The following is a 57,545-nucleotide window of genomic DNA, read 5'->3' as shown; positions in this document are numbered from 1 at the left end:
ATGTCAGAATTTTGGGGTCGTCATAGGCTTTCCCTTCATCTACACCGAGCCCGTGGGTATCGAAAGCGAACACCGATTTCTAAATTCCTTAGCCGTCATTGAATCGGCTAAGGAGCCTGGTGATATTAAACAGATGACCAATTCAATAGAAACGTCACTCGGCAGAGATCGTACAGCCTTAGATTGCTCGCTTGCCGATAGGGTGGCTGATATCGATATTGTGACATGCTCAGACAAGTTAGATTTCTCACTCTTCCTCTCCTCCGGTGAGTCTTACGTTTCCAGTCTGCTTACGGTAGATAAAAGTCGGTATGTCGATCTAACTCAATACGGTCTACCCCCTACAGATGGACCTACCGCCATCAACTTTAATACTCGTTCCGGTAACATAATGATTGTCGAGCAGGAAAGTCACGGCTTGAAAGACCGGCATATAACCACCTTCGAACGGTAGTAGAGTCTCCTTATATACCTCTGATTTTTGATGTTCTGTGTGCTGCTCAAGAAACTGTATCGGGCCGGGCATGATGGAGTTGCAACGTATTCCCGGCGAAAATTTCTTTGCAAATGACTGAGTCAGACTCTCTAATCCCGACTTAGTCGAGCAATACAGCGCGTATTCCGGATTTGGGTTATCGGCATAAATATCCGTGATATTGACCACCACACCGGGCGTACTTTCGCTGTACATATGTTCCTTCAAGGCTGTGATTAAAAGAGTGGGAAACAGCATGTGAACATTAAATAGCGAGAGATAATGGTTTTCTAACTCTTCAAAATTCTCGGGGTCTACATCATACATTGAGGCATTGTTTATCAGCAGATCGACTCTTTCAGCGAGAGTTTCGATCTCCTGCATTGCCTTAGTGATGCCGAATTGGTCATAACTGTCTATTTGAATGAGTTGTAAATGCTCTGAACTAATCGATTGAAAATTTTGAGACGGACTCCTTGTTATAGCGATCACTGTGTCGCCCATAGAAAGAAATTTCTCTACCAGGAATAAGCCCAACCTTCGGCTAGAACCTGTGATTACTATCGTTCTCATCTCAATTTCCCCGTTACTTTTTAATGTCATTAGAGAAGTAATCTATCACAGGAGTCTGCCCATTTAAGCCTTTAAAAAGCCCCTAACTCTTAATCCGTTAATAAGGTACATTCAGGTCGGGAAACTCGGTCGGCAGAAGCGGTGAAGGGATCATCTTCCATTTTGCAAATATCTCATCGAAACGATGATTTTGATATAGCTTTACCAGCAGGTGGTTAAATGCCTTAATCGTTTCATACTCATTATGTTTCATCTTGAACCCGATGAAGTAATGTATCGGCTGGCCGCTGGAGAGGTAATATAGGTCATTCAAACCTAGATGTTTGGCGTAATAGGCCCCGACCTCTTTATTGACATAGTAGGCATCGAACCGTCTCTTATGCAGCATCTTCAATGGCTGCTCATCGCCGGAGCTGGATAGAATAATCTCCATAGGGGGAAGCCCGAGTCGTACCTGTTGCCTGTCGATATTTATCAAGGATGTGAGTGTATTTGAGGGGCCGAAGGCGCCAATGTTCTTGCCTGAGGTCTGTTTGAGATCTGTCAGGGGTTGTGCCAATGGTGAGTAAAAACCATATTCTGTTTGCAGTAGTGGAATAGAGAACCAGGTCGTGAGTGCCCGCTCTTCGTTCCACCCCTGAAAATGTCCGTGGGCCAGCCCCTGATTGAACTGCTGTTTTGCCCGTTTATTGGGAAGCAACTCTATCTCACAGCCTTGAGGCCAATCCTGACAAGCCAGGCGTGCGATCTCCACAAGTATTCCGGTGATATTCTGTTGCTGGTCCTGATAACTAAAGGGGGCGAACTCGTGGCAGACGATCTTCAATGGTTGAGCCGCAAGGTATCCGCTAATGAGGCAAGTAAAGAGCAAAATTAGGTATAAGGGAGCTGAGTTCACCATGGCTTTTATCAGTCTGAACTCCTACGGGTTTAGGTCATTGAACTGAATTATAGTCGGTTAGAAATGGTTTTTTACCTGGAAGCGCCACTCCCAGCTATTGACCTCCTCTCCGGAGGTGAAAGGCACGCTAAAGTCGATATGAGCCACATTTCCATAGCTGGAGTGAGACGAGAAAATTCGGGCTCCAATACCTAAGCTGCCAATAGGGGCTGACACTTCATTATTCTCATCCGGGCCCCCGAAAGCCTGGCCTACATCGACAAATGCAGCCCAGCCTAGTTCCGCGAGTTGGTAGAGGTTAATGTGCGGATAGTGGCGGAGCTCTGCGGTCAATAACCACTGATTGTCACCATGTTGATAATCATTGGGATAGCCTCTGATCCCGGTGTCATCCCCCAGGGCGAAGGTCTGATCCAGGTAGTTATTCTTTGAGGTGCTGATCCTTGTCTTAGCATAGGTCGTCCACTTAGGGTGGATCTGGTAAAAGTATTCTGCCGATGCATTGATTCGGTAGAAATCATCCTGAGTAGTGGCTAAGGTCGATGTCCCGTTAAATTCCAGTAGCAGCAGCTCTGCTTCATCTTTATAGCCACGGGTTGTTTTCCAGTTTATATGGTAACCAAAGGGGGAGCTGCTATCGGTATCATTGGTCTCTAAACCAAACTTCAGATAGTGGTGCCAGCCTAAGTTAAAGTCTTCGTTATTGTTTATCAGGTGAACATTGTTGAGAACGGTATAATCATCCTGAAGAAACTCATAGGCGACCCAGGGATAAATAAAGTCTCTATCTTGAGGAAGTCTCGAGCCCGGGTAGGTGTCTACATGAGAGAATTGATTTTTATCTTGGGTTAATCCCGTGATAATTCGAGATCTGGCATTATCGTTTTTCGATATGCGCCAACCATAAACCAGATTAATGAAATCCTGCTTAACCTCAAACTCGTTGATATCCATTCCATTCTGTTTGAGGGTATCGTTGCGCAGGTCGTCCAGATAGGTAATGGAATAGCTATCTTTGGTATCTAAGGTATAAAAGGGTTTGTAAAAGTAAAGCTGTTTCGACTGGCCGTCACTGTTGTCGTAAAAGCTGACACCTAATTTAGAGTGTTTGATGAAGTTATCCAGCGGAGCCTCGAAAGCAAGCTTATAACCTGTTCTGTCGGCGTCAGACTGATAATTCATTCGTGTTCTTACACCATATCCCAGCAGGTTATCTTCCTTTATTCCAACCGAAAATTCACTATCACCTCCGCTACGTGAGAAACTAATCGTTGGCAACAGGGACCAGTTATCCCATGTCTCTACCAATACGGTTTCACCTTCAGCGGGAGTATCCGCCTGCGGGTCTCTCTTTGAGAAGCTGATTTTAGCGTCTCGTATATAGGGCTCGGATCGTAAGTTTCTCTGGGCCTCTTCGAGATCTTTCTGGCTAATACGACTCTCTTTTGAGAAAGGAAGCTTATTTAAGATCACCGGCTCTCTGGTATTGATATGCAGGTAGTTGGCCCAGCGATGAATGAAAAAACTATCAGGGTCTGACTCATCGAAAATGGGGTTGCTGGTGACAATTATCTTACTCAGCTTTTTTCCCCTGGTTGGCTCACCTTCCATCGAATTTACCTCTTCTCCCCAACTAGCCGTAGAGGCTAAAAGGCTGGCAATGAAAAGAGATAGATACGACTTATTACCCTGCATAGGTTCGCCTTATATGAGTACCTTTCGATTGGCTGAAGAGAAAGTGAACAGTTTTCTTACAATTTAATAACACACGCCAGTGGCGAGTTAGTCAAGAAAAAAAGGAAAATAAGTGGATGATTTTACTTAAGCAAATACAAATGTAGTCGTGATGTTTTCCGGGAAAGAAACATCACGTAACGGAGTTTTTTTACTCAGATAATAGGGTAGGTTTATAGCGTTCTTCGCGGTGATACGGCGACGTTGGCGAAAATTAATCCGGCGACGAGTGACATAAATATCAGAAAAATCTGGCTACCAATATGTGACTGGTTAAGCATTGTCTCGCCTAAGATAAGCGTGTTGAGTCCAATATAGGTTTTACTACCCGGAACCAGAATAACGATACCTTGGAGTAGGGCGATAGAAGCGGGGGCTTTCATCCAGCGTGCAAACAGGTTTGAGTAGACGCCCACTGCGAACGCGCCAAAGAAGATACCGATAGAGTCGCCTAAGTAGATGCCACCCAACATAGATGAGAAGAAGGCGACAATGCCTGCGAGCACTCCCCAAGGGGAGTCTTTCATACGGGCCTTAAATATGATCACCAGTGCCATCGAGAGGATAGGCACGGCAGACCAGATGGCAACTTGTGGTACCGGATCGGGTTCAAAGTAGATGGCTTCGCCAAATATCGCCTTGCCAATCACCATGCCGAAAATTGCTCCAAAATAGAGCTTAAACAGCAGCATACACGCATCCATGACACGGGCGGTCCCGGATATCAGATCTCTGGCAGCGAGCTCAGCTAAGCCTAAGGTGAGCGCGAGACCGGGAACAAAGATAATGATGCCGGACAGAATCACCACAGGGAGGTTGATATGGGGATCAAGTTGAGCGATGCCACTGGCGACCAGGGCACATAGGATAGCGGCTAAAGGTTCGAGCATTTCGGCCATACGTTTAGAGCGTTCGGCGCGATAGACCAGTCCATAGACCATGAAACCAAGCAGGGCAGACCAAAACACATCGTTCCAGCTTGTTCCCATCAGCATGGCAAAGGCTCCTGCCGAGCAGCCAAATGCCAATAAGGTGAGCAGTGAGCCATAAGCATTAGGTTTATTGGCTATCTCGTCCAGTCGTTCTAAGGCTTCCTGAAGAGTGCGCTTACCAGAAACTAACTCCTCGACCAGTTCATCGGTACGGGCCAGGGCTCCGAGATCTAATTCACCCGGCTTTACCCTGGCTACGTGGTTGTACTCTTGATCGGTATCGTGTTGAAGAACGAAGGTCATGGCAGTGGGAGAGATAAGAAAATAGCCCTCGAGTCCCAAGAGTTCTGAGACGGCTTGAAGGTGAGCTTCGAGCCGGTAAGCCGGGGTGCCAAACTTGTGTAGAGACTTGCCTAACTTAATGATAAATCGACGTTTCTCTAGAAATTCTTCGTTGTTCACAAGCAGGGTCCATTATTGTTTTGTTTTTGGGAATGCCAAACGAGCGCATATTAACCTAGTTTGTGGGAAAAAGGTTAATCAGATGGAAAATATTTACCTATACCAATCAGTATAAGAAAGTGATCTACTCAGAGTTATTTTTGGCAAACTAATTCAAGGCGAATAGATGATGCAATGGTGATCCCTTGTGAAGCTATTCAACGAAGAAGTAGGCAGCCAAAAACACTCCTGAAAGGCGAGTTTTAGCCTTTCTGATGCTGCGTTAACGAGCTTAAACGTAGAACAACTATGCTCTTCACTCGCTGCGAGCAACATGGATGTTGCAAATGTCATTTATGCACGACTATATGGATATAGGAGGTAGAGTAACGCATGGAGCAGTTACCGAGGAGCAATTGATGACCTTGCCTCAGAAGCGCTAAACTCTCGCTGAGCGATCACATCTTTATACTGATTGGTATTACTTCTAATAAGTTGTAATGCTGGTTGAAATATTAATAAAAGGAAGCCTTATGTCAGTTGCCATTTCAGGCCTGTATATCAGCATTACTGCAATTTTAGTCGTCATGTTTGCAATGCGAGTGATTCAATTACGTAGGAAGCATAAAATTGGTTTGGGTAGTTCCGGCAATGAAGAGTTAAGGCTGGCTAATCGGGTGCACGCTAATTTAGTGGAAAATGCACCGATAGCCATGATTTTATTGCTGGTGGCAGAGCAGAACCATCTACCTGGGCTGTTTTTGCATATTCTGGGCATCGTGTGGGTCATAGGTCGAATCTTGCATGCGATAGGTTTGACACAAGGTCGGGGCGGTTATCATCTGGGCCGTTTTTGGGGAGGGTTACTGAGTTGGTTGGTTATTCTGATCCTCGCTGGTATTAACTTTGGCTATTTCTTCTTTAGCTTGGGGTAAACTTCTAGCGCCAGTACCCGTTATGTGAGTGTGGGTAAGCATCCCTACACTCTTTATGGTTAATCAAATTTGAGACGTTTTATCTGAGTATTATTGCCTGGCTGGTTGTTTTTTGTTCGCACTGACCCCCTGTCCCCTGTTATACTCCGCCTCCCTTTCGGGGGCGCGAATGTTTTATATTTTCCATATTTGATAGTCAGGCTGTAAAACTCATGCAAGTTGAATCCACATTATTTACTTACCCTAAGCATCGCTCTGAGCTGAAGCGTCCAGCTCCTTTTTTACCTATGTCTCGTAAAGAGATGGATAAGCTGGGTTGGGACCGTTGCGACATCATCATAGTGACAGGTGACGCTTACGTGGATCATCCAAGCTTCGGTATGGCGATCATTGGACGTATGTTGGAAGCTCAGGGTTTTAGGGTGGGGATCATCGCTCAGCCGGATTGGTCTAACAAGAATGACTTTATGAAGCTGGGTAAACCCAACCTCTATTTTGGTGTCACCGCCGGCAATATGGATTCGATGATCAATCGTTACACTGCCGAGCGTCGTATGCGCCATGATGATGCCTATACCGCCGGTGACGTTGGTGGAAAGCGCCCCGACCGCGCCGTGACCGTCTATACCCAGAGGTGTAAAGAAGCATTCAAACAGGTTCCCGTGATAATCGGTGGCATAGAGGCTAGTCTTCGCCGTACCGCTCACTACGATTATTGGTCCGATAAAGTACGTCGCTCAGTTATATTGGATGCCAAAGCTGACATTCTGGTTTACGGCAATGCCGAGCGCCCTTTGGTTGAGCTTTCCCATCGTCTTGCCGGCGGTGAGCCTATTTCTGAACTGCATGATATTCGTGGTACTGCGGTTATTCGTAAAGCACCCTTACCAGGCTGGAAGGGGGTAGATTCGCGCAAAATAGATCAACTTCATAAGATCGACCCAATCCCGAATCCCTATGGTGCCGATGATGTCGGCTGCAAGAACCTGTCGGGCCCAACGGATGAGAAGATATTCGATAACGATGCCCCTAAGGCTATCAGTGTGCAGCCACCCAAACCTAAGCCTTGGGAGAAGAGTTATATACAACTTCCAAGTTATGAAAAAGTGGCGGCAGACAAATTTCTCTATGCTCATGCATCCCGAATTTTGCACCAAGAGCAGAATCCTGGCTGCGCCAGAGCGCTGTTTCAGGTTCATGCGGAGCGCGCTGTCTGGGTCAATCCACCTGCGTTACCGTTAAATACCGATGAGATGGATGGAGTGTTTGATCTGGCGTATCAGCGTGTTCCCCATCCTTCATATGGTAAAGAGAATATACCTGCCTATGACATGATTAAGACCTCTATCAACATCATGCGTGGTTGTTTCGGTGGCTGCTCATTCTGCTCTATTACCGAGCATGAAGGGCGGATTATTCAGAGCCGTTCACAAGAGTCGATTGTGAACGAGATCAAAGACATTCAGGGTAAAGTTCCTGGTTTTACCGGGGTGATCTCAGATCTTGGTGGACCGACGGCCAACATGTATCACTTAGGCTGTAAGAGTGAGAAGGCTGAACAAACCTGTCGCCGACTCTCCTGCATCTTCCCCGATATTTGTGGCCATATGGATACCGACCATCAACCTACTATAGACCTGTATCGGGCTGCTCGAGATCTGCCCGGCATTAAGAAAATTTTGATTGCCTCGGGTGTACGATATGATCTGGCATCCGAAGACCCTCGTTATGTCAAAGAGCTGGCAACCCATCATGTCGGCGGCTATCTCAAGATTGCCCCGGAGCATACCGAGAAAGGGCCGCTCGATATGATGATGAAGCCGGGAATGGGCAGCTATGATAGATTTAAAGAGCTGTTCGATAAATATTCGAAAGAGGCGGGTAAGAAGCAGTACCTTATCCCGTACTTTATCTCGGCTCACCCGGGGACGACCAATGAAGATATGGTGAATCTGGCGCTATGGCTGAAAGGTGAGAAATTCAAGCTGGATCAGGTGCAGAACTTTTATCCATCGCCCATGGCGAACGCGACGACTATCTATCATACCGAGCTGAATTCACTGAAAAATGTGAAGCACACCAGCGAGCAGATCGCGGTGCCTAAAGGTGGACGTCAACGTAAACTGCACAAAGCCCTGCTGCGCTATCATGATCCTGTCGGCTGGCCGATGATCCGTGAGGCGCTGATTGAGATGGGCAAAGAGAAGCTTATCGGTAACGGCCCTAACTGTTTAGTGCCGGCAGAGTCCCGCCAAGAGCGTGAAGCGAACCGTAGTAAAGGTAAAGGCGGTGGTGCGGGCAAAGGGGCGAGTACGAATAAAGAGCAAGGGGGCAAGAAAGCCTTTACCCGCTTCTCTGAAGATCAGTTTGCCGATCGCAAACCTAAAGGCAAAGGGAGCGCAGAAGTTAAGGGCAAAAGTGACTCATCTGCTAAGCAGGGCTCTGGGAAGACTGGTGGACAGGCTGATAAATCGGGTTCACGCAAGCGTCCGGCAAAGAAAAATGCTTGGGGAACCACGCCTAAGCACCAAAGATAGGTCGAGTGATAGCATGATTCGTTTACCGATTATGCTATCTTTATTGCCTTAGTTTTACGTATGGGAAAGTGCTATGAGTGATCTGAATAAGCCAAACAGTGATGATTACAGTGACCATGATTTCTGGCTCAAGGTAAAACAGTTTGCTAAGAAAGCGGGCCGCGAAGTGATAGACAATGCTTTATGCCTCTACTATGCGGCTCAAGGCCCCGATACGCCTAAATGGGCCAAGACCGTGATCTTTGGCGCTTTAGCCTATTTTATTGCGCCTCTCGATGCCATTCCCGATCTGACCCCCTTCGTAGGTTTTACCGATGACCTCGGCGCACTTGCCGCGGCTCTGGCCATGGTCAGCGTATATGTCGACGATGATGTGGAGAAACAGGCCGCAGAGAAGTCATCGGCCTGGTTCGATTAACCACTATATTCTGACGTTGCCTCGCTGGTGTTAAGGCGATTTGTCGATAAGTTGAAACTGGCGCTGAACCGGGTGGATAAGTAAATTGTGGCCGTCCGGCACTTGGCTGGACGACCCGTATTGATGACTTTTATTAAGACAGCTTAAACTGTTCCACGATCAACCTGAGTTGATGGTTTGCGGTGGCCAGATTTACGGTTTCATTGCTGGTGACTTCACCATTGGTGGAAAGCTCGTTTACCATCTCTCGGATGGCCGACATATTGCGGGTGATCTCGCCCGATACCGAGCTTTGCTCCTCTGCGGCCGTGGCGATTTGGGTGTTGAGGTCATTGATCTGATTGACCGAACTGCCAATGTTATCGAGATCCGATGCGACTCGCTCCGTCGTCTCGGCCGTTTTCAGACAGGTTGCCTTAGTAACATTCATCGCCGTGATAGCCGCATTCGAGGCTTCTCTCAGCTTTGTGAGAGTCTGTTCGATTTCGGCCGTGCTCGACTGAGTCCTGGCGGCCAGAGCGCGCACCTCATCGGCGACCACCGCAAAACCCCGACCTTGCTCTCCGGCTCTGGCGGCTTCAATCGCGGCATTCAGTGCCAGCAGGTTGGTCTGATCGGCTATTTCACCTATCACTTTCAATACTTGAGTAATGTTGACCGTATCTCTGTCTATCTCGGCAATATTGGCGGAGGTGTTTTCAACTTCCCTGACCAGTTGTGCGACAGTGTCGGTGGCTTGACCTACCACGGCCTTAGATTCCAGCGTTTGGCTATTGGTGACTTGAGTGAAAGAGGCGGTTTCCGCACCATTTCTGGCAACATCGTTGGCGGTTGCACTCATCTCTTCGATGGCGGCGACGATCTGCTCGGTCTCCGTGGTGTGCGCGGCAAGGATATGGCTGTTGGCTTCGGTTTCTGACTTAAGGCGCTCCACGCTGCTACCGATATGTGTCGATGATTGCAAAACTTCCAACATCATAGATTGTAAATTGGCGATGAATTGGTTGATCCCCTGAGATATCTCTCCCAAATCATCGAGGTTCTTGACCTCCAGTCGACGAGTAAGATCACCATTACCCTTAGACAGCTCTGTAACCATCTCCTTGAGCAGTAATATGGGTTTATAGATCACGTATAACACGCTCAATAATACGCTGATAGCCAGCGCCAACATGATCAGAGAGGAGATCATGGCATTACTGAGTGCCTTGTCTACGGCCGCATAAGCGACAGACTTTTTCAGGCCGATGAGCAGATACCACTTCTTGCCGTTGACCAGATTGATCGCCTTGGAAAATGCGATCTTATCGACGCCGTCTAAGGTGTATTCCTGCATAACCTCGTCCTGTGACAGCATATTTCGTTCTACTTCGGGTAGGCCAAAATCGGAGAAGTGAGTGCCTGAGATCAGACGTTTGGATTCAGATGCCAGTACCTTACCCGTCTGATCGGTAATTAATACCACGGCGCCAGGGTAATCCACGGCCTTAACCGCATCTGCCAGAAAGGTGAGCTCGATATCGCCGAGGACGACACCATCACCGAGATTTTTCAGGATAGAGATGACATCGTGGCCGGTGCCGTCATCGACATAGATATCGGTGACATCCAGGGCTGTGGTGGCTTTACCTTGCTGGTACCAGGGACGGGTGCGTGGATCGTATTGTTCGGGTATGGCCTTGCCGTCGATCCACTTGCTGCTGGTTTCCGTCGAGTAGGCCGAGCCATCATCGAAGCCGAAATAGATACGGGCGACGCCGCCGACATCGGTAGAGAGCCTGGCTGCCTGGGCATAGTTGCCCTTATAGGTACCCTGTTGGTAGTGGCTGGCTAGTGCATCGATGGATTTGGCCTTCTCTGTAAACCACTCCTCGATGTTGTTCGATTCATATTTAGCAATACTCCTGAGTTTTTCATTGGTATTGGCTATGGTGCTCTCTTTTAATTCGATATATGAGAGCCAATTTGAGATTAAAAGGCAGAGGGCGACCAGAGTCACCATTGACGCTATCAGCGATTTTCTAAATCCTAACAATTGCTTATCTCCACAACAGTGACAGAAATGAAAAGAGACCACTAGTAGGCCTCTTTATTGGGGTTAGTTCTTTTGCTTTACGGCTCGCTCAATAGCGATTTAACCTTTCCAATTCAGGTTGAAGTCGTATCTGAAGCCTAAGGTCAACGCTTGATCATCGGCGCGGTTGTCAGAGTTCTTGGCTAAGTACTCAAGATGAACACGTACATTTGAGGTTGGGTTCCACTCAAGGGTAGTGTTGAAACCATCATAGTCGGCTGATGTGTTGTCATTGATGCCATCTTTAAACTGGAAGTAACCCAGTTTAACCTTGTAGTTTTTAGCAATAGGGTAGGCCAGTGCACTGTCTAATGTGCTGCCACTTCGGTCCTGGCTTAAGGCATCGAAGTTATATTGCTTATCCTGATAGCTGACAGCGACATAGAGATCGTTGCTGAAGGTATAAGCGACGACGCCGCCAATAGTCTGGTCATCGCCTTCGATACCGGCATCGGTCTGTGTGTTTTGGCTGACATAACCTAGGCCAAGGTGTAGTTGGTCTAAATCGTAACCGACACCTAAGTTGACCATATCGGCACCAGTGTCACCGCTATTGCCGTCAACTTGTGCACCTGCCATCAAGGTGAAACCACCTGTTACCAGCTTATAGGTCACGAAGTTATCCACGAAGAATGGGCTCTCATGGTCATAAGCGTATGGGCTGTTACCATGGTTAAAGATATCGACGTACTCGGCAACTAAGGTGTATTGAGCCGGACGTTGCTTACCAATACCTACCTGTCCGTAAGGTGAAGCGATAGCGGCATAGGCCTGACGTGCCTTACCAAAGTTCCCTGAGTTGGCGATATCGACGCTCCACTCACCCTGAGCGATAGCGCTCCAGCCATCGGCAAACTCTGTGCTGGCCTTGATGCCGACGCGAGACAGGGCATCACGAACATCCCAGGTTTTATCCTGATCATCATCCAGGTAGCTAAGGGTTGGACGGATTGAACCGTATAGACTTACCTGGCTGTTTTTAAACTGTGATGGTGCGGCGTTGTTTTCGAGATTCGCAATGCGTTGCTCTAGAGTTTGTGCATCATCGGCATGGGCGTTGTAGCTACATAGACCAACGGCAATCGCCACGAGTGATTTTAGTGTATTCATCGTATTCATCTTCTTTTTTATTATTCAGGATGCAACCAGCCGCCATCCTCTTGGGGTAAGAGTCGGTGAGTGCAAAGCTGAACAGTTTTATTGTCAGAGCCTAAGCTCTATTTGAGAATGCTCACCACCATATGAGATGCTGGTGAGCATGATTTGATACCTGGGAATCGCCCGTTTACTTCAGTTCGTTGAACCAAAGGTTATGGTGCTGCTTCGCCCAGTTTTCGTCACAGTAGCCAGAGGTCATGTTAGACATGCCACCTTCAGACATGACTGTCGCCATGAAGATGTGTACTACTGAGAAGGCGCTGATGATGATGGTTGAGGCAATGTGCATTACCAGCATCAAATTAGCGGTATTCTTAGTGACAACGAAGGTTTCAGGGAACATCATTGTCAGACCTGAAATCACCATCAGGCCACCAAAGAGTGCAAATACCCAGAACCACAGTTTTTCACCGGCATTGGCAAAGCCCGCATCCGGGTGATGCTTCTTACCTGTATTCAGGTAGCCACCCAATACGGCAAACCACTTCAAGTCATAGCTTGCTGGAATTTGCTTTGGTGCCCACATCAATATCATCAGGATGTAACCCAGGATGAAGGGGAATGCCATTAGCTCATGCAGGCTGCTTGACAGACCGACGAGCGATGTCCAGCTAGATGCATTCATGCTTGGTTCGAAGTAGTGTCGACCGCCCGCTAAGACCAGACCCGTTAGCATTAGCAGGATGCAGGCAATCGCTCCCAGCCAATGCACACTGATACTTAAGCCAGACCAACGTTTGATCATCTTACCCGAGAAGCCGTTATCCAGACGTGAGATACCGTTCACCATGATGAAGATGATAAACAAGGCGATGACGCCAAACAGGCTGGCAAAAACCAGAAATGCGATGCTATCTGTGGCACCTAAGTAACCTAAGATGGTTTCATCTGCTTCTTCCGGTACCGATGCAGGCATCAATAACTCAACTTGTGTTGGCATACCACGCAGTTCTGGGATGTCACCCTCAATAGCGTGTTCCTGGATAGTTTGCCACTGCTGAGGCTGCAATGTTGCAACATCAGCGGCCATTGCTGCCGTTGAGACAAACAGGCTGATGACAATAAAACTAAACAATCTTATTGCTCTGTTCATTCATAACTCCTTTAGCGACTTTAGGTCGCCTATTCGGTTCTACCCGCCGAATACCTGAGGGGATTGTAGATTCAGGTATCGACGGATATCACCATTTCACTTGGTACATAGTGCGTTAACTTATCTTGTATAAAGTCAACGCATCACTGCATTTGCTGTGTGATAAAAAGGTGCAGTTCGGTGGCAAATTCGCGCCAAAAAGCTTGTTGGGCATGGGTTTTTATCCCTTCACAGAAGGGAGTGATCCAAGTTCCAAGGTGCTTAGTGAGAAACTCGTCGGCAATTGCCGTGAGTTCCTCGAAGGCCTCGATATTATTCGCCGCTTTCTGCTCACTCGCTAACGCGTGAACACAGTAGAGAAACTCCAGTTCGTTACCGATAAAGTCGGCCGGCTCATTGAATTGTTCATCAATGACCAAGCCAATCTCTTGATAAAACTCGGCGACTCTGACGGTTTCGTCTGTATTCATGACATGATTGCCGCTGCGATAAACGCCCTCGTAAGGAGCAACCAGCAACTTATATGGACCGATACACATGCGGTTGAAGTCAAACTCCAATTCCGATGAGTCATCGACAAATTTCTTTGCTTCTGCGAGCAAAGGGCTATCCGGGCGATCCGCTTCTAGGTATGCGATCATGCCAGTTAACGCCTCTGTCCCTGAGGGCGAAAAAATCATCGATTTATAGGCAAAGTAAGCCGTTGCCATCGGACCATATTGTGCCGTCATTATGCGCGTTCCTTAATAATCACCATGTTAGGTTTCGTGATGCAATCGCCGTAACCGACACCTTCTTTACTCGCTGAAGGCTTCTTCAACACCTCATCGATGTTTCCGGTTTCAATACATTGCACAGGGCAACCCGTTACACACGCAGGCTTCATGCCACGGTCCAGAAGTTCAACACACATGTTGCACTTGTCGGCCTTGCCATCGTCTTCGCGGATGCTGACGGCAGAGTATGGACAGGCGGTGGCACACAGGCCACAACCGGTACATTTCTCACGATCCAGTACCACGATACCGTCATCTCTGACGTGGTAGGCTTTTGCCGGGCAGACCATCAAGCAGGCAGGGTTTTCACAGTGCATGCAAGAGTGAGATAGCCACACATCGATCGCGCCATCTTCGCGTTCTACTTCATAGCGATCGACTTTGCGGAATCGGTGGTTTTCAGGCAGCTCGTTGTGAATTTGACAGGCAACGGTACAGGCACCACAACCAACACAGTTCTCTTGTCTGAAGACAAAGCCCACTTTTTGATTAATTGACATCTTTTACTCCTTAGGCTTTTTCTATCGCGACATTAGTCGAATGGTAGGCAGAGCACCCGCCCATATCGGTTAACTTGTCGGTGGTGAGGTTGTTGGTACAACTGGCTTTGCCCTGTGGGTCCATGCGGCGCCAGTTGTTCTTGGGCGCCATCACGGTGCCGCGGCCAACCTGACTCGAAACCTGTGCGATGAAGAAAGCTTCACCACGGTGGTTACTGAGTCTGACTCTGTCATTATTCTTAATCCCAAGCTCTTTGGCATCTTCGTTATTGACCTTGGCGAAATAGGCAGGGAAGTTACGAATATACTTCACGTTGTAGAAAGAGCTGTTGGCACGTTGAGGGATCGCAGGAGATAACATGCGGAAAGGCAAGTTTTTCTCTTCCGGGATCATCTCATCTTCCGGCAGTCCAAAGTCAAGAACTGGATGGTAACCGGCGTCAATCATCATCTGAGAATAAAACTCAATCTTGCCACTGTCAGTCTTATACTTGCCATCACCGAAGTAAGGACGTTGATCGTAAACGGTGACGAACTTCTCTTCGATGATCTGCTCGTAAGTGATGTTGTTGTGTCTGAACGCTGGCTCTTCGGTGTCTAAGAAATCACGAAGAATCTGTTCATAATCGACACGCATCTCTGGGTGATGATCCAGTCCCATATGAGCGGCTAACTCTTTGAAGAAGATCCAGTTATCTTTAGATTCACCTAAAGGCTCAATCACTTTCTCAGACGTTTGCATGTGGTAACAGTTGTAATCGGTACCCATATCAGGGAACTCGAACTGTGTAGTTGACGGTACGATGATATCTGCTAACTCGGCCGTATCTGTCATCAAGAAATCATGAACGACTAAGAACAGATCGTCACGCATCGCGCCGCGACGACAGGCATTCGAATCTGGAGCAACAGAGACGAAGTTACCATTGTAGTTAATCACCGCCTTGATAGGCTTGATTGGTTTGCCATAGGCAGTCGGGTTAGTCGGGTGAATCGCCTTGGCGATCTCCGTCATGTTCACATGACCTACCGTATCGCCATGTGGATGGATATGGTCGGCACGACCCTTAGAGTAGTTTAAGCTGTCATCGGCTTGGGTGTTATCGTAAACGAAACCGTTACCAATCTTACCGTACTGACCCGCAACGGCGTGCATCATCGCGATAGCGCGAGACATACGTGCACCGTTGTAGTTACGCTGCATACCATAACCCAGACGCAGTACAGATAGCTCTGACTCACCGTAGACCTTGGCGAACTTGAACATCTTCTCTCTTGGTACGCCTGTGACTCGCTCAATTTCGTCGTAGCTCATTTCGTCTATACGTTTAAGCAGGTCTTGGTAACCAATAGTATTAGCTTCGATAAACTTAGTATCGGCTAAATTGTTTTCAATCAGGTACTTCATGATACCGGTAGCAAGATGGGTATCTGTACTTGGTTTTGGCTGTAACCAGATATCAGCCTGAGACGCGATAGGCGTACGTATTGGGTTCACTACCAATAACTTTGCACCTTTGTCGCGCGCCTGGTTGATGAACTTGATGCCGTGAACGTTAGTTGCCGTTTCGTTCTGACCCCAAGAGATATAACAGTTGGTGTAGATATTGTCGTATGGATCTGGACCTTGGTAAGTACCGGTCACAGATTTAAGACCTTCATAGGCGGCGAATACACAAACCTTACGGTCGAGTTTACGTGCACCAACGGCGTTGAAGAAGCGGCTTGGTCCGCCGTATTTACCGATAACACCTTCATGACCCGAGTAGCTGTATGGCAGAATCGAATCGGCGCCATGTTCTTTAATGATCGTTTTTAAGCGAGCGCTGATCTTTGCATAGGCTTCATCCCATGAGATACGACGCCATTTGCCTTCGCCCTTTTCACCCGCACGTTCCATCGGATGTAAGATACGGTCTGCTGCATAGGTGTACTGCACATAAGCATGACCTTTAACGCATGGAGAGGTGCCCATCTTCTTCATCTCTGAAGCACCTTCAACATAGGTCATACGACCATTTTGTACGGTAAATTTAAGTAAGCATCGGTCTGCACAGTTACGCTGACAAGTGTGATATACAATTTTACCTTCACGCTTGAGTAACTTATCAGGCGCGCCGCCACGTTGTTCCGTAGCACTGGCAATGCCGGGCATCAAGCCTGAGAGAGAGCCAACAACCGAGCTGGCTCCGACTCCCTGCAGGAATGTGCGTCTGTTAATCTTCATATGTGTTCCCCATCTTGGTAGTGTTTTTCACTACTTATTTTCATCTGCAAAGTTCGATCATTTTTTATAATTTAAGCAATGTGTGATACCTGCTTCTGGCGTAGCTTTTAAGTATCATCTCTTGCTTTTTTACTGCTCACATTTACGACTCACATCTATGTGTTTATATTTTAAAGCTCCTTGTTAAAGTGGATCTGCCAGGGAAAAAAAGCTGTCAGCTTGCAGGGAGACCAAGCTATCTTTCCACGGCATAGTTAAATTTATTGCTCTTCACTTGCGACTCGCCACTCTCTCTCTAATCCGCAGATTAATTTGGATTTGACCCAGTTGAAGGCGGCGGAATTATTGGTGTCTCCATACAGGACATAGTTACCAATTTCACGGTTTTCCCGGCGACGGATACGGCATTGCTGCGCGAGATCTTCGGGCAATTTCAGACATTGAATCTTAGGGATCATCTTGACGAACTGCCGGGTAAACTGATTACAGCTCAAAGTGATAGCATCTGATTCGCTGAGAAGTCTGATAGCCGAAGCCAGGCTGTCGGTATAACCTTCCACCTCCATGGGGGAAAGCCCTTTTTCGCGGCAAAGGTTCACCAGCAAGGGACAGCTAAGATCGTCATAATTATCGATCTCAAGACAGGAGTAATTGGAAATATTCTCTAGTGTGAGCTCCTGAGTGAGAATGGGATGTTCGTTGTTAACCAAGAGGTATAAGCTGTCGGTTTCGGCAAACATCTCGTAATTAAGGTTCTTGCCGTTGAAGCCTTCATAGACTACGACAAAATCCATATCACCATTGGCAAGCTCGGTACTGCAATCATGGGTGAGTACGCGAACATCGAAACGTAAGTTAGGCGCTTCCAATAGGATGTCATTGCGTATCACTTTTTGGACGGCGTAGACAAATTCATCGTAAGCGTGAATCGTATACTGGCCTCCTGACTCTGCGGGAGTGAAAACTGAATGCTGCATTTCTATTTTTTGATACTGTGCAACTAAGGCTTTAGCCATTGGAATTAACTGATGTGTTTTTTCGGTGGCGATAAAACCGGAAGTGCGGCGTATAAAGAGTGAATCTTTAAATATATCCCGTAGTATTTTTAATGTTCTACTTACGCCGGAAGCTGTCATGCCTAATTCATTTGCAGCTTGATGACTTTGTCCATGCTCGTATATAGCAATAAATACTTTTAATTGATTGTAATTAAGTTGATCAATTTTATTCATGATGCATGGCTTGTTATTAGTTGGTGTGAGTATCATCTATATATGTTGAATAGTATTCAGTGTTATATGTCACAGTTTTAATATGGGTATTATTAGAACTTTGATGCAACTCCCGAATTGCAATTATTAATAATTGCAAAATTCAGATGTCGATATTTACAGTTGAATATTTCTATGTTTGTAAGTTGTTGTTATGAAAGGTTTAAAACTTCTGGTACCAATGTTCCATGTTCAGCCATCTATTTGTTTTTTATCGATAAATTGGTGTTGTGGTCGTTCCCCTATATAGTTTGCATAAATGTTAAGTTTAAAAAAATTTCACCATTTTTATATTTATTTTTTAGATGTGACCCAATGCAAGAATAACTCCCTAGTTCACAAATACCTTATGCCGTTTTTATTTCAAAGTATTTCAATTTATTTTGTAAATGTGATCTTTATTTAATTGTGACTCTTTAAATATGTCTTGTGTTATATATTAATTCTAGTTACGTGTATTTTAATAATAAGACTTCTATAAATGTATGGAGTAAAGGCGAACGCTTTTTACTCTCATATTTAAGGGAAATGTATGTTAGATAGACGTTCCATATTAAAAATGGCGGCCGGCGGCGCCATGCTTGCAATCGTACCTAGTGCACAGCTGCAAGCTAAGACTCCAGGAAAACGCTTGGCCATGGTGTTTGATGTGCGCCGCTGTACCGGCTGTTTATCTTGCACCGTATCCTGTGCCATGGAAAATCAGACTGAGGCGGGAAGAGGCAGAACTCGTGTCAATCAAGCCTGTATAGAGCAAGGTGATAGCTTTGCGACTCTGGCCGTACCTAATCAGTGTAATCAATGTGATAACCCTGCCTGTGTATATGTCTGTCCCGTTGAGGCGACTTATAAGCGTGAAGAAGATGGCATCGTGGTTATCGACCACGAAGAGTGCATTCATTGCCAGCTCTGTGTCGACGCCTGCCCTTATGGCGCAAGACGCAAAGATGAAACCTTAGAAACTCCTCCCGAAAAATGTAACTTCTGTATTCATCGCGTTTCAGCGGGTCTGCTTCCTGCCTGTGTAGAGACTTGCATCGGTGAGGCCAGAAGTTTCGGCGATCTTAATGATCCGAAGAGTAAGGTTTCTCAGTTAGTCAGAGACAATAAGGTATATGCCATGCTCTCTGAGTCGGGCACTAAGCCCAATATTTTTTATATCGGTTTACCCGAGCAGGCAGATGATCAAGAGATCTTGTCGCTTAACTTCCTCGAATGGCAACGCTAGGAGCAGATGATGGACAGACGTAAATTTTTAACCCGAGCGGGTATCGTTTCTGTTGCCGGCGCTGCGACAGTCGCTTGTGGCGATAAAGGGCATACCAATGGGCCTAAACGTAGCCAGGATGTGGCACATTTCGGTCACCCAATTCCTCCTGAGTGTCAGCAGGGCAGTGACGGCCAGTGGCAGAGAACGCCAGGCATTCGTACCGCTTATTCACGCTGCTTTAGCTGCTACAACATCTGCGGCCTGCGGGTACGTATCGACGAAGCCAATGACAAGGTTCTGAAAGTCGGTGGTAACCCCTATTGTGAGAACAACTCTGGCGCTCCATTGCCGATTGATACGGCAGTGAAGCAAAGCTATGTTGCCTTGGCGGGTGAGGCCGGACTCGAAAACCGTGCCACTACCTGTGCGAAGGGAGCAAGTTGTGCCGATTCGGTCGATGATGAACGCCGTGTGACGCAGGTGCTTAAGCGTGCGGGCAAGCGTGGCGAAGGCAAGTGGGTCACTATCAGCTATGAGCAGGCACTATCAGAGATCGTAAACGGTGGGGATCTGTTTGGCGAAGGCCACGTTGAGGGCTTAAGGGCGGTACGCCAGCTCGATAAGCAAGTTAAACCCGGATACCCGGAGTTTGGCACAGCGGCTAACCACTTGTTTGCTACCTTCTGCGCCGAAGATACGCTGCGCGGCAGTTTCTATGCACGCTTTATGCAGCAATCATGGGGTACCAGCAACTTAGGCACTAAACACGCCTATTGTGGCGCGGCGCAGGTGACGGGTTTTTCTCTGGGTATGTCGCCGGACTTCGAAGAGTGGCTCAACGATGTCGATTGGGAAAATGTCGAATATGGCCTGTTTATGGGCACCAGCCCGGGGTCATCGGGTAACAGTCTCAACCGGGCCGGTCGTGGACTTGCCGATAGCCGGGTCGATAGAAAGTTTAAATATGTGTGCGTCGATCCACTACTGCGTACCACAGTTGCTGCAGATACCAATGCCAAGTGGTTAGCGGTTAAACCGGGCCAGGATGCGGCGTTCTCCTTCGGTGTTATTCGCACCATGCTCGAAGAGGGGTTGTTCAACAAGGTCCATCTCGAAGGGGCAAGTGAGAAGGCGGCGAAGGCGGCGGGCGAGCTTAACTATACCAATGCCGGACACTTGGTGGTGATGGATCCTAAGCATCCTAACTACAAAGGATTTGCGAAAGCGGCTGATTTCGGTCTCGGTGGTGATGAAGCGTTAATCATCAAGTCGGGTAGTCAGACCCTGGTGTCTGCCGAATCGGGTGACAAGGCTGAGCTGTTTGTCAGTAAAACGCTTAAAGACAGTAAGGGCCGCAGGGTTAAGCTGGTCTCCTCCCTGTCTCTGCTTCGCGAAGAAGCACAGCGCACCAGCATGAAGGTCTATGCCGAGCAATCGGGGATAGCTGTCGAAGATATGCGTCAGGTGGCGAAAGACCTGGGCCATTATGGCCGTAAGGCCTGTATCGCGGGTAACGGCGGTACTAACTCCTCCGATGGCTTCGTGATGGGTTGGATCTGGGCAACGTTAAATACCTTAGTCGGATCCCACGACGCTAAAGGTGGCGCGAGCTATGGTAACGGACCTATCGGCGGCATGGAAGGGCGCTACGATCTGGCTAATATCGCCGATGGTGTCAGTTTAGATGGCGTAGTCAATGCCTGTCGTGATGGTGCCTACGAGTCTTCAACCGAATATAAGCAGAAGGTTGCCAAGGGGCAAAATCCTTATCCAGCCAGCACGCCATGGCACGAAGCACTGCCGGCCATGAACGCGGCAGAGCAGTGGACCAGTCATGCTAACGCCGACCCATATCGGGCCAAGGTGCTGTTCAACTGGCGTAACAACTTCCTCTATAGTGCGGCATCGATCAGCCAGGAAGTTGTGGCGAGCATCGCCGATCCTAAGCGTCTGCCGTTAATTGTCGGCATCGACTGTCACATGAATGAGACTAACCGTTATGCGGATTATTTCATTCCGGATCGCTCAATGCTGGAAGAGTATGCGGCGGATCGTATGTGGGGCTCACATATGCTGGGCATCGTTGCGGCATCGCCATTGGTCACACCCAGAACAGTTAAAAACGAACGTGGTCAGCATGTGTGTATGGAACAGCTGTTGATCGATATCGCCCTGGAGATGAAGCTACCAGGCTTCGGTAAAGGTGCTATCGCTCACGCGGATGGCCATCAATCAGATCTGCTATGTTTCGAAGATTGGCATGCTAAGTATCTGGCCAACGTTGCGGCTCAGTGTGAAGACCTGCCTAAGGTGACGGCTGAGGACAGAGAGTGGGCCGGGCTGGATTATGCGATGAAGCCACTGACACCAAGACTGACCCCAACCGAAACGAGTCAGGTCGAGTCTCTATTGTCTCGAGGTGGTTACTATGTGGCGGATGATCGTTATGACGGTGAGTTCATCAAGGGGGCGGGGGCTAAGTGTCTGCAGATCTATCATGAAGCAGTAACACACTTGCGTCATGCGTACTCCGGAGAGCGTTATCCTGGCACTATCACCTATCAGGAACATAAGTTCTGGAATGGAGATACCTGGGAGAGCCATTGGCCTAAGTCTGAGTACCCTCTGTTGTTCTCAAGCTACAAGGCGACAGTGCGCTCTAACTATGCGGTGGCCTATAAGCGTATCGCCGAAATTAGTCCTACTAACTATGTCTATATGAACCTAGACACAGCCAATGAGCAGGGCTTAAGCGACGGCGATAGCGTGAAGCTGATAACTGCGAATGGCAAGCCTGCCGTTGGTCTGTTGCAGACCGATTCGGGTGTTGCTAAAGGTGCTGTGTGTGTATCCCATGGGTTTGGACATTCACAAGGCTTCGGAGCTGACAATCGAGTCATCAATGGCAAGTCAGTGCCCGGACTTAAGGAACGTGCGGGAGGAGTCGCAATCAACCAGATGATACCGTCTGATCCAACCCGTAAAACCAAGGCCAGCATGCTCAACGACTACTGGACCGGTGCCAACTGTCGTCACGGTGTGCCGGTACGTGTAGAGAAGGCATAACGGTTGATAAAAGGAGCCCCCCTCAGAGCTGTCAGTGAGGGGGACTCGTTGCAGATAGTCATATCTCAAACTTATAGTCAGCTTAGTTTTAATCATTATTGACATACTCATTGCAGGTTTACCGGCAATGAGACAACGACTTTGAAGGGGCACAAAATGGATCGTGCCACTAAAGGTTGTTAACAAGCATTCCAAGTTCATCTAACCACACCTAACCACATCATCATATTTGGTTGCCTCTAGAACGTTTGTTGTAGAGGTTTTTTTAATAACATCACACTCTGTATCAATCTCTATCCAGTAAGCTCATTGAACCAAAGCGTCAGATAAGCTGTTGAGTCGCTCATTTTTTAGTCGTTAAAGAGTATTCAGTTTTAATTTATCTCTCTGTGCTAGTCTCTTTGGGTTGTGATACAAATCGCTATGAATTGACAGATAGTCAAATTGACGGAGAAGATAATGAAAACAATAAAATACTCAAGGTTTGGCCTGTTGGCTGCTGTGGCAACCATGCTCTCACTGCCTGTGTCGGCAACGACATCGGAGCAGGATGCCTTTTTCGATAGTATCGCAGCGCACTGTGGTAAGGCATTTGAGGGAAGCGTCACCGCCGGCAACAGTGCTGACTCGGCGTTTCGTGGGAAATCACTGATAATGCATGTGCGTGAGTGCAGTGACAGCGAGCTTAAGGTGCCATTCCATGTGGGTAATGACCACTCCCGGACCTGGGTTATCACCAAGACTAAGTATGGTTTGCATCTGGCTCATGATCATCGTCATCAAGACGGCACGGAAGACAAGGTGACCATGTATGGTGGCATGACATCGGATATGGGCAGTGAGACTGAGCAGTCTTTCCCAGTTGATGCATACTCTATCAACAACTTCAGAGAAAATGGCTTAGATGTGTCTATCACTAATGTGTGGCATATGTATATCAAGCCAACCGAGTTCACTTATAGGCTGACTCGTGAAGAGCGTGATTTCAGGGTGGATTTCGATCTGACTAAACCCGTGGCGCTGCCGCCAACACCTTGGGGACATGAGTAGCTCGCCTTCGAATGAAGGCTGATTACATTTTTACCTTCGTTCACTCGGCTGGTTTTTATGTTTGGAAGTGTTCGAAGGTCTTACCTTCAATGTAGTTTAACGCCTGTCCGGCGAGGTGTGTGCAGATGCTTCTGCGAGTCGCCACTAGCACATCCCTGTGGGCTCTGCCAAAACGTCCCTGTTTTGGAAGCTCGCAGCTGCATCTACACTGGGGGATTTTGTCTCTTCGATTAGCCTTTATCCGCTAAATATCAGCTTGTTGTGCAACCCAGTAAAATCTTATGCAGACCTCATAAACCCTCCACACATCTCTTTACCGGACCGTTCTGAATGTTTTTCTTTATGAGATAGGGAAAATTCCTTTTGCAGCAATGAGTTGTAGGTGGTAGTTTTACCTAGCTGAGCAAGCAGCCAAGAACGTTATCGTGCTGCTATTGAATAAGACGTTAGGCGTGTTGTTTGAGTTTGGGTATGTATTATGAGGTTACATATATGAAGCAATTATTAGAATTGACGAGTGAAGAGGCTAAGCAGCATTTTCTCAAAGATAGTAGCTATTTTAATGGTGACCTGCCTAATTACATTAGCTTCGCACCAGTACTGGAGAAAGTCGATTCGGAGCTCAATGGTAGACCATTTAGTCAGTTTAAAAACGGGAAATCTCCTTCAGATTGTGATGACGTTAACTATAACCTCATTACCAACAAAGATGGCAAGCTATCTTGGCGTCCATATGAGCTCATCCACCCAATTATTTATGTAGCCTTACTCGATGTTGTTTGCAAAGAAGAAAATTGGGCTTTTATTGTCAAACGCTTCAAAGAGTTTGAGTCCAGTATTATTGAATGCTGTAGCCTACCAGTCCTATCGCAAGACACAGATAAAGATCAGGCTGCACAAGTCAAAAACTGGTGGCAAGCTGTAGAACAAAAATCACTAATGTACTCTTTGGAGTGCACCAATGTTCTGCACACGGATGTGACGGATTGCTATGGCTCAATATATACGCATAGCATTGTTTGGGCCCTTCATGGCAGGCAAGTAGCTAAAGAAAAGAAGAAAGACAAGTCATTACTGGGTAATGCTATCGACTTTCATATTCAATCTAGTCGAGCAGGGCAGACAAATGGTATCCCTCAAGGCTCTGCCTTGATGGACTTGATAGCAGAAATGGTTCTAGGCTATGTTGATGAGCTTATCAGCGAAGAATTAAATACTTTTACAGACTTCAAGATACTTCGCTATCGAGACGACTATCGAATATTTTCAAATAGTAATGATAAGTCCGAAGAAATTCTCAAAATCATTAGTGATAAATTGAGAGTGGTGGGTATGAAACTCGGAGTAGCTAAAACCTTTCTTAGTTCAAATGTAGTCTCGGGGTCAATTAAACCGGATAAATTAGCGGGTATTGAACTTCAGGATTTAGGCGTAGCAAATGCAAAAACAATCCAAAAGCAGCTTCTTCGCTTACATTCATTTGGTATTAAATATCCCAATAGTGGTGCTCTGAAGAGACTTGTCAGTGAGTTTCATTCATCGGTAGTCCAACAAAAAGAGGCTCCTGATGATCTTGAGGTTCAAGTCGCGATTGCTACTGATATTGCGTTCGTGTCTCCAGCAACGTTCCCAGCTGTTGCTGGTATCTTAAGCCACTTGATTTCACTTGCTGTACCAGAGCAAAAGAAAGATTTGTGGGAAAAAGTTCGTAGTAAAATGTCTCGCATACCATATAACGGTTATCTAGAACTTTGGTTGCAAAGGGTTATCAAACCCAAAAGTGTTGGTGTTGAATTCGCAAGTGAAGAGCCAATATGCCAAATAGTTGATGGTAAATCTCACGGTTTATGGAACACCGAATGGACTTCAAGTAAAAAGTTACTTAAAGCGTTAGATACAATATCGATTGTTATAGCTGATGCTGAAGATGCAGAGGAAGTTATTCAACCATCAGAAGTTGAGTTGTTCATTAAAAATGCGTTGTCCTATTAGCTTGTCGGAATCACTCGCCTAACAAACGCTTTAAGAGCGATTCGTGAACGCGTGCTATTTTCGCTTCGCAACAATTTTGGCACACTTTCACTCCGGGCGTTATCCGACAACAAAATAGAAGAAGGTTCGATTCCCTGGGTTCTAGGACCTAGAACCTTCTGTATCTACTTCTCTTCGAAGGTAAATGACTGTCCCGCAAGGGCTGCTTCAAACATCAGGCCACCCTTGGCTAAGGTGTATACCGCCATGCCGTTGATATAGGCCGCTTTTGCCGCAGCCTTGCCTGCGCTGCTGGAATTTCCTGTGGTTCCGGCCTGGGCGTTAGCGCCTATGGTTATCGCTACGGCGGAGGCCTGAGCGCCAAATTCGAAGCTGCCACTGGTAAACTCGTTATAAGCTTTGGCATCTTTAAAGAAGATTATCTCGCTGTAGGCCTGGCCGCCAATCTGAAAGCCAAGAGATAGCTGAGAGAGGCTGGTATCACCCGTATAGCTGTTACCTTTATAAACCCGCCCTTTACCGTAGGCGGCACCTATGCCGAACCCACCTTTTCCTACGGTAGGAAATAGGGCGTATCCATAGGCGTTATTGAAAAATTTATGGGTGTCACTGGCTTGTTTAAAATTCGCAATAGTTTCAGAGTAACTGTCATCGGCAGCGGCAACCTGGGTCGCGAAAATCGTGGCGATAAAACAGGTTGCGATAGAGATGGCTGAGATGAACTTTTTCATTTTGGACTCCGTTTCATAAAACTTAGTACGATTAGCATACGCATCAAAGTGTAATAAATGAATGGCCGGAAATGAAAAAAGCGCCGGTTTTAGCGCTTTTTTATCTACTTGTCAGCTTAGGTTCAGTGAACCGATGAAGACAGCATTAATCGATAGCTTTGCCGAGGACGTAGTGGTTGAACCATTTCTGGTCCCACTCCATCTTAGCTTTTCTGTGTTGGTACTTACTCAGTCCATGACCTTCGCCCGGATAAACGATCAACTCTACCGGTACATTGAGGTAATGTTTGAGTGCACGATATAGACCCTGAGCATGTCCGACTGGAACGCGTTGATCATTCTCACCTATATGGATAAGCGTTGGTGTTTTAATCTTATCTGCGTGGGTGAGTGAAGAGCCATGAGTGTAAGCATCTGGCTTCTCCCAGGGGAGACCTTCCATGAAGTTGACCACGTGGCCAGGTGTATCTTCCAGCATCCACTGCAGGCGTTGATCGAACACTCCGGCGCCGGAACTTGCCGCCTTGAAGCGCTCATTGGTACTGATCAAAGCATTAGTGAGATAGCCGCCGTTGCTCCATCCCATGACGGCCATCTTATCGCCATCGACAATACCTTCGTCGATCAGATGGTCGACACCGGCCATGATGTCATTGACCTCGATGACATGTTCCTGACCCACGAGTTCGGTGAGGAACTTATCGCCATAACCGGTCGAGCCACGATAGTTGGGTGACAGCAGAGCCCAGCCATTTGCTGTAAATGTAGAGCGGCCGTAGGATCTGTGTTGCAGGGCATAAGGTGTAGCGGAGGTAGGACCGCCATGGATCTGCACGATTAATGGCAGTGGGCCATCCTCTTTCTTATATCCCGCCGGAAGATCTAAGATACCTTCGACTGTGCTGCCATCGGGGGCCTTCCATTTTACGACGGATATTTGCGGTAGTATCCAGCTATCGACCTGAGGATTGATATTGGTGATGCGCTTAAACTTGGCGCGCTTGCTATTGGCATCGGCAATGAACATCTCTGAGAAGTGGTCCAGCCCATTATGGCTAAATGCCAACTTCTTGCCATTGTGGCTGAAGCTGTAGCTACCGATCACCAGATCGCCATTCACGACTGCTCTGGTATCTCCCTGTTTGCCGTCTTCGACCTCAGTACAGAAGAGTTTCACCCTGGCGTGATCGGCGCCGCGGTAGCAGAGCTCATCACTGTTTGGGCGCCAGTGAATATCTGACGAGTTTAGCGTCACATCATCGATACGCGTCACTTCGGTCAGTGACTTGGTCTTAGTATTGGAGACGAACAGCTTGCCCGGATGGCCATCGAAGTCGATACGAAAGGCGAGCTGTTGGTTATCTGAGTGCCAATCGAGTCCGAGTAGCCAGCCATAGGGCGATGGAGCCTGTTCGCGCCATGCCGTATCTTCCAGAACCTCGTTGCTCTTGCTCCGGGTATTATAAATTTCGATATCAGACCAACCCTCGAGGTTGACCAGCTCGTTATCTGATGTCGTGATTCGGGCAACTTTACTGCCATCATCGCTGACACTGAAATTCCATACGACTTTGTCATCATCCAGAATGAGTTGCTGTTTGAAATGCTGGAGATCTAGCTTATACAGTGGGTTGGTTTTTCTTTCGCCATGGGCGTATTTAGGCGCGCTGTGGCCTGCACGCATAGACGCCCACTCATCTTTATCTTTGACCGTCTTGCTGCCTAAGAAATAGAGGGTATTACCATCGGGACTGAGTGAAAATGAACTGACCCCCTCAACCTCTTTGGTCACGGGCACGGCATCGCCGCCATCTCGGTTGATACGAAAGACCTGGCTCTTACCATTGTAAGGGGCTTTCTTGTCTTCATGGGTCACCTTGCCAATATAGTAGATATACTGACCATCGCCGCTCCACTGTGGGCTGGACTCACTCTCGTTGGTGAAGGTTAGGCGAGTGGTTTTTTTGTTTTTGGTGTTAACCTGCCATAGGTCTCGCTGGGATTTATCCAGCTCTTTATCCCAACGCGTCTCGAGCCAGACGGCCTGTTTTCCGTCGGGGCTTAACTGTACGCTACTCATCCCCCCAATATCGAAAAAATCATCGGTGGTGATTTGATGAGTTCGCTGCGAGGCTAACGCGTTTGCCGAGCCACCTAAAAAAAGTCCGGCCGAAATCATGGCCAACACGGTGAGTTTATTTGCCCTTCCCATCTTCATCCCTCTCATTTTTATTGTTGATGTTGAACCCCTGACACTCAGCTCGAAGTAAAATCTTATGCCGATTGGTATCATAACTATTTGGCTCAATACATTAGCGCAAACTTCCTCCTCATTGCTACGACAATTAGTATTTTTCGTGATGCTGAAAAGAGTTAAAACAGCTAGTCTTACCTGCCGTTATCGGGTCATTGAGTGCGCCCTGAGTAAAGAGCGTGCTATGGCTGGTTTTCAAGAGTCTGGCCTTAGGGGCAGTAGACTTACCCCTGGCATGGTGTACTCCTGGTTCAGGTTTTTTTAGCCGCCCACTTTTTGCCGATAATCAAGACCGGGGCGAGGATGAAAAGGGAGACGATAAACCAGTGAAAGTTATTGCCTCCGGCGACCGCTGCGGTTTGGGTTTGTAGCTGACCTGCAAGCAGGTGAGCGACCCGAGCCTGAGTTGCCTCCAGCATCCCGTTGTTGAGCACCTCAACCATGGCTGATTGTTGTCGGATGAAGGCCGGGTTGTCCGGATTAAAGTTTTCCCCCAGTACATTCAGCACTCCCGAAGCCTCCTGGCTCATCATGCGAGAGAAGAGCGCCATACCGCCTAAGCCGCCTAAGGTGCGAAACAGATAGAAGTAACCTACGCCCTGGGAGATATGTTCTCTCTTAAAGCTGGAAAGAATAGAGATGGATACCGTCACATTGAGCAAGCCGACCCCGAAACCGCGCAATATCAGCGCCGGTAGCAGGTCGCTGGCACCGCTTGCCGCATTGCTGCTGGCGAGGGAGATGCTGGAAAGCACGATCAGCAAGACGCCGACGGGAACCACTGCATCGGCCTTTATTTTCGGGTGATTGCTGACCCAGATACTGACCAGGAGCCCCAGGAACATGCTAGCGAAGGCGGGCAGCTGAACCCATCCCTGCTCGCTATGGCTGTAATTAAGTACACTGCCAAGATAAACACCAATCAGCATAGAGGTGCCCAGTACGGCGAATCCGGCGAGGGCGGCATTGTACATGGAGACCTTGTTCTTATTGGGGCTTAACACATCGGAGCGGATAAATTCGCCCCGTCCCCAGTGCTTCTTGATGGCCAGTACACACAGAAGTGAGAGGGCTATAGTGCTCAGGGCCAGATTAATGACGATCTGGCTGTCAAACCAGTTATAGAATTGGCCACGCATCAGTAACAGAACCGCTCCCGTGATGGCCCCGGCCATGAGGCTTGCCTGAAGCAGATTGAATCTGACGGGGAGCACCTTGTCTTCGCCATGGAAGGGGCGCATCCATAGCCAGGCCAGCAAGATGACATATAGGCTGGTTTGAGCGGCGAATAACAGCTGCCAGAGCCCACTTTCGGCCAGTTCCGCAAATATCCAGGGGTAAACCCCCATAGGTAACAGAGTCGTCATCAGCATCATGCAGCCTTCGGCCAGTGCAATATCCCTGAGGGATAGGTTGCGTAGCACAAGTACCTGTACCGCAACCAGCATGGCACTGGCAGCCACTCCCAATCCGGCCCAGGCCAGAAAGTGCGCCGCCACCTCAGTGGTAAACCCCAGTATCAGAGTGCTGCCCAGACCAAATATGGCGCCACCGGCAAGCACTGCTGTGGCACCGATACGATATACCAGCCAGGAAGCGAGTGGCAGGAGGAGCAGCTGTGTCAAAATATAGAAAATGTTCAACCAGGAGGTATCGTCGGCAGATAACCCGAGCGCGCCCGCTATCTCGGCTGCGCTGGCATTATAAACTGCCGAGGTGATACCGAAGGGGATCATGGCCAGGGTGACCAGTAGTATAAGTTCGTGACGGCGGCTCATCACTTATCCCTCCTGCTCAAGCACGCCGGAGTCACTTTCGGTATTTATGGTCACTTCTGCAGAAAGTCCCGGTACGACACGCCCCTGAAGTTCTCCGGGGATCTCGAGTTGGATCTTTACCGGCACGCGTTGAACCACCTTAACGAAGTTACCGGTGGCGTTATCGGGTGGAAGCAGGCTGAATTGGGCTCCGGTAGAGGGGGAGGTACTGGTTACTCTGCCTTTAAACTCAGTGCCGGGGAACATGTCCAATAATACTTCTACCTCTTGGCCGGGTTTTATATGAGTCAGCTGAGTCTCCTTGTAATTGGCCTGCACCCATAAATTATCGATGGGCACTATGGCCAGCACTCCGGAGCCTGCTTTGACGAATTTACCAAGCTGTAGCGAGCGATTACCCACAAGACCCGTAATGGGAGCCAATATTTGCGTGTCTTGTAATTCGAGCTCCCTCAGCTCCAGCGCTGCACGGGTTTGCTGCTCTTGTGCGACAATTTGTGAGCGCTCGGTTTGTAAAGTGATGAGCTGATGTTTTGCGGCTGTAAGTTTGAGCTGCGCCGCCTCCAGGTTGGCGTCGGCAATCCTTGCCTTATTGGTTTGGGCATCATGAAGCGTCTTGCTGACAGCTCCGGTTTTAACCAGTTTTGAATAGCGTCGCAACTCTCTTTGTTCCAGTTCATAGGTTGCACGGGCGACCTCCAGGTAGGCTGCCGTTTCGTCGATCTTGACCCGCTGCAACTCGGTTCGGCTACGGTTGTTCTCTAAAGACGCTGTGGCCATGGATTGGGCCGCTTTGGCTTGATCCCGACGAGCAAGGTAATCCCGTGGATCGATTGTGGCCAGAAGGTCTCCGGCTTGAACGAGTTGATTGTCGGTGACAAAAATCTCGGTGATCCGCCCTGAGGCTTCGGCGCTTATCTGAGTGATCTCGCCATGAACGTAAGCATTGTCAGTCTTGATACTATCGGCGTTGGGCATAAAGGTGTTAACGGTGGCACCTGTGGTGGTTAACAGTGCCACCGCAATAACGAGCGCCTTAATTTTTGTATTCATGATACCTCTCTCAAACATATTTACTGTACCGTACTGGACAGTACGATAAGTGATTTGTTATAAATAGATCAAGTTATTTTTTCACCACTGGCTCAGAAATAGTGTTTATGGCGGGTGCCGGTAGCGGTTGGTGGGCGGGTATTTGGAGGCGAAAGTCCGGGCATAAATTGCATGAAATGCGCAGAACTGTTTTAATTGAGACTTAGAATAAGAGGTACTGGAATGCGTCCATCCACGTTGAAAAAGCAACAAAAAATCATAGAGGTAGCGACTAAGCTATTTTTTGAACAAGGTTACGCCGAGACCAGTTTAGATCAGATCATCGATCTCTGTGGCGGCTCGAAACAGACGCTCTATAGCTACTTCGGTTGCAAGAGAGGAATACTGATTCAGGTTATTACCAGCTGTACCGAAGAGGTTGGTAACGTGTTTCAATTTGATCCGGAGAGTGAATCTGACCTGTCGGAGCAGCTGGCTCTGTTCGGTTACGATTATCTCAGGGCATTATGCTCGCAGCCCATCATCGAAATGTATCGCATCATAGTGGGAGAAGCGCGCCGCGATAAAGAGCTGGTTGAATTCTTCTTATCCCGTGGTCCCCATCGTTTCTATGACAGACTCAGCGAATTTTTACAGAGCCAGGCGCAACAGGGAAAAATAGATCTTGAGGAGCCTGAGTTGACAAGCTCTCAGCTTATGGGCTTGCTAAGAGGAAACTATTTTCAGGATGTGGTGCTGGGCGTGGATATCCCGTCCGATGAAGAGATGATGCAATACTCAGTGCAGGCGGTAAGGTGTTTCTTACAGGGTTATGAAACCAAGGCTTAGGTCGACTCCCGTCGTGTCAGCTAATTGCGTTAATTGTGCTTTTTATCCTCCTGCATCAACTGTTGCAGGTAGTTGAGCTCTTCGGAGTTGAGGAGCTGACTACTGGCTTTAGTCCTCGCAGGATCTTGCTCGGATTGACGTATAAACCGCCCCCGTAAGTAGGCCGCCTTGGTTATTTGTTGAAGTCCATAGAGGGCGAGCAGATAGACGGTCAACAGCAGTATTAATCGGGTAAATGCCTGGGTGACCTCAGAGATTTGGTCGCCCATATAAAATGGCAAGATGACTAAGACGGTACGTACCAGCCAATTGCTCATCATGGCCAGAGTGAGCACTAACAGCCAGCGGAACTTAATATCCTTTAAGCTTTCTTGATGTACCCTGCCTGAACGCCCCCGATACTTTCTCAGCATCTGAATGATGAGTATGAAATAGAAACCGGTCTGCAGACTAAGCAGTGCGGGTAAAGCGGCCCCTATTTTGAAATCCCTGAGGCCAGGGCCGGCACTGTTCTGTAATAACTCTCCATCGGGAGTGAAGTCATAACTTAATAGTGATACGACAAAGATGACAATGGCGATCAGAATTGGGAGATAAAAGTGTTTAGATAGGCTTATGGGGACACGAATATTATGCAGGCTGCGATAGCAATAAAGATAAAGCAGAGGCATAAGGAGAAAATAGACTGGAATGATTAAGGTAAAGAGCAAATGTATCGGTGCCGGGGAGTTATCCCGGTTAAGCATACCGGTAAAAAAATAGAGTGCCATCAGACTAAATAGACCAGCCAGTAGCTTGTGATTACCACTGCTGTCTCTGTAAATATAGCGAATATAAAGACCCAACCCGATACAGTGAATACCGCCGAGCAGAGACAACCACCAATAACCTTGAGTGAGAAAGGTGCTTAATTCATTCATAACAACTCATTGTCATGGCAAGAGATACCCGGATGCAAGAGATATAGAATAAATTTTAAGCATGTCACACAAGCCTGCTCAAAATGGCAATCTGAGTTATCGGTGAGTTAAGTACTTAACAGGGGAGAGTTGCTCTAATGTCATCTTAGATTAGAGCAGTTGTTGGCTTAATATCCCACGCCTGATTAGGCGTGATTTTTTCTGTTTTTTCGAATATGTCGATTAGAAAATTCGACCGGTACCGTCTCAGGTACAGGGGTCCGTTCAGAAAACAGGTGCCGAATAGCCATGATGGGGTGTGGCAGCAGCATCTTAGGCCCCGAAAAAACCATGATCTCTCTCGCCTTTGCCTTCATATGAGGCTTGTAGCAATGTACCGGGCATTTATTACAGGTAGGTTTAATCTGACCATAGGGACATCTGTCTAAGCGTGTGTGGGCGTACTCGAGAAATTCCTGACACTCCTGACACTCCGACGCCTTACTTTGATGATGCGCTTTACAGTAGATCTCAACCATAGCAAGGATGGTGTTGTACTCACGTAATAATTTGCCACTGAGTAGTTCATGCTCTGCCATTATTATTCTCCAACACCTAATTTTCTAACTGAAACTATAAATATATTATGGGTACTATTTTAGCGTTTAAGTTTAAAGCTTTAAATAGGTCAGGCGCCTAATACCCTAGTAAATTACTAAGGTACTTTAGCGCTTGGCTCAACAGGAAACAAAATTGAATGTGTAAAGTATGAAGATGTGCACAAAAAAGGGGAGGAGGATATATCCAGCCAGTAGTTTGGCATTACCATGAAAATCGCCTGAGTGGCTCATAGTAAACAAGCTCTATATATGCATAATCTTAGTCGCATCCAGCGTCCATTGAGTTAGCTTGCCTAAGGTGCCTATGTTTGCCCCCTCGATAAGCATCTCTTGCGAAACTCCGCGTCCATTGGTACAGGTTTTACATAAGGATACCGGGACACTCTGTGCAATCAGAATGTCCAACATCTGCTGGATGTTATAACTCAGATCTGGTGTAACCTGGTTTTTCACAGCGCCATAGACTGCATCTGACATTAAAAATATTTTTAAATTAATAACTTCAGTTTCCTGCTCTTTGAGCGCTATAGCTATACGTAAGGCATTAAAAAGTTTTTCACTTCCATAGGGGCTTTCATGGGCTACGATGAGAATATTTTGCATCTTTGCTGTCGATATCTGAAAAAATGCAGTGTAGCAAAATTCAGATTTATGGAGTGGAAGGCTTGTCACAAGGACGAAATCGGCATAAAAGTCGTTTTATTTTGATACCTATTTGAAAAAGAGATATAAATACTTGATTTAAAGCAAGAGAATGAATTAATAATATCGGTTACTATCTGTACATATACAGATGAAATAGATATAGCCTGATTATTTATACCGACTCATTCAATCACTGTCTTACTCAGCTGTTTTTGAGGTGGTCTGAAACTCGCGTTAATGAGTCGGTCAGGTATTATGGATTAAAGTCAATCACTGGTGGACGACAATGAAATATATAGCCATTATTTTGCTAGTTGCTTTAGGGGTTTATCTATATAAACGAGCTCAGCGACTGGCCGAAGAGGAACTGCAACAGGATTTGAATACTCCTGTTGAAAAAGAGATTTTCGACAGCGCTTCAGCCGAAGATATTCAGGATGAGAGCCATGCCTTTTCTGAGGACGCGGCTAAGGCGGAAAAGGTTGAAGTTGCCGAGGTGGAGGAAGTCTCCACTCCGGCAGACGAGGGGATCAGCTTCGAGACTAAAGAAGCGACTAAGGTACAGGCTGAGGTTGTAAAGAGTGAACCTGAGGCCGATACTCCTGCAGAGCCAGAGCCAGAGCCAGAGCCAGAGCCAGAGCCAGAGCCAGAGCCAGAGCCAGAGCCAGAGCCAGAGCCAGAGCCAGAGCCAGAGCCAGAGCCAGAGCCAGAGCCAGAGCCAGAGCCAGAGCCAGAGCCAGAGCCAGAGCCAGCCGTGGAGGAAACTCCTGTGGTTGCCACAGATGAATCTTGGGCGAATGCTAAGTTATCTCAAGCCCTGTCAGATTATCGAGGCTCTACCGGGAAAGCTGTTAAACATCAGGCTTTATTGGGGGCGATTGCTGAATGTTATAAGCAACGCAAACAACCTGAGTACAGCGCATATGGGGCGGGATTAACGGCCGAATACCTATCGGTATTTGCAGAACTCGAATCACCATCTTCGGAGAAGGGGGTGGGCTTCATGCATCTATCTACACTTCTCAATGATAATGGCCGGTTCGACAGTGCCATTGGCGTTTGCCTGAAGGCGATCGAATATGGTGTGCTCGACGGTACCGTTACCGGTTTCGAAGGGCGAATAATCCGAATAGAAAAGGCCAAGGCCAAAGCGGCGAAGTAATTCGGTAGATAGTTAATATACTCAAGCGAATCTAAGTGATTTAGGTATATTAGCGTAAGCGGTGTAAAATAAGGCGAACTAAGTTTCGCCTTTTTTATTGGGCTGAGTTCGTGAATGAGTGGAGAGTTTATGCGTTTTCGTTGGTTGGTATTGTTGTTTCTGTCGCTTTCAAGCTTGATGGCTTGTACCCAAGATCCGCAGTGGACACTGTTTTATTATGCTGACTCGAAAGAGATCCCCGAGTCGGTAACCTTGAGTGAAAATATTTCGGGCTACTATGCGACATCGGAGCAATGCATTGCCAAGGGAAAAGGCTTGATTAGGTTAAGTGACTCAGGTGTTGGCAGCTTTCAATGCGGTCACTTGTGTGTTGCTACCGAGGACGGTGGCTTGACTTGCGATAGTATGCTCGAGTCTTTTTAGTTATTAGTTTTCCTATTTAGAGATTAAAAAGAGACCATATTTAATGAAGTTAGATTCATTACAGCTCAATCCGGAATCTAAGAGTCTGTCTATTCAGGCTGCTATTGATTTTGAGCAGTTTGAGCAGTTTGCCGAATCATTGGCTCAGGCCATCGACTCGCGTGTATTAGACCGACAGTGGGGAGCCGATAGACATCAGTGGTTACTGGAGTTTGAAGGTACGCATATGCAGCTCAACTATGAGTTCTATGGTGATATCTGTTGGTTATCGGTTGAAAACGATGACGAATTTGAAGTGCTGGAATACTTAGCTGGCCTGTTGGAGTCTCAAATATGAGTCAAGTTAATCAAGGTTCAGGTTTTCACTTTAGGGCGTTAACCCCAGACCTGATCTTAGATGCGATTGAGAGTCTGGGTGTATACCCGGAAACGGGTTTATTGGCGCTTAATAGTTATGAGAACCGTGTCTACCAGTTTCGATGTGATAACGGTGTTCGTTATGTGGTTAAGTTCTACCGTCCAGAGCGCTGGAGCGATGAGCAGATCCAGGAGGAGCATGACTTTTCACAGTCGTTAGTCGATGAGGAGATCCCCATCGCGACGCCGATGATTATCGATGGGCGTTCACTGCACCATTATCAGGGATTCAGATTCGCGCTGTTTCCATCGATAGGTGGTCGATCATTTGAGGTGGATAATCTGGAGCAGTTAGAGGCGACCGGACGTTTCATCGGCCGTATTCATCAATTTTCACAGCAGGCAAAGTTTGAACATAGAGTCGTGGTTAATCCACAAATGCTGGGTGACGAATCCTTGCTCTGGCTTAAGGAGTCTGGCCATGTCCCTCAATCGCTGGTCGTCCCCTATTTCACTATCGTGGAACAGGTATTAGAAAAGTCCAAAGAGATCTGGTTTAAGCAGCCCCATAAACAGATCCGACTCCATGGTGACCTTCACCCCAGTAATATCTTGTGGACGCCGGATGGTCCGGGATTTGTCGATCTCGATGATGCGCGTACCGGTCCGGCAGTTCAGGACCTATGGATGATGTTAACCGGCGATCGGTCACAGCGATTACTTCAGCTCGAGATCTTACTCGAAGCCTATGAAGAGTTTTGTGAATTTGATACCCGTGAATTAACCCTTATCGAGCCTTTAAGGGCGATGAGGATGCTGCATTATAATGCCTGGCTGAGTCGAAGGTGGGATGACCCCGCCTTCCCGATGAACTTTCCCTGGTATGCGGAAGAGAAGTATTGGGAGCAGCAGATCCTCTCTTTTAAAGAGCAACTAGCCGTGCTCGATGAGCCGGTGTTGAGTCTGATACCCAATTACTAATCACGTCGTATTCAGATTAGTAACTCATTTTGTAACAGAAAATTGAACTTTAAGCTTGAGATACTCTCAAAATATAGATTATGTTAGTCTCCGATGAATTAAATAGAATTCGCTTTAGAGTTATAAAGGATAAAAGCATGAAAAAAGCATTACTTATTGCCGTTGCTATGTTGATAGCCCCCATTGCTGCCATTGCAGCCGATTACAAGGAGGGTGTTCATTACACCGTAATCAACCAAGGCCCGGCGACGGCTAAGCCTGAAATTGCCGAGTTTTTCTCCTTCTACTGTGGCCACTGTTACAACTTTTCTAAGACTGAAGTGCCAAAGATCAAAGCGAATAAGCCTGAAGGTGTCACGTTTAAGCAGAACCATGTCGAGTTTATCGGTAAAGAGATGGGTATCGAGATGTCACGTGCCTTCGCCGTTGCTCATCAGCTGAAAGTCGATGCAAAAATAGAGCATGCACTGTTCACCGCAATACATGATAAGAAACAACACTTCACCAATCGTGACGACATTCGTAAGCTGTTTATCGCCAATGGCGTAGATGGTAAAGATTTCGATGCCGCCGCGAACTCGTTCATGGTGAGTGCTCAAATGTCACAGATGAAGCGCGCAACATCAAATGCTCAAATCTCTGGTGTACCGGCCTTAGTGGTTAATGGTAAATACCGTGTAGAGACCGGCGCTATCAAATCTTATGACGAGCTTCTCGATATCGCCTACTACCTGACTTCGATGAAGTAAGCTTGTAATGAAGTAAACGGTATATTGTTATATCGATCAAAGGAGCCTGATGGCTCCTTTTTTGTGTCGGGACTTCTTGTAACAGAGAGTTATGCCAAGGCCCATGGCCGATGATGTTCCAGACTGAACTACGGCATTCCCCACGTCCGTGTGGGTCAGTGATAGCTTTGGTATTTGTGTCTGGACTTCTTGTAACAAAGAGTTGTAACTGAGAGTTATGCCTGTCTTTTTCTAGAAGAGGCCATGGCCAATGATGTTCCGGGCAGCATTAAGGCATAGTGTATGTCATGTAGGAGCGGCTTTAGCCGCGCATGTTTAAGGGCTGTAAGGTTTGAATGTTTCAGGCGATCCTTGTCTTACTGCTTTACTGCCGTGAATTTGATTATGCTGTCTTTGAAAGGGCATAAAAAAAACCGTATTTCCTGGTCGCAAGAAATACGGTTATCGAGCCATAAGGCTCAGTTTTACCCTGAGTAACTAGTCTAATTTAACAGGGGGTCAATTTATTGGCAAGTGTCAATTTAAAGTTGTTTGCTGGCTATTGGTCTGATAGACAATGAGATTTTTTCTGTAGTAAGGCTTGGTTTACAACATTAAAAAAAAATTTTTTTTTTAATGAAACTCTAAGGGTAAAACTCCTGTCAAAGACAGAGTATTATCCAAATATTAATAATAAAGCGGTCGGAGGCTATGTGAGAGTTTTTCCTGTCTATGCACCAAAGCTTATCGTTAAGCACGCGCGTATTTTTTTATCTGGGGTGATCTGGGTTAAAGACTTAGGTCGATTAGAGTTTGAGAAAGGGAGATTTTTATTACCGAGGCGAACCCAACCGAATGTGAAGCTGGCAATTCTGGAGCTGAATGAGCTTATCGAAGCTCAAAGTAGCGAAGCGAAGATTGCTTAGATCTTCGCCAATGCTATAGTTGTTTTTTAGCTCACTTCTTCATTGAGCAAGCCAACAAGTCCGGTGACTTTTTCATTCCAAGAATTCAGATCTTGGCTCAACTGTTGGTTTTGCTCTGTCAGGCTATTACTTTTCTGCTTCTCTTCTTCAAGCTCCATTTTTAGTAGCTCAATAGTTTCGAGTGCTGCCTGGATTTTAGTCTCCAGTTTGGACAGTAGTTCAAGGCTCATGGGGAGTCCTAGTAGTTTCTGGATGGTAGTGTGATTCTATCAGTGCTGATACAGTAGTGAATAGTTAATTATGCTGAATGTCCAAAAAATTCTATACAAATTAGTCAGAATCGTGTTTTTTTTGTACGTGTTATGATGTCGCTCTTATTATCCTCTTTATTTCCTCATGGAACATTTCAATGACAACGAGTGTTGCCGTACTCCTACCCTTGGCCCTGACCCTCATTCTAGCCCTGACACTTAGGCGAACTCTTCTGGCTTTAGGCGTAGGAATTCTCTCTGGGGCCCTTATGATTGCCTCGTTTAATCCCTTCATGACGCTGGAATATTTAGCCGTGACGGCAGGTCAGCAGGTCTATGCCGATGGCAGTTGGCAATCCTGGCACTTGAATGTATTAATGGCGATGGTGCTGCTTGGTGCTATGACTCAACTGCTGGCGCGAGGCGGAGCCGTCAATGCGTTTGCCGATTGGCTGTATCACCGTATTCGAAACGGCAGGCAGGCGAGGTTGGGGGTCGTTTTCTTAGGCTGGGTGGTATTTATCGACGGGATCTTTAGCTGTATTGCCGTGGGTCATGTATGCCAGCCACTGAGTCAACGTTACGCTATGCCCAAAGAGCAGATTGCCTATTTAGTTGACTCCAATGCCTCCCCTTTATGTTCATTGCTGCCTTTCTCTAGTTGGGGGCCTTATGTGATGGCGATACTGGCAGGGATCACCTTATTGCCTGTCTCTCCATTACAGGCATTTATTGAGATGGCTCAAATTAACTTTTATGCGATTACTGTCATCGGTTTGTCATTGCTGGCCGCTTGGTTTGGTAGCGGTTTTAAGTCACTTAAGAATACTGATACGGCCCCGGAGTCTGTGCAGGTAGGCAGCCCCTGGTTACTAGGTGTCCCTATGGCAACACTGCTCATCGCTTCGATTGGATTCACACTATGGTCGGGAGGCGCGGCGTCCGAACATTGGAGCATCACCGATTGGTTTTCGAATGCCGATATCGGTAGTTCGATGCGAAATGCCTGTATATTGGCAACCTTGACCTGTGTCCTATTGCTTAAATTATCCGGGCGAAGTTTAAGCCAGCTGATGAAAGATATATTGGCAGGTATTCAGGGCATTAGTTTTGCTATCGGTATTCTAATCTTTACCTGGATGATCGGTGCCGTTATTAAGGATTTAGGTGTCGCTAAGTTATTGGCTGGCTGGGCCGAGCAGTTTCTCTCTGTGCACTTTCTTCTTGCCGGCACTTTCTTATTGTGTGCCGTGATGGCGTTTACGACAGGCTCCAGCTGGGGGACATTTGCGATAATGATCCCCATAGGTAGCGAGATCGCCTCTGCAGTCGATGTGACTATGTTGATTCCAGCGCTCAGCGCCGTTATGGCGGGAGCCGTTTTTGGCGATCACTGCTCCCCCATCTCAGATACCAGCGTGTTGAGCGCAACCAGCAGCGGTTGTGAGCCTCACTCTCATGTTATCACTCAACTTCCTTTTGCAATGATCGCAGCTTTCACGTCCCTCTTGGGTTATCAATTAACGAATCTGGCTCTGCCTGGCTATGTCGTTTGGCTCATCGTTGGAATGACAGCCGTTGGGCTTTTCTTGTTATTGACTCGGTTCAGTGGGAAATTTTCTCGAAGAGAGGCTTTACAGGAAGAGGGCTGAATCGGGGCGTTGAGGTTCGGTGAGTTTTTTATCTTTCTCATAGCAAAAAGCCCCTTGCGGGGCTCTTTTAAGCAGTTAGCTTAGAAACGGTAGTCAACGCCCAGGTACAGTTGCTGGCTGTCATTAAGTGACATATTAGCTTGAATACCAGGTGTTGCTCCGTTGGCTGGAGAGATCGCACTCTCAAAGTGTGATACATCGTAATCTTGCTTAAGGTAGCGATAACCAATTTCGGTGCTCAGCTGGTCATTGATTTTATACATTAGACCAGTTTGACCACCCCAAACGAAGTTGTTGCTCGAGCTGACTTCGTTTGTATCGGGGCTCACGTGGTTAACACCGGCTGTTGCACCGATGAACCAGTTAAGCTTATTGCTATCGCCTAAAGCAACCAGGTAGTCGTAAGACATCAATAAACTCTGCTGCTTGGCGAAGTCATCTGAGTTGTAAGAGTAAGTACCATAGACGCGGTTGTTGTCATTTAAGTAAACACCGGTACGTAATTCGTATACGGCATTGTTTTCTTTCTCTGATCCTGTCATTGGAACATTGAAGCCGGGATCGACTGGATCGATGACAGTGACTGAACCTTCATACTTGTTTTGCTGTGCACCGACGGTACCACCGACAAACCAATCTGCTGCGAAGGTAGGGGCTGAAATTGCTGTTGCTGCTACTGCTGCCAGAACTAGAAATTTGTTTTTCATAATATGTTCTCACTCTCTGAATTAATCGTTATTTCGTTTCGTTGAGGGCATATTAAGTGACGTTAGCTGAACGCTGACTGAATGGTAATACCGTATGAAATACAGCTAATTTTTTATTTTTATAATCTTCGTCATGGGAAATACCCCTTTCCTTTCATGTTGTTATAGATTTGGTTTTGGTTTGTTTCATTTGATGGAGTATTTATTCTATATCTGTTAATTGGCCTAAACTGAATAATGAGGCGACGAAAATCAGAGAGATTAATCAAAATATTATGTGCCGAAACTGACTCAATATCGGGGATAAGTTGGGAAGTTATCTGAATGGTTTGACTATTTTTCGGGAGCTTACTGTGGCCGCTATCAGATTGTGCACGGGTAATGCTGAAGGCATTGCGGCCGATATAAATCGGCCGCTAATCGTCTAACGATTTACTTCTTGAAGAAAGCTTCGTTAGTACCATATGGACCTAAGTTTAGGTCGCGTTTACGGATCTCATCCACACGATCGAATGCTTCTTCTGCAACGCGAAGGTTCTTCACATCTTTACGCCAGTAGTACTTGAAGCCATCGAAATGTGCATTCTTTGGATACCAGTACATCACACCTAAACCTTTATCGCTCATGATAGGTGTGTTGTGAATGGTGGCACCAGGAATGTAGAAGTATTGGCCCGTTCCTAAGGTTTGGAACTTGTTGTCGGCAAGGGTCTTGCCTTCACCGTTAACGACATAGTAACACTCAGGTTGGCCATGGAAGTGAGGTGCGTGATCCGACTTACCGCCGTTGGTGATACCCATTACCATTGGGCTGTCTGAAAGCTCTTTCCAAAGATAGCCAACCGGCGCATTTTTCAGGTCACAGTTCTTGGCTTCCATGATGTTGCCGTCATCGTCCATGGTCTTACAGAAACGCTGATCTACGGCAATGCTGTCATTTGACTTGATGCTGTTAAAATCGATTTTACCCGCTTCCCAATCGGCAATATAGGCTTCGACCATAGGATCGCTACACTGGGCTGGCATAGTATCTTGTGGTGAGTATGGCGTGCTGTCATATGGAACCGGCGTCATCTGCTGGAATGGTAGCTGTGCATGGTTACACTGTGGACCCGCAGCTAATGCTGTGGTTGAAGCTAGCGCGGCAAGGCCGAACATCATTTTAAGTTTCATCATTCATATCCTGTTATGGCTTGGTGCCCGAAAGCTGCGATATTGTGCTTGTTCTTTTGGGCTTGAACTAACAATAAAGTGATAATGGTGCTGTAAAGGTGAATTGGATCACGCACTCTTTTTAGCAGCAAACTTATTCGTGACAGAGCTCGCGAATAATCTTACCTATCGGCTCTGTTTATGGCGGCTTTGGAGCCTTTTCACTTTATATTTATATATGGAACTGCAGGGTGAACTGAGCATAGTTAGATTGTCCCGTTTGTACCTGCTTGCTCGACCATGAGTATTGACTGTCGTCGATCTGATATCGCCCGAGTTCAACTCCGACTCTTAGTCCCGGGGTTAAGTTGGTGAACAGGTTCACGCCGAAGTGAGAGCGATCCGTCTGTTCCACCTCCGTACGGGTGTGACCATAGAAAAGACTCGAACGGGTAGTCTCACTCCAGAAGTGGCGATAGGCGACCATCGCCGAGCTGGTGGTCTCTATCTCCCCGCAGATAATATCTTTAGCCGCATCGGTACCGACATAACGCCCCAGATTGCCGTAGTGCAACTGAAACCTCAGATCGTCCTTTCCAAAGGTATTTATTTTAGCCGCGAGTGAACCGCCCAAACCCAGCTGCGCCGTATCGCTGGGATCCAGATATCTGATGAGGCCTGACACTGAGATGTTCACCCAGCTGCCTTGTTGGTCATAACGGATTATGGCGTCGGGAATATAGTCATTATCTGTCTCTATCCAGTTTTTTTGTTCCTGAGTATCGCTAGCCTGTGTGCCATAGGTATAGGGGTTTTCCAGAGCGACTTGCCAATGATCCGTTTGATACCTCAGCAGCGCCTGCCTCACCATAGCTTGTCCTACTAAGGGACCGCCAAGATCTGCCGTTTCGGCGAAGGTGCTGGTGTTGACCAGAGTTGACCAGGTTTGGCCGGCCGTAAACTCCCGGTATTGGATCATCGCATGTCTGAGTCTCGGGCTGTAAGAGTTCGAGATGACCGGGTTGCCCTGAGAGGAGCCGACAAAGTCAATCTCGGCAAACCCGGTGATCTCTCCCCGGATCAGCTTGAGGTTAAAGCGACTCTCCTGAGCGCCAAATTGGGTGCGTTTGGCCTCCTCCTGAATCGTTCCGTCCCCGTTCCAGCTGGGTTGGAAAGCAATGGTGCCGTCGACGTAGCGGGCATTGGCTTTGAGGAAACCACCCAGCTCATATTCGGTCTCAGTGGCAGCAAGTGCTGGAAGGTGAGTCAGTAACAGGGTAAGAGTTAGGCTTATTTTTATGTTCATAATCTACTACATGAAGGGATTGGTCTAAAAAAAGCCCTATAAAATAGGGCTTGATTCAATAATCTACGGGGAAATCAGTAAGTAAAAGTCATGGACTAATATGAAACATGATCCGTATAAAAATCAGAAGTTTTAGCTACTATGTTTGCACTAAGAGCAGGTTCAGATGCGGGAGCTGCCCTGAACCTGCGAGTACTTAGGCTTTGGTTTCTAGAAGTAGTAACCAAAGTTGATGTTGACGCGTTTGTCCCAGTCATCGCCCATTTCTGGCAGACCGACATGGTCATTGTTAGCGGTTGAGAAGGTCATGTTTTTGCCCATGACGAAGTCGATCATGGTGTAAGTTGGACCTGCTGAAACTGCACAGCCTGTGACGTTTTGCATGCTGTTGTCGTAGCTGCTGTCATCGACGTCAGGTGTCATAAGACCGAAATCGTTATAACACTTCACACTACCCCAGTCAGTCTTGAAGGTCTTAGCTATGTTGGCGCTATAGGCCTGGCCCTTAGAGGCGATCTCGTATTGCCAGCTTACTACCGATACACCAATCTTGTTCGAATCGACCGAATCGGCCGCATCGTATTCATATTGCATCGCCTGTAGCTGCAGGTTCCAGCCATTGTAGCTGCTGTCTAAGTGAAGAGCCGCGGCGTAGCTATCGCCGGTATTTCCGGTTTTGTTGTTGTAGATCTGACCATATTGAACAGAGCCACCGAAGGTCGTTGAGCCGCCTTCATGTTCAGCAGTAAAGGTCTGACGCAGGTTAACCTGGTTTGTCTCTTCGTTGTTATACTCGGTGCCATTGATGGTGCCTGTGTATAGATCGGTCGCGTAACGCTTATTTTCTGTTGGACCATACTCAGCATTCTTGTAGAAGGCTAAGTCTGTGTGCCAGCCGCCGCTGTTATAAACGGCCTTAACACCGACATCATGGTCGTCTTCAAAACCTAAGTAGTAAGGAATACCAAACCACCAGCTGTTAGAGATAAATTCGCGGTTACCGAATGGCACCTTGTTGATACCAAACTGTAGCTGCCACTCAGGATCGATATTGTAGATACCGTAGCCGTATTTGATGTAGTCAGTGCTAGAGGTGAAGCGGTATTCTGCGGCTAACCCCCAGTCACCTTTCTTACCGTTAAACTTGATGGCAGCCATATCGAAAGTCAGATCGCCACCCTTATCCTTCGAGGCTTCACTGTAATCTTTGTAGCCATAGTTAACGCGTACCGCGCCGCCTATGTTGATCCCGTCTTCCTGCTCTTCTGCACTGGCGTTAAAGCCGGATAGTGCTATCGCTGTTGCCACCATCGACAACATGAACTTGGTGGATTTTTTCATCATCATTACCCATTTAGTATTTTTGTGTTTTATGTTTAAGTTTTCGAACTCGTTACATCACATCGAACCAGGTACGGTGACACTCGGCGCATACCGGTGCCTTCTTCTCGTGTTCGCCGTGACAAGCTAAGCAGCTGGCGCCCTGGTTGTAGTGGAATGACTTATGCGGGTTGGCTTCTTCGATTGCCAACTTACTCTCGTCAATTTCTATGCTGTTGATGTCGCCATGACACTCGACGCAGGCGCTATCAGTCGCATTCTTCTTTCCTGAACCTTGGTGGCAGCTCTGGCAGCCATCCTCATAGATAAACTCATGATTGGTTCGTCCTTCAGTCTTGCCTTTCATCTTCACCAGATCGCCGGCAAATGCGCTCGTTGACAGGGATAGCCCTACGAGTAAAGCCAATAGTAATTTGCTCATCTTGATCACCCCTACACGTCGCTTTTAATAGTTTCAGAGACGACGATACCCATCGTCAGACATTCCAGACACGAAGTAGAACTCAGTCGCGCCTCGCCGTGGACTCCACCTGTCACTTCACCGACGGCATAGAGTTTCTTGATAGGCTTCATGGAGCGACCATCAATTACCCGGGCACCGATATCTGTTTTTAAGCCGCCCATGCAGTAGTGCACCTTAGGCCAGATGCGTGAAACCACGAATGGCGGTTTTAGCTCGACAGCGGTATCCATCTTACGGCCGAAGAGAGGGTCCTGACGTGTGCTGACTTGTGCATTAAACTCTTTCACCGTCTGCTTTAACTGGGTCAGAGGAATATTGAATTTCTCTGCCAGCTGCTCGAAGCTGTCGACCTTCCACGCCATATCATCACGGAGCGCGCGAACGACACGGTCATCATCCGGATGATCTTTGTGGTTAAAGAAGACGACCGGGTAAGCCGGTGAGCCGTCCTGATAACGGTTCTTCATGATGGCTTCCGAGCAGGTCTTACGATCGGCTCTCTCGTTCATGTAGCGCTTACCATTCAGTACACTGACTGAGACCCCTTCGTGCCAGCCGATAGAGAGCAGGGCATTTGACCAACCGAAGCCGCCTTCATCGGGTGAGCCCCAATGTCCGGTTTGAATCAGGTTCATATGTACCGGCAGTGCGCCATGTGCCATAGCGGTCAGGGTTACTTCACCTGTAGCGCCTAAGGCATTGGTACCATCGAGCGTCGGATCCAGAGATGGGTCGACTGCGGCGCGCAGCTCCATATTGCGGGCAAAGCCGCCATTGGCGAGGACAACTGCCCTGTTAGCCTTGATATAGATGCTCTTACCGGTTTTTAGATCCGGGAAGCGGTAGTTTTGACGTACCTTAAGGCCGATGATCTCCTGTCCATCCATGATGAAGTCTTCGATGTAATGCTGGAGGCGATAATCGATCCCCTCTTTCACACCGGCTTCATAGAGCTTAGTGGTGATGTCACCACCGGTACCGTGTTGGGTACGGATAGCACGCGCCTTGTTATGGCCACCGACCTGAATGTTAAAGTCCTTGCGGAATTTAACGCCTGTTTCGATACACAGGTCATAGGCATCAAGTGCACGATTCGCTATCTGACGAAGCATGTCTTCATTTTGCATGCCGCGTCCGGAGATGATCTGATCTTTAACCAGCTCTTCCGGCGAGTCATCGTTAACTCCCTGGGCTAATTGGGTAGGGTTTTTAGGAATGGCTAACCAGCCGCCATTGATGGCAGAGTTACCACCGAAGACCTGCATCTTTTCAAGAACCAGTACAGAGCCGACACCACTACGCTTAACATTCAACGCCGCAGAAAGGCCCGCAAAACCAGAGCCGACAACAATCACATCGGCCGATTCGTTCCACTTTATCTCGCCACACTCACTGGCCATAACAGTACCAGGCATAGTCGATGCCAGCCCGCCCAGCGCCGCACCTGCACCCAATTTCAAAAAATTTCTTCTATCTTGCATTTGTGTACCCTCAACATCGGAATGACACCAAGATAAAGGGAACCCGAAGGAGTAAAGGTGAACTAAGTCACGCCCTTTTTTCAGTGACAAATTTATTCGTGAAGCAGATCTCGAAGATCTTTTCTCTCGAAAAAATTCGGATGTACTAGACAGGTTCACTAGAAGGTTAAAAATGTGAAGGGATTCTATATGGAGTTAATAACTCTCGCTGCAATGTTTACATGAGGTAACTCACAAAGCCTGCTAATAAATTCATTTTTGCGTGAAGCTAATCCCGATTAGTGAAAGGAGACCTATAATTCATATTTGTTAACAGCGCATAATCGGCTTAATTACTAAATAAGGTTTTACTGATGAAGTGTCCTACTGAAGCATTGCCCATGATACGCTGTAACCAAATACTCGATGCCGCAGAACAGCTGATCGAGTCACAAGGTATAGTGTCATTTAAGTTCTCGCAGTTGGCTAAAGAGGTAGGCTGCTCTACGGGAACCCTGTATAAGTTCTTCGAGCGCAAAGAGGATGTCTTAGTCTGCCTGTTTCTCAGGAGTGCGACCTCTAACCACCTTCCCATTTTTATCGATAAGCACCCTGAGCTGACGGCTCAGGAGAAAGTACTGCTGCCAATATTGTTTACGTTTGAAACCATCAAGCGCAGTAAGAGTTTCTTTACCTTGCGATCGGTGTCGGTCAATACTATGGTTTGGCAGCTGGCCAGTGATGAGAAGGTGGAACGTTTTAAGAAGCGAATCAATGCCTTCTGGGAGTGGTTTACCGCCTCTCTTCATGAAGCCGTGGATAAGGGGGAGTTAGATGCGACGCCGCTGCAGATTAAAGAGTTGGTGCAGGGAATAGCCTTTTATCTGACAGGCTCACTGACCCAGTTTGAGAGTGAACTCATTGCACCAGAATATCTGTCGAATCGTCGTGAGACCTGCTACCGCCATCTTTCAAAGTTGATGGCGCAATATCGATGGAAAAAGCCGCTAAACCAGGCACTGTTTGATTCCCTCGAGGCGCAAACGACGAAGTTTTTCGATAAACACTATCGTGAACATATGACATGTGCTGCATGTAGCGCATCGGCCTGTTCTCAAGAAAGAGACGAGAGCCACTGCCCACCATTACAGCGGTTAGCGGGTTAACTCATTTCAAGAAAAAAGCCTTCGAGTTATGTCGAAGGCCGGACCCAAGTTGTCGATATGGTGTGACGTGATGTGATGTGATGTGATGTGATGGAGTTGATACTCCTAGGTCCTAAAATCAATTTGAGGATCTGCCCAGCTGGGAACGTCGCCGGGCATCACTCTATATACCAATCGGTATCTTCTATCTCCCTTAGAAATAGTAGCCGAAGTTGATGTTGACCCGCTTGTCCCAGTCATCGCCCATTTCTGGCAGGCCGACGTGATCGTTATTGGCGGTCGAGAAGGTCATGTTCTTACCCATGATGAAGTCGACCATGGTGTAAGTGGCTCCCGCCGCAATCGCGACGCCGGTGACATTTTGCAGGCTGTCATCATAGCTCTGGTTTTCTACATCCGGGGTCATCAAACCGAAGTCATTGTAGAGCTTGAGGCTACCCCAGTCAGTTGAGATGGTTTTAGAGATATTCGCGCTGTATGCCTGGCCTTTCGAGGCAATTTCATATTGCCAGCTCACCACAGAGACACCGATCTTATTAAGGTCGACAGCATCGGCGGCATCGTATTCATACTGCATCGCTTGCAGCATCAGCTCCCAACCTTGATAGGTGCTATTTGAGTGAAGCGCGACGGCGTAGCGATCGCCCGTATTGCCAGTCTTGCTGTTGTAGATCTGACCAAACTGCGCAGAGCCACCAAATGTGGTAGAGCCGCCCTGATATTCGGTGGTGTATGTCTGACGCAGGTTGACCTGATTGGTCTCTTCGTTGTTGTACTCGGTGCCGTTTATGGTGCCGGTGTAGAGATCGGTGGCGTAGCGTTTATTTTCGCTCGCGCCATATTCCGGGTTTTTGTAGAAGGCTAGATCTGTGTGCCAGCCATTGCTCTCATAGACAGCTTTGATACCGATATCATGGTCATCCTCGAAACCTAAATAGTAGGGGATGCCAAACCAGAAGCTGTTAGAGATAAAGCCCGGGTTACCGAATGGCACCTTGTTGATACCAAACTGTAGCTGCCAGTCTGTATTTATGTCGTAGTAGCCGTAGCCGTATTTGATATAGTCGGTGCTCGAGGTGAAACGGTACTCGGCAGAGAGTCCCCAGTCGCCTTTCTTACCATTGAATTTGATGGCGGCCATATCAAATGTCAGATCGCCGCCCTTGTCTTTAGATGCCTCGCTATAATCTTTATAGGCGTAGTTTACTCTTACCGTGCCACCGACATCGATACCATCTTCTGCCGCTACAGGAACAGATAACCCCGCTATGGTCATCGCAGCCACAAGCGCGGAAAGCGCAAAGTGTGTCTTTTTCATCATCATTACCTTTATTTTTTTATTGGCTACTTATATTTTTTATTGATTGTTTATATTTGCTATTTAGCTTATTCGTGTTGGTGATTTTGCCCTGTATCTGGTGTGTTGATTTGTACCGGGTATGCGATGGCCTCGACGCCTTTTATGTGGTATCCGGTTTTAGCAAATCCTGTCTGTGCACTCTTCACGTTCAATGTTCCGGCGATATACATAGGTTGTTGCAGATCGGGTATAGCGATAGGCACATCGAAAGAGACATGGATCAGCTGGTTGGCTGGCGAAGGTGGCTTGTGAAAGCAGGCACCTTGCTGTGGTGTTAATAGAAAGTTCTTGGTATAGCCGCTGTTTTGGCCATCTAACGGGACCACAAAACCGGGGATTATCACCTTTTTGCCATCCAGTTCCAGATTGACGTTTTCTGTCACTGGTAGATCTACAGGTCCAGGAGCTAAGTTGTTCCACAGGATTGATATCGCCTCTTCGGCTAAGAGGGCTGGGCTATAGAGTAAGCTAAACGCCAGGATAAGTTTTTTCATATTAATTTAATGAGGCCAGCTGAGCTGGCCTCAATCTCTGCTTAAGGGTTAAGTTTGATTACTTAGCTTTTTGGACCACGTCCCAACCGTAACCACCATTACCTGAACGCACGAGCTTAGAGTTAGTGTATGGAATGAAATCAAACATCAGTTGCTCACCTGGACCTACATCTTGTGGCCACTGGTACTTGAAGGTTGAGAACTTGCCATCGAGTGGGAACCAGTACATGTAGATCAGATCCTGATCATCATAGGTGTTTGGCGTGTAGTGCATCGCCTTACTTGGGATCTCGATGTAGTCGCCGGCACCAAATGGTTGCATACGCTCTTGTGCCCAAGTCAGGCCTTGACCACTTAGGCCGTAGTAACATTCCATTTCGCGGTGGTAGTGAGGTGCCGCAGTACCTGGTGCAACACGTACTAAACCGATAACCGTTGGTTCATCGTTTAGCTCTTTCCAGCACATGCCGACTTCAGTCGCAGATGCGCCACCTTCCGGACAAGGGATAAGGTTGCTTGGGTCATCCACGCGCCATGTTAACCAGCCAGAGTCATTGGCACCTTTACCGCCGTGATCGTTTGACTTGATGTTGTAAATATCTTTTTCACCCGACTGAAGTTCTTTCAGGTAGGCCATGGCCTGCTCTTGCTTACACACCATAGGCATAACCTTAGTTGGTGCGTTAATCGTAGAGAGTGTAGGCTTTGCATTGTGCCAAGGCTGATCGGCTGGCTTATCGGCTGCGGTTGCGCAACCTGTCACAAGAATTGCCGAAGCGACTAGTAGTTTTTTCATCATCATTTCCTTTTATTACTTTAATATTATGTTGTTGCTTTTACTTTGGAGCTGGCAGGCAGCTCCATATTCAGATTGAGATAAATAGGTTTTGCTTATTTATGCTCATATTTAAATTTGGGGAAGTCGAAGTTATGGCAGTCCATACAGATCGCCTTCTTCGGTGTATGTTCGCCGTGACACTCCATACATGGGGCGTCTTGGCCGTAATGCATACTGTCGTGAGGGTTTTGTTTGGCATAGTGCCCTTCACGTTTTGTTTGCTCTGCCAGGTCGCTCATGTCGTGACATTGCAGACATGAGTCATCGGATGGGAAGGCTTTCATCCCCTGGTCATGACAAGTTTTACAACCTGAGTCATAGACCATCTCGTGATACTCTCTCTTGTTTTGCGCTTGGGCCGACATCGCCAGGCAGGCACCGAGGGTAAGCACAAGTAATGTGTTAAACTTTTTCATTTTTTAGTCCTTATGCTTTCATTATTGAGCGAGCGGCGGTGACACCAAATGCCATGCATTCAGGGGTAGAACAACCACCTAAGCGGCTGACGCCATGGACTCCACCAGACACTTCACCTGCTGCGTATAAGCCTGGAATTTTTTCACCGGTTTTTGCTGCAATAACTTCTGCCTTGGCATTAATCTGAATGCCGCCCTGACAGTAGTGCACTTTTGGCCATAGACGTTGAACGATGAAAGGTGCCGTCAGGTAGATTCCCGTGCTCATGTTCATACGCTTGCCAAACTGAAGATCTTCTCCGGCCTTGACGTATGTGTTCCAGTCCTCGATCTGCTTCTTCAGTGGTTTAACTGGCACATCGAAATGCTTGGCAATCGCTTCGACGCTGTCGAATTCCCAGGCGACGTTATATTTCAGCACGTTAGCCATCGAAGGATCTTTCTTCGCTTCATGTTTAGGTGTGATAAGCAGTGCCGGGTTAGGCTTGCCATCTTTATCACGGCGTTGGACTTCCAGATCTGCACGGGTTTTACGGTCAGCCGTTTCATTCATGAAACGTTGGCCTGTGTTGCGATCGATCGCGACAGAATGTGGGAAGTTATAGAGTGAGAAACCTGCGCCGTATCCGAATCCGCCCTCATCAGGTGATGCCCAAGGACCCGATTGAATGAAGCTCAGGTGAACCGGCATAGCGCCTTCGGCTATCATGGCAATTAGGCCATCACCCGTAGCGCCACGAGCGTTAGTACAGCCAACCTCGGAGCCCAGGTTTGGATCCAATGCCTGACGGAAACTCACGTTGGCACCGAAGCCGCCGGTGGCAATCAAGACACCCTTCTCGGCGCGAACATTAATAAGCTTGCCTGAGTCTTCGTGGCCGAAGTGATATCCTTTACGAACCTGAATACCCAATACCGTGCCATCTTTTGCAGTGATCAGATGCTCAAACTTATGGCGGATCTTGGTTTTTACACCATAGCCGCGTGCGGTTTTAAGCATAGGACGGATAAAGCCTGCACCGCTGCGTTCGATGACCTGATGGCTACGGGTTGCGCTGGTGCCGCCTGTGTTGATGATATGGTCGCGATAGATACAGCCACAGTCTTTGGTGAGTTGATAGATATATGGACCAAGCTCTGCGCTGTGTCTCAACAGCTCTTCACTGGCATAACCACGGCCAGATTTAAGCTGGTCTTGCACCATGAGCTCTGCGCTGTCTTCGATGCCAAGTTGCTTCTGCAGATCGGTATTAGCGAAACAGGCCTGTCCGGCGTTGAGCGTACTGTTGCCGCCATAGACGCCGAGCTTCTCGAATATGACGATATCTTTAGCGCCTAATTTACCCGCTTCGACGGCGGCTGCGAGTCCGGCAAAACCGGAACCTACGATGATGATTTCGTGTTCTTCATCCCATTTGACGTCAGATGAATTCGCGCTGACGGTGAGAGGAGCCAGTGCGCCAACGGCAGCTGCTCCCGCACCAAATTTTAAAAATGAACGTCTTGTTTGCATATTGTTTTCTCCGGTTAACTTGGGATAACAATATGCTTGGTCGGCATGTTCAAATATGCGCAAAATCACACTTTGGATTTGGGAATAAAGTTTTTTGTGGTGTACCTCAAGAAAATGTTTCTTTTAAGTATCTAATCGGTAGCAGCCTATTAGTATGGATGTTGAAATTGTATATTAGGTATGAATTATGTACTGCCCAAATAATAGTGTCGATGCTTTAAGGTGTAATCAATTACTCGACGTAGCAGAGAATTTGATTGATAAACAAGGGGTTGTATCTTTTAGGTTTGCGCAGATAGCTAAAGGGGCAGAGTGCTCAACTAATACTCTATATAAATATTTCGAGTCGAAAGAAGATGTACTTATATGTTTATTTTTAAGAAATACAACATCGACTCAAATACCTGTTTTTATAAAAGAACACCCAGAGTTAGATATTTACCAAAAAGCTGTTCTGCCTCTATTGTTTACTTTTGCCGTTGTTAAACGCAGCCCAATATTTAATATTTTGAGAGTTGTATCAATAAATAGCATGTTTTGGCAATTGGCAAGTCCTGAAAAAATTGAGGTGCTTCGTAATAGGGTCAATCTATTCTGGAGTTGTATTCGGGTACCTTTGGAAGATGCCGTTAATTCCGGTGAGCTGGAAGCCACCGAACTCGATATTCGCGACCTGACTCAGTCACTCTATTTTTTCCTCGCAGGGGCAGCCTCCACCTATGAGAGTCGGTTAATGGATGAGAAGTATTTCACCAATGATGACGAAACCAGTCTGCGACATATCAGCCGCTTGATGAACCGATATCAATGGAAGCGACCTATCACTCAGGAGATGATGCAGGATATGACATTGCGCATCAGTGAGTTTCTAGATAAAGGTAAGACTAAGATCCGAAGCTGTGAGACCTGTTTGGGCATAGGCAAGCAACTGACTTGCCGCGACGATGAGTAGGGTGAATGACCCGATCGGCTTGTTCGGCAATCGCCCGGATAACTAAGCGAAAAAACGTGTTAACTTTACACTTCAATAGGTGGCTTATCTTAGTGACAAGCCCCATTCCCCTTGACTTTATTGCCTTGCATCCATACGCTGCTTATTCAGTAATCAAGGTGGTAAGCAATGCAAATAAATTATAATTTAAAACCTGCGTTAGAGCGCCGTACTGAGCAGTTCGAGCCTGAAACAGATGTGGGCTTCGGTAACCTCAGAACCGATCATATGTTTTTAATGGATTATCGCGACGGCCAGTGGTGCGATCCCAGAGTTGTTCCCTATGGGCCATTTGAAGTTGCACCCGGTGCAATTGCCCTGCATTACGGTCAGTCTGTGTTTGAAGGTGCGAAAGCCTTTATGCATGAAGACGGCGAAATTTACACCTTCCGTTTAGACAAAAATGCGGAGCGACTCAATCGTTCTGCCGATATTCTATGTATTCCTGGCCTGTCTGAAGCGATGCAACTGGAAGGCATTAACGCCTTGATCGATGTCGACAGACTCTGGTTCCCGATGCAGGAGGGGGCTTGTCTCTATATTCGTCCCTTTATCTTTGCCACCGAAGATAGGTTGTCTGTCAGCCCGAGCGAGCAATATACCTTCTGTGTGATGCTGAGCCCGAGCGGCCCCTATTACTCTGATGGATTCGATAAGGCGATTCGTCTGCTTATCAGTGAGCGCTTCCACCGTGCGGTATCGGGTGGTACCGGAGCCTCTAAGGCCGCGGGTAACTACGCCGCGTCGTTGAAAGCCGGTAAGGCTGCTGCCGAGTATGGTGCCGCACAGGTGCTTTACCTCGATGCGAGCAACAAGCAGATCGAAGAGGTCGGCGCCATGAATCACTTTCATATCCTCAAAGATGGCACTGTGATCATTCCAAGTTTTACCGATACGATCCTTAAATCGATCACCTCGCAATCTATCTTGGATCTGGGTGAGCTGCTCGGCTGTGAAGTGCGCCAAGAGACGGTGATGTTAGATAAGTTTATCGCGGACATCGAATCCGGCGAGATCATCGAGGCGGGTGGTTTTGGTACCGCTGCCGTCGTGTCACCTGTTGGCTCGTACATCTTCGAAGATAACCGGGTTGTTACGGTTGGAGATGGCCATGTTGGTGACAATACCCGCCGTCTGTATCAGGTGCTCACAGATATTCAGAAGGGGAAAATTGAAGGCCCTGAAGGATGGGTACAACATGTAACACGAGTCGCCCCATAAGTTGACCCGTTAATGAAAAGGCGCTAGTAGGCGCCTTTTTTGTGCCTGCTTCCCAGAATTAACCCGCGGTGAAAGAAGAGAAAAAGGCCTTGCCGGAAGGGAGGAAGCAAGGCCTTTGTTGGTAACTCTGATACGTTTCTGGTTTAAGTTATTACTCTGTTTGGAGCTCTTTCAAACGTTTTTCAGTATTAATTCGTCCCTGCTCTATGTGCCTGCGCATCAATAAGCCTGCCAGTTCACTGTCGCGGCTGGCAATAGCTTCGACAATGCGTCTGTGATCGGCAATCGCCTTAACGGGACGACTCTTGTTAGTGCATTGGTAACGATACATACGCAGCAGATGATATAGGCCACCGACTAAGGTCTCCTGCAGGTGTTTATTGCCGCTCGCCAGTATTATCTGATAGTGAAAATCGACATCCCCCTCCTCTTGAAAGTAGCTGTCACCATCAGATAGTGCCGTTTCCTGCTCCGTTAATACCTGCTGTAATTTTTCCAGTTGAACCTGAGTGATGTTCTGCGCCGCCAGCTCACAGGCCATACATTCTAAAACGCTGCGCAGCTGATACAGATCGTTTAGCTCATCTACCGTGAGCTCTGCGACTCGAGCACCGACATGAGGCACTCGCACGATTAGGCGACGCTGCTCGAGGGTTTGCAGTGCTTCACGAGTGGGCCCTCGGCTGATGCCATACTTCCGGGCTAATGCCTGCTCGTTAATCTTACTGCCGGTGGGGAGTTCACCCTTAATAATACTGGTCTGGATTTCGCCTAACACCCGATCGGCCAGGGTGATATTTACCACTGAAGTTATTGACTCTGCTCTGGTGTCTGTCGCCACAGATGTATTAAGTTCCATGATCAAATCGTGTTTCATCGAGATGGTTGACAATGAATAGGAAATTAAAAGTATCTGACTATTTTGTCAACAATGTGGTGGTTAGACATAAGTCTAATGCTATAGTGCGAGTTGGCTTAAGTAGCTGTTAGTCAGTGCTTTATTTTAACTTGTGTAAAGGGCTAGTTGCGGCTGGTAAGATTCTGAATCTCGATATTGTTGACAATGCTGGGTTTGTTTTATGAAGTTGAAGCCAGTGGTTCAATCAAAATAGAGGGATGTTACCCGGTTAAGAGCTTATCCCACAGAAAGTGGCTAAACTGGCTCAGGAGTTATCTATGACGGGAATTTCGCTAAGCGACTCATCGAGGGCAACGGCATGACTACCGATGCACTCATCAAAGCGGGGATTAAGGTATTCAGCGAAGATGAGATAGAGGATGTGGCGCGGTATTTAAGTGAGGATTAAAGTGCCTGAATTCCGGGAGTCAGGCACCATATCGTTAAGGCCTATCTTCTTTGGCTACGCCATTTTTTAGCATCACCTGATGGATCTGCTCATCCTTCTCTTCCCATAGCTGGTTTAACCAACGCTGGAATTCGACACGATACTGAGCCTCGGAAAAGTAGCGCTTATTATCGACTTCGGGTACCGGCAGCACCTCTACTTTTACTGTTATTTTCTTAATCTTACCGTGCATCACCTCAGACAGGGGATCGGACTCTGCTTCCGGATATACTAAGGTGACATTGAGTAGGTTAGTAAATTGCTCACCCATGGCTGACAGCGTGAAGGCGATGCCACCCGCTTTAGGGCGCAGCAGATAACGGTAGGGTGAGTCCTGGCGTATGCGCTTCTCTTCTGTGAAGCGGCTTCCCTCAACGTAATTGATGATGGAGGTCGGCATGGTTTTAAATTTTTCACAGGCACGACGTGTCGATGCCAGATCTTTACCCTTAAGTTTCGGATTCTTCTTCAGTTTGGCAGGACTGGTTCGGCTCATAAATGGCATGTCCAGTGCCCAGCAACCCAAGCCCAACAGAGGAACATAGAGCAGTTCGCGTTTAAGGAAGAACTTCAGCATAGGAATGTGATTGCGCAATACATAGGTTTGTACCGCAATATCGAGGCCACTGAGGTGGTTACTGATCAGCAGGTACCAGCCATGTTTATCCAACTTCTCTAACCCTTCGATGTCCCACTCGATATCTGCCAGTAGGAAGAGTATTCCGCCATTACAGGTGGCCCAGGACCACATGAATTTGTTCATGATCTTGGTGAGAAAGTTCCGTCCGGCAGTGAATGGAAGGAGAAGTTTTATGAGCCCCCCTATGCTGATCAAGCCGGCCCAAATCGTCGTGTTGATGACGAGCAGGAGCGAGCTGATGATATATAGCACTGGACCAGGTAAAAAATTCAACATCTTGCTATGACACCTTCTGATTTTCATTGTGTTGCTGGGCAAATTGTTCAAGCCTTTGATCTTTCTCTTGCCATATTTTGTTGAGCTGCTCCTGAAACGAGATCTTAAACTCTCTGTCTTTCATGTAGTCGCCGCGCATCTCGGTTGCGATCTCCGAGACCTTAATATGTACATGTACCTCTGTAACCTGTCCGCTGATATAGT

General features: G+C 47.4%; 53 protein-coding genes and 1 pseudogene (2 of these 54 only partly in view). 21 read left to right on the top strand and 33 right to left on the bottom strand.

What is annotated here, in order from left to right; all coding sequences use genetic code 11:
* Positions 1-454, top strand: the 3' portion of a protein-coding gene (locus SSED_RS25210; protein ID WP_083758968.1) for a 2-amino-4-hydroxy-6-hydroxymethyldihydropteridine diphosphokinase. 71 nt of this gene lie to the left of the window's left edge; 454 of the gene's 525 nt are visible here — the last part of the coding sequence; its start codon lies off the left edge, out of view; its stop codon occupies positions 452-454.
* Here SSED_RS25210 and SSED_RS22015 read toward each other — a convergent pair.
* The 3 genes from SSED_RS22015 to SSED_RS22005 all read right to left on the bottom strand — a co-directional run bounded on the left by SSED_RS22015 (position 335) and on the right by SSED_RS22005 (position 3,560).
* On the bottom strand, positions 335-1,048 hold the full coding sequence (locus tag SSED_RS22015; RefSeq protein ID WP_012144556.1) for an SDR family NAD(P)-dependent oxidoreductase: 714 nt from the start codon (positions 1,046-1,048) through the stop codon (positions 335-337). The two genes, SSED_RS25210 and SSED_RS22015, sit on opposite strands and share 120 nt — an antisense overlap.
* 97 nt (positions 1,049-1,145) lie before the next feature.
* Complete coding sequence (locus SSED_RS22010) at positions 1,146-1,874, bottom strand: substrate-binding periplasmic protein (RefSeq protein WP_190273176.1); 729 nt, start codon at positions 1,872-1,874, stop codon at positions 1,146-1,148.
* A gap of 132 nt (positions 1,875-2,006) precedes the next feature.
* Positions 2,007-3,560: a ShlB/FhaC/HecB family hemolysin secretion/activation protein gene (locus tag SSED_RS22005; RefSeq protein WP_012144554.1), complete on the bottom strand. Its 1,554-nt coding sequence runs from the start codon at positions 3,558-3,560 to the stop codon at positions 2,007-2,009.
* On the opposite strand from SSED_RS22005, the gene SSED_RS25205 reads away from it, so the two are divergent.
* A complete protein-coding gene (locus SSED_RS25205; protein ID WP_150104373.1) occupies positions 3,466-3,711 on the top strand; it encodes a sortase B protein-sorting domain-containing protein in 246 nt (81 codons plus the stop codon). The two genes, SSED_RS22005 and SSED_RS25205, sit on opposite strands and share 95 nt — an antisense overlap.
* 145 nt (positions 3,712-3,856) lie before the next feature.
* Here the strand turns inward: SSED_RS25205 and SSED_RS22000 are convergent, their stop codons facing one another.
* On the bottom strand, positions 3,857-5,077 hold the full coding sequence (locus tag SSED_RS22000) for a threonine/serine exporter family protein (RefSeq protein ID WP_012144553.1): 1,221 nt from the start codon (positions 5,075-5,077) through the stop codon (positions 3,857-3,859).
* A 512-nt stretch (positions 5,078-5,589) separates the two neighbouring features.
* On the opposite strand from SSED_RS22000, the gene SSED_RS21995 reads away from it, so the two are divergent.
* From SSED_RS21995 to SSED_RS21985, 3 genes are all read left to right on the top strand, one after another.
* Complete coding sequence (locus SSED_RS21995; protein WP_012144552.1) at positions 5,590-5,991, top strand: MAPEG family protein; 402 nt, start codon at positions 5,590-5,592, stop codon at positions 5,989-5,991.
* A 212-nt stretch (positions 5,992-6,203) separates the two neighbouring features.
* Positions 6,204-8,528, top strand: coding sequence for a YgiQ family radical SAM protein (locus tag SSED_RS21990; RefSeq protein WP_012144551.1), 2,325 nt, complete (start codon positions 6,204-6,206; stop codon positions 8,526-8,528).
* 73 nt (positions 8,529-8,601) lie between these two features.
* On the top strand, positions 8,602-8,946 hold the full coding sequence (locus SSED_RS21985; RefSeq protein WP_012144550.1) for a YkvA family protein: 345 nt from the start codon (positions 8,602-8,604) through the stop codon (positions 8,944-8,946).
* Positions 8,947-9,079: 133 nt separating this feature from the next.
* Here the strand turns inward: SSED_RS21985 and SSED_RS21980 are convergent, their stop codons facing one another.
* The 7 genes from SSED_RS21980 to SSED_RS21950 all read right to left on the bottom strand — a co-directional run bounded on the left by SSED_RS21980 (position 9,080) and on the right by SSED_RS21950 (position 18,006).
* Positions 9,080-10,948, bottom strand: a complete 1,869-nt coding sequence (locus SSED_RS21980) for a methyl-accepting chemotaxis protein (protein ID WP_049772141.1) — start codon at positions 10,946-10,948, stop codon at positions 9,080-9,082.
* A 132-nt stretch (positions 10,949-11,080) separates the two neighbouring features.
* On the bottom strand, positions 11,081-12,139 hold the full coding sequence (locus SSED_RS21975; protein ID WP_012144548.1) for a porin: 1,059 nt from the start codon (positions 12,137-12,139) through the stop codon (positions 11,081-11,083).
* A gap of 166 nt (positions 12,140-12,305) precedes the next feature.
* Positions 12,306-13,271 carry a formate dehydrogenase subunit gamma gene (locus SSED_RS21970; RefSeq protein WP_012144547.1) on the bottom strand — a complete coding sequence of 322 codons (966 nt, stop codon included), beginning with the start codon at positions 13,269-13,271 and terminating at the stop codon, positions 12,306-12,308.
* Positions 13,272-13,414: 143 nt separating this feature from the next.
* Positions 13,415-14,002, bottom strand: a complete 588-nt coding sequence (locus SSED_RS21965) for a TorD/DmsD family molecular chaperone (protein ID WP_012144546.1) — start codon at positions 14,000-14,002, stop codon at positions 13,415-13,417.
* Positions 14,002-14,547, bottom strand: coding sequence for a 4Fe-4S dicluster domain-containing protein (locus tag SSED_RS21960; RefSeq protein ID WP_012144545.1), 546 nt, complete (start codon positions 14,545-14,547; stop codon positions 14,002-14,004). Before SSED_RS21960 ends, SSED_RS21965 begins: the two co-directional genes overlap by 1 nt.
* Positions 14,548-14,557: 10 nt before the next feature.
* Positions 14,558-16,774 carry a molybdopterin-dependent oxidoreductase gene (locus SSED_RS21955; protein ID WP_012144544.1) on the bottom strand — a complete coding sequence of 739 codons (2,217 nt, stop codon included), beginning with the start codon at positions 16,772-16,774 and terminating at the stop codon, positions 14,558-14,560.
* 260 nt (positions 16,775-17,034) lie between these two features.
* Entirely contained in the window at positions 17,035-18,006 is a 972-nt protein-coding gene (locus tag SSED_RS21950) for a LysR family transcriptional regulator (protein ID WP_041421856.1), read from the bottom strand.
* Between the two features lie 571 nt (positions 18,007-18,577).
* On the opposite strand from SSED_RS21950, the gene SSED_RS21945 reads away from it, so the two are divergent.
* The 4 genes from SSED_RS21945 (at position 18,578) to SSED_RS21930 (ending at position 25,363) form a co-directional block, all read left to right on the top strand.
* Entirely contained in the window at positions 18,578-19,273 is a 696-nt protein-coding gene (locus SSED_RS21945; RefSeq protein ID WP_012144542.1) for a 4Fe-4S dicluster domain-containing protein, read from the top strand.
* A gap of 9 nt (positions 19,274-19,282) precedes the next feature.
* A complete protein-coding gene (locus SSED_RS21940; RefSeq protein ID WP_012144541.1) occupies positions 19,283-22,321 on the top strand; it encodes a molybdopterin-dependent oxidoreductase in 3,039 nt (1,012 codons plus the stop codon).
* Between the two features lie 459 nt (positions 22,322-22,780).
* Positions 22,781-23,371, top strand: coding sequence for a hypothetical protein (locus SSED_RS21935; RefSeq protein WP_012144540.1), 591 nt, complete (start codon positions 22,781-22,783; stop codon positions 23,369-23,371).
* Positions 23,372-23,863: 492 nt separating this feature from the next.
* Positions 23,864-25,363 carry an RNA-directed DNA polymerase gene (locus SSED_RS21930; protein ID WP_012144539.1) on the top strand — a complete coding sequence of 500 codons (1,500 nt, stop codon included), beginning with the start codon at positions 23,864-23,866 and terminating at the stop codon, positions 25,361-25,363.
* Positions 25,364-25,527: 164 nt separating this feature from the next.
* Here the strand turns inward: SSED_RS21930 and SSED_RS21925 are convergent, their stop codons facing one another.
* The 4 genes from SSED_RS21925 to SSED_RS21910 form a co-directional block, all read right to left on the bottom strand.
* A complete protein-coding gene (locus tag SSED_RS21925; protein ID WP_012144538.1) occupies positions 25,528-26,094 on the bottom strand; it encodes a lipid-binding SYLF domain-containing protein in 567 nt (188 codons plus the stop codon).
* A gap of 145 nt (positions 26,095-26,239) precedes the next feature.
* Entirely contained in the window at positions 26,240-28,306 is a 2,067-nt protein-coding gene (locus tag SSED_RS21920) for a S9 family peptidase (protein ID WP_012144537.1), read from the bottom strand.
* A gap of 293 nt (positions 28,307-28,599) precedes the next feature.
* A complete protein-coding gene (locus SSED_RS21915; RefSeq protein WP_012144536.1) occupies positions 28,600-30,126 on the bottom strand; it encodes an MFS transporter in 1,527 nt (508 codons plus the stop codon).
* A gap of 3 nt (positions 30,127-30,129) precedes the next feature.
* Positions 30,130-31,179 (bottom strand): HlyD family secretion protein, encoded by a 1,050-nt coding sequence (locus SSED_RS21910; RefSeq protein WP_041421855.1) that lies wholly within the window; start codon positions 31,177-31,179, stop codon positions 30,130-30,132.
* A 222-nt stretch (positions 31,180-31,401) separates the two neighbouring features.
* Here SSED_RS21910 and SSED_RS21905 point away from each other — a divergent pair, with 222 nt between their 5' ends.
* A complete protein-coding gene (locus SSED_RS21905) occupies positions 31,402-32,007 on the top strand; it encodes a TetR/AcrR family transcriptional regulator (RefSeq protein WP_012144534.1) in 606 nt (201 codons plus the stop codon).
* A gap of 29 nt (positions 32,008-32,036) precedes the next feature.
* Here SSED_RS21905 and SSED_RS21900 read toward each other — a convergent pair whose 3' ends face one another.
* The 3 genes from SSED_RS21900 to SSED_RS21890 all read right to left on the bottom strand — a co-directional run bounded on the left by SSED_RS21900 (position 32,037) and on the right by SSED_RS21890 (position 34,129).
* Positions 32,037-32,927 (bottom strand): hypothetical protein, encoded by an 891-nt coding sequence (locus SSED_RS21900; protein ID WP_012144533.1) that lies wholly within the window; start codon positions 32,925-32,927, stop codon positions 32,037-32,039.
* A 185-nt stretch (positions 32,928-33,112) separates the two neighbouring features.
* Positions 33,113-33,505, bottom strand: a complete 393-nt coding sequence (locus tag SSED_RS21895; protein ID WP_012144532.1) for a nitrous oxide-stimulated promoter family protein — start codon at positions 33,503-33,505, stop codon at positions 33,113-33,115.
* A gap of 264 nt (positions 33,506-33,769) precedes the next feature.
* Complete coding sequence (locus SSED_RS21890) at positions 33,770-34,129, bottom strand: DsrE/DsrF/TusD sulfur relay family protein (protein ID WP_012144531.1); 360 nt, start codon at positions 34,127-34,129, stop codon at positions 33,770-33,772.
* A gap of 328 nt (positions 34,130-34,457) precedes the next feature.
* Here SSED_RS21890 and SSED_RS24710 point away from each other — a divergent pair, with 328 nt between their 5' ends.
* The 6 genes from SSED_RS24710 to SSED_RS21860 all read left to right on the top strand — a co-directional run bounded on the left by SSED_RS24710 (position 34,458) and on the right by SSED_RS21860 (position 38,748).
* Complete coding sequence (locus SSED_RS24710) at positions 34,458-35,333, top strand: hypothetical protein (RefSeq protein WP_012144530.1); 876 nt, start codon at positions 34,458-34,460, stop codon at positions 35,331-35,333.
* Between the two features lie 129 nt (positions 35,334-35,462).
* On the top strand, positions 35,463-35,756 hold the full coding sequence (locus SSED_RS21880; RefSeq protein ID WP_041421854.1) for a hypothetical protein: 294 nt from the start codon (positions 35,463-35,465) through the stop codon (positions 35,754-35,756).
* 43 nt (positions 35,757-35,799) lie between these two features.
* Complete coding sequence (locus tag SSED_RS21875; RefSeq protein WP_012144528.1) at positions 35,800-36,093, top strand: DUF3630 family protein; 294 nt, start codon at positions 35,800-35,802, stop codon at positions 36,091-36,093.
* Complete coding sequence (locus SSED_RS21870; RefSeq protein WP_012144527.1) at positions 36,090-37,094, top strand: serine/threonine protein kinase; 1,005 nt, start codon at positions 36,090-36,092, stop codon at positions 37,092-37,094. Before SSED_RS21875 ends, SSED_RS21870 begins: the two co-directional genes overlap by 4 nt.
* A 137-nt stretch (positions 37,095-37,231) precedes the next feature.
* Positions 37,232-37,843 (top strand): thiol:disulfide interchange protein DsbA/DsbL, encoded by a 612-nt coding sequence (locus tag SSED_RS21865; RefSeq protein ID WP_012144526.1) that lies wholly within the window; start codon positions 37,232-37,234, stop codon positions 37,841-37,843.
* Positions 37,844-38,535: 692 nt separating this feature from the next.
* Positions 38,536-38,748, top strand: coding sequence for a DUF1107 domain-containing protein (locus SSED_RS21860; protein WP_012144525.1), 213 nt, complete (start codon positions 38,536-38,538; stop codon positions 38,746-38,748).
* Positions 38,749-38,774: 26 nt separating this feature from the next.
* Here SSED_RS21860 and SSED_RS21855 read toward each other — a convergent pair whose 3' ends face one another.
* Positions 38,775-38,978 carry a cell division protein ZapB gene (locus tag SSED_RS21855; protein ID WP_012144524.1) on the bottom strand — a complete coding sequence of 68 codons (204 nt, stop codon included), beginning with the start codon at positions 38,976-38,978 and terminating at the stop codon, positions 38,775-38,777.
* Between the two features lie 179 nt (positions 38,979-39,157).
* Here SSED_RS21855 and SSED_RS21850 point away from each other — a divergent pair, with 179 nt between their 5' ends.
* On the top strand, positions 39,158-40,651 hold the full coding sequence (locus SSED_RS21850; RefSeq protein ID WP_012144523.1) for a Na+/H+ antiporter NhaC family protein: 1,494 nt from the start codon (positions 39,158-39,160) through the stop codon (positions 40,649-40,651).
* 80 nt (positions 40,652-40,731) lie between these two features.
* On the opposite strand, the gene SSED_RS21845 is transcribed toward SSED_RS21850, so the two are convergent.
* The 6 genes from SSED_RS21845 to SSED_RS21820 all read right to left on the bottom strand — a co-directional run bounded on the left by SSED_RS21845 (position 40,732) and on the right by SSED_RS21820 (position 47,101).
* A complete protein-coding gene (locus tag SSED_RS21845; protein WP_012144522.1) occupies positions 40,732-41,358 on the bottom strand; it encodes an outer membrane beta-barrel protein in 627 nt (208 codons plus the stop codon).
* A gap of 432 nt (positions 41,359-41,790) precedes the next feature.
* Positions 41,791-42,534 (bottom strand): cupin domain-containing protein, encoded by a 744-nt coding sequence (locus tag SSED_RS21840; RefSeq protein WP_012144521.1) that lies wholly within the window; start codon positions 42,532-42,534, stop codon positions 41,791-41,793.
* 208 nt (positions 42,535-42,742) lie between these two features.
* Entirely contained in the window at positions 42,743-43,816 is a 1,074-nt protein-coding gene (locus tag SSED_RS21835) for a DcaP family trimeric outer membrane transporter (protein ID WP_012144520.1), read from the bottom strand.
* 210 nt (positions 43,817-44,026) lie between these two features.
* Positions 44,027-45,160 (bottom strand): hypothetical protein, encoded by a 1,134-nt coding sequence (locus SSED_RS21830; protein ID WP_012144519.1) that lies wholly within the window; start codon positions 45,158-45,160, stop codon positions 44,027-44,029.
* A 49-nt stretch (positions 45,161-45,209) separates the two neighbouring features.
* A complete protein-coding gene (locus SSED_RS21825) occupies positions 45,210-45,578 on the bottom strand; it encodes a cytochrome c3 family protein (protein ID WP_012144518.1) in 369 nt (122 codons plus the stop codon).
* Between the two features lie 11 nt (positions 45,579-45,589).
* A complete protein-coding gene (locus tag SSED_RS21820; protein ID WP_012144517.1) occupies positions 45,590-47,101 on the bottom strand; it encodes a flavocytochrome c in 1,512 nt (503 codons plus the stop codon).
* Between the two features lie 353 nt (positions 47,102-47,454).
* On the opposite strand from SSED_RS21820, the gene SSED_RS21815 reads away from it, so the two are divergent.
* Positions 47,455-48,246: a TetR/AcrR family transcriptional regulator gene (locus tag SSED_RS21815; protein WP_012144516.1), complete on the top strand. Its 792-nt coding sequence runs from the start codon at positions 47,455-47,457 to the stop codon at positions 48,244-48,246.
* 193 nt (positions 48,247-48,439) lie between these two features.
* Here SSED_RS21815 and SSED_RS21810 read toward each other — a convergent pair whose 3' ends face one another.
* From SSED_RS21810 to SSED_RS21790, 5 genes are all read right to left on the bottom strand, one after another.
* Positions 48,440-49,570, bottom strand: coding sequence for a hypothetical protein (locus SSED_RS21810; RefSeq protein ID WP_041421852.1), 1,131 nt, complete (start codon positions 49,568-49,570; stop codon positions 48,440-48,442).
* A 62-nt stretch (positions 49,571-49,632) separates the two neighbouring features.
* On the bottom strand, positions 49,633-50,100 hold the full coding sequence (locus tag SSED_RS21805; protein ID WP_012144514.1) for a DUF3299 domain-containing protein: 468 nt from the start codon (positions 50,098-50,100) through the stop codon (positions 49,633-49,635).
* 58 nt (positions 50,101-50,158) lie between these two features.
* A complete protein-coding gene (locus tag SSED_RS21800) occupies positions 50,159-50,896 on the bottom strand; it encodes a cupin domain-containing protein (RefSeq protein ID WP_223295934.1) in 738 nt (245 codons plus the stop codon).
* A 95-nt stretch (positions 50,897-50,991) separates the two neighbouring features.
* Positions 50,992-51,354 carry a cytochrome c3 family protein gene (locus SSED_RS21795; RefSeq protein WP_012144512.1) on the bottom strand — a complete coding sequence of 121 codons (363 nt, stop codon included), beginning with the start codon at positions 51,352-51,354 and terminating at the stop codon, positions 50,992-50,994.
* A gap of 10 nt (positions 51,355-51,364) precedes the next feature.
* Positions 51,365-52,867, bottom strand: a complete 1,503-nt coding sequence (locus SSED_RS21790; protein WP_012144511.1) for a flavocytochrome c — start codon at positions 52,865-52,867, stop codon at positions 51,365-51,367.
* A 187-nt stretch (positions 52,868-53,054) separates the two neighbouring features.
* Here SSED_RS21790 and SSED_RS25020 point away from each other — a divergent pair.
* The 3 genes and pseudogenes from SSED_RS25020 to SSED_RS21780 form a co-directional block, all read left to right on the top strand.
* Positions 53,055-53,219: pseudogene (locus SSED_RS25020) on the top strand (TetR/AcrR family transcriptional regulator); the annotation flags it as partial.
* Between the two features lie 180 nt (positions 53,220-53,399).
* Positions 53,400-53,819 carry a hypothetical protein gene (locus tag SSED_RS25015; protein ID WP_223296015.1) on the top strand — a complete coding sequence of 140 codons (420 nt, stop codon included), beginning with the start codon at positions 53,400-53,402 and terminating at the stop codon, positions 53,817-53,819.
* A gap of 168 nt (positions 53,820-53,987) precedes the next feature.
* The gene (locus SSED_RS21780; RefSeq protein WP_012144509.1) at positions 53,988-55,079 is read left to right on the top strand and encodes a branched-chain amino acid aminotransferase; all 1,092 of its coding nucleotides are present in this window, start codon (positions 53,988-53,990) and stop codon (positions 55,077-55,079) included.
* 151 nt (positions 55,080-55,230) lie between these two features.
* Here SSED_RS21780 and SSED_RS21775 read toward each other — a convergent pair whose 3' ends face one another.
* The 3 genes from SSED_RS21775 to yihG (SSED_RS21765) all read right to left on the bottom strand — a co-directional run.
* Positions 55,231-55,938, bottom strand: coding sequence for a GntR family transcriptional regulator (locus SSED_RS21775; protein ID WP_049772188.1), 708 nt, complete (start codon positions 55,936-55,938; stop codon positions 55,231-55,233).
* 482 nt (positions 55,939-56,420) lie between these two features.
* Positions 56,421-57,341 (bottom strand): 1-acylglycerol-3-phosphate O-acyltransferase, YihG family, encoded by a 921-nt coding sequence (yihG, locus tag SSED_RS21770; RefSeq protein WP_012144507.1) that lies wholly within the window; start codon positions 57,339-57,341, stop codon positions 56,421-56,423.
* 4 nt (positions 57,342-57,345) lie between these two features.
* Positions 57,346-57,545: the end of a 1-acylglycerol-3-phosphate O-acyltransferase, YihG family gene (gene yihG / locus SSED_RS21765; RefSeq protein ID WP_012144506.1), read on the bottom strand. The gene runs 709 nt beyond the window's last position; the window shows 200 of its 909 coding nt (coding positions 710-909); its start codon lies off the right edge, out of view — the gene reads right to left on this strand; it ends in the stop codon at positions 57,346-57,348.

Source organism: Shewanella sediminis HAW-EB3, from assembly GCF_000018025.1.
In the GTDB taxonomy this organism is placed as follows: Bacteria; Pseudomonadota; Gammaproteobacteria; order Enterobacterales; family Shewanellaceae; genus Shewanella; species Shewanella sediminis.
This window is presented reverse-complemented; position numbering and strand designations above follow the sequence as displayed.

Bases quoted from the DNA above. Each gene is read 5' to 3' on its own strand.
- SSED_RS22015 (WP_012144556.1), bottom strand. From the start codon at position 1,048: ATGAGAACGATAGTAATCACAGGTTCTAGCCGAAGGTTGGGCTTATTC.
- SSED_RS25205 (WP_150104373.1), top strand. From the start codon at position 3,466: ATGAAAAAACTATCAGGGTCTGACTCATCGAAAATGGGGTTGCTGGTG.
- SSED_RS22005 (WP_012144554.1), bottom strand. From the start codon at position 3,560: ATGGAAGGTGAGCCAACCAGGGGAAAAAAGCTGAGTAAGATAATTGTC.
- SSED_RS21995 (WP_012144552.1), top strand. From the start codon at position 5,590: ATGTCAGTTGCCATTTCAGGCCTGTATATCAGCATTACTGCAATTTTA.
- SSED_RS21990 (WP_012144551.1), top strand. From the start codon at position 6,204: ATGCAAGTTGAATCCACATTATTTACTTACCCTAAGCATCGCTCTGAG.
- SSED_RS21985 (WP_012144550.1), top strand. From the start codon at position 8,602: ATGAGTGATCTGAATAAGCCAAACAGTGATGATTACAGTGACCATGAT.
- SSED_RS21980 (WP_049772141.1), bottom strand. From the start codon at position 10,948: ATGGTGACTCTGGTCGCCCTCTGCCTTTTAATCTCAAATTGGCTCTCA.
- SSED_RS21975 (WP_012144548.1), bottom strand. From the start codon at position 12,139: ATGAATACGATGAATACACTAAAATCACTCGTGGCGATTGCCGTTGGT.
- SSED_RS21970 (WP_012144547.1), bottom strand. From the start codon at position 13,271: ATGAACAGAGCAATAAGATTGTTTAGTTTTATTGTCATCAGCCTGTTT.
- SSED_RS21965 (WP_012144546.1), bottom strand. From the start codon at position 14,002: ATGACGGCACAATATGGTCCGATGGCAACGGCTTACTTTGCCTATAAA.
- SSED_RS21960 (WP_012144545.1), bottom strand. From the start codon at position 14,547: ATGTCAATTAATCAAAAAGTGGGCTTTGTCTTCAGACAAGAGAACTGT.
- SSED_RS21955 (WP_012144544.1), bottom strand. From the start codon at position 16,774: ATGAAGATTAACAGACGCACATTCCTGCAGGGAGTCGGAGCCAGCTCG.
- SSED_RS21950 (WP_041421856.1), bottom strand. From the start codon at position 18,006: ATGAATAAAATTGATCAACTTAATTACAATCAATTAAAAGTATTTATT.
- SSED_RS21945 (WP_012144542.1), top strand. From the start codon at position 18,578: ATGTTAGATAGACGTTCCATATTAAAAATGGCGGCCGGCGGCGCCATG.
- SSED_RS21940 (WP_012144541.1), top strand. From the start codon at position 19,283: ATGGACAGACGTAAATTTTTAACCCGAGCGGGTATCGTTTCTGTTGCC.
- SSED_RS21935 (WP_012144540.1), top strand. From the start codon at position 22,781: ATGAAAACAATAAAATACTCAAGGTTTGGCCTGTTGGCTGCTGTGGCA.
- SSED_RS21930 (WP_012144539.1), top strand. From the start codon at position 23,864: ATGAAGCAATTATTAGAATTGACGAGTGAAGAGGCTAAGCAGCATTTT.
- SSED_RS21925 (WP_012144538.1), bottom strand. From the start codon at position 26,094: ATGAAAAAGTTCATCTCAGCCATCTCTATCGCAACCTGTTTTATCGCC.
- SSED_RS21920 (WP_012144537.1), bottom strand. From the start codon at position 28,306: ATGGGAAGGGCAAATAAACTCACCGTGTTGGCCATGATTTCGGCCGGA.
- SSED_RS21915 (WP_012144536.1), bottom strand. From the start codon at position 30,126: ATGAGCCGCCGTCACGAACTTATACTACTGGTCACCCTGGCCATGATC.
- SSED_RS21910 (WP_041421855.1), bottom strand. From the start codon at position 31,179: ATGAATACAAAAATTAAGGCGCTCGTTATTGCGGTGGCACTGTTAACC.
- SSED_RS21905 (WP_012144534.1), top strand. From the start codon at position 31,402: ATGCGTCCATCCACGTTGAAAAAGCAACAAAAAATCATAGAGGTAGCG.
- SSED_RS21900 (WP_012144533.1), bottom strand. From the start codon at position 32,927: ATGAATGAATTAAGCACCTTTCTCACTCAAGGTTATTGGTGGTTGTCT.
- SSED_RS21895 (WP_012144532.1), bottom strand. From the start codon at position 33,505: ATGGCAGAGCATGAACTACTCAGTGGCAAATTATTACGTGAGTACAAC.
- SSED_RS21890 (WP_012144531.1), bottom strand. From the start codon at position 34,129: ATGCAAAATATTCTCATCGTAGCCCATGAAAGCCCCTATGGAAGTGAA.
- SSED_RS24710 (WP_012144530.1), top strand. From the start codon at position 34,458: ATGAAATATATAGCCATTATTTTGCTAGTTGCTTTAGGGGTTTATCTA.
- SSED_RS21880 (WP_041421854.1), top strand. From the start codon at position 35,463: ATGCGTTTTCGTTGGTTGGTATTGTTGTTTCTGTCGCTTTCAAGCTTG.
- SSED_RS21875 (WP_012144528.1), top strand. From the start codon at position 35,800: ATGAAGTTAGATTCATTACAGCTCAATCCGGAATCTAAGAGTCTGTCT.
- SSED_RS21870 (WP_012144527.1), top strand. From the start codon at position 36,090: ATGAGTCAAGTTAATCAAGGTTCAGGTTTTCACTTTAGGGCGTTAACC.
- SSED_RS21865 (WP_012144526.1), top strand. From the start codon at position 37,232: ATGAAAAAAGCATTACTTATTGCCGTTGCTATGTTGATAGCCCCCATT.
- SSED_RS21855 (WP_012144524.1), bottom strand. From the start codon at position 38,978: ATGAGCCTTGAACTACTGTCCAAACTGGAGACTAAAATCCAGGCAGCA.
- SSED_RS21850 (WP_012144523.1), top strand. From the start codon at position 39,158: ATGACAACGAGTGTTGCCGTACTCCTACCCTTGGCCCTGACCCTCATT.
- SSED_RS21845 (WP_012144522.1), bottom strand. From the start codon at position 41,358: ATGAAAAACAAATTTCTAGTTCTGGCAGCAGTAGCAGCAACAGCAATT.
- SSED_RS21840 (WP_012144521.1), bottom strand. From the start codon at position 42,534: ATGATGAAACTTAAAATGATGTTCGGCCTTGCCGCGCTAGCTTCAACC.
- SSED_RS21835 (WP_012144520.1), bottom strand. From the start codon at position 43,816: ATGAACATAAAAATAAGCCTAACTCTTACCCTGTTACTGACTCACCTT.
- SSED_RS21830 (WP_012144519.1), bottom strand. From the start codon at position 45,160: ATGATGAAAAAATCCACCAAGTTCATGTTGTCGATGGTGGCAACAGCG.
- SSED_RS21825 (WP_012144518.1), bottom strand. From the start codon at position 45,578: ATGAGCAAATTACTATTGGCTTTACTCGTAGGGCTATCCCTGTCAACG.
- SSED_RS21820 (WP_012144517.1), bottom strand. From the start codon at position 47,101: ATGCAAGATAGAAGAAATTTTTTGAAATTGGGTGCAGGTGCGGCGCTG.
- SSED_RS21815 (WP_012144516.1), top strand. From the start codon at position 47,455: ATGAAGTGTCCTACTGAAGCATTGCCCATGATACGCTGTAACCAAATA.
- SSED_RS21810 (WP_041421852.1), bottom strand. From the start codon at position 49,570: ATGATGATGAAAAAGACACACTTTGCGCTTTCCGCGCTTGTGGCTGCG.
- SSED_RS21805 (WP_012144514.1), bottom strand. From the start codon at position 50,100: ATGAAAAAACTTATCCTGGCGTTTAGCTTACTCTATAGCCCAGCCCTC.
- SSED_RS21800 (WP_223295934.1), bottom strand. From the start codon at position 50,896: ATGAAAAAACTACTAGTCGCTTCGGCAATTCTTGTGACAGGTTGCGCA.
- SSED_RS21795 (WP_012144512.1), bottom strand. From the start codon at position 51,354: ATGAAAAAGTTTAACACATTACTTGTGCTTACCCTCGGTGCCTGCCTG.
- SSED_RS21790 (WP_012144511.1), bottom strand. From the start codon at position 52,867: ATGCAAACAAGACGTTCATTTTTAAAATTTGGTGCGGGAGCAGCTGCC.
- SSED_RS25015 (WP_223296015.1), top strand. From the start codon at position 53,400: ATGTTTTGGCAATTGGCAAGTCCTGAAAAAATTGAGGTGCTTCGTAAT.
- SSED_RS21780 (WP_012144509.1), top strand. From the start codon at position 53,988: ATGCAAATAAATTATAATTTAAAACCTGCGTTAGAGCGCCGTACTGAG.
- SSED_RS21775 (WP_049772188.1), bottom strand. From the start codon at position 55,938: ATGGAACTTAATACATCTGTGGCGACAGACACCAGAGCAGAGTCAATA.
- yihG (WP_012144507.1), bottom strand. From the start codon at position 57,341: ATGTTGAATTTTTTACCTGGTCCAGTGCTATATATCATCAGCTCGCTC.